The sequence below is a fragment of the Bradyrhizobium sp. 31Argb genome, from assembly GCF_043638955.1.
In the GTDB taxonomy this organism is placed as follows: Bacteria; Pseudomonadota; Alphaproteobacteria; order Rhizobiales; family Xanthobacteraceae; genus Bradyrhizobium.
In genome coordinates, this window is the sequence record NZ_JBEGDB010000016.1 from 1 (window position 1) to 57,240 (window position 57,240).

A 57,240-nucleotide genomic window follows, 5' to 3' on the forward strand; every position below is an offset into this window, starting at 1 on the left:
GGACATATGGATGCAGCGATCCGATCACCTCAAAAGCTCTTGTGCCACGGGGGCCGTCCACATATGGGTCCCGGGTCAAGCCCGGGACGACATCGTAATTGTGGAGGCGCCGTCGTTGCAATCGCCGCTCAGCTCTCCTTGTTGTCCGCGCCCTCGACGAAATCCACCGGCGTCTCTTTCTTGACGCTCGCACCAAGCAGCGTGGCATCCCAATTGGTCAGGCGGATGCAGCCATGGGATTCCGATTTGCTGATCTTCGAGGGTTCGGGCGAACCATGGATTCCGTAACCTTCGCCCGAAAGCCCGATCCAGTATGATCCGACCGGATTGTTCGGGCCGGGCTTGATGATGAACGGCCGCTTGGCGTGCACGCCCTTGAACCTATAGGCCGGGTTGTAGCGGTAATAGGGATTGGCGTCGGACGAGATCACCTTGAGCGTGCCGCTCGGCGTCGGCTTGTCCTGGCTGCCGACGGTTGCCGGAAAGAACGCAACCAGCGCGCCGCCGCCGTCGAAGGCCTTGACGGTCTGCCGCGACTTGTCGACCTCGATCCGGGCCACGCTCAGCTTGAGCCGGGGATCGCGACCGTTGACGACAAAAATGGTCTCGCCGGCCCGGTCGAACTTCTTGCCAGGATTAAGCTGGGCGAGCAGCCCCTCGCTCATGTGGAATCTCTCCGCAAGCGCCTCGCGCGCGCTTTTGTAGCCGAGCGCCGGCAGCGATTTCATCGCCTCCAGCCTGGCGGGAATTCTCCTGACAAACGGTCCTTTCACATCCTTCTGGGAGATCGTGTAGCTCGTGATGACGTCGCCCTGATTGGTCTCGTTCAGCTTCGCCCAGATCTCCGGGGTGAGCGTCTTCTGAAACGTCAGGCCCTTGGCTTCCGCGAACGCCTGCAGCGCCTTGCGCGTATTCTCGGCGAACTTGCCGTCGATCTCTCCGGGCGAAAACAGCGCGCGCTCGAGCAGCACCTGGGCCTTGATGATTGTCGCGTCGGCCTTGTCCTCGGCCGCGGGGCGAGCCCGGTACCCGGCATTGTTGATCGCGGCCACATCGAGGCCGGCAGCGAACGCCGGCCCTGACAGCCAGCACGCAAACAACGCTGCGGCGAACAGGCGAGCCATTGCCGATCCTCCACCCAGAGCATGATCCGGAAAAGTGGAAACCGGTTTTCCGAAAAGATCGTGCTCAAACAAAGAGATGAGATCATGATCCGATTTCGTTCAATCGGATCATGATCTGGATATTTGCAACAATGATCGTCGAGCCCGCGGGTTCCGTCGCGGGAGGCCCAGGCGGCAGCCTATTTCGACCGCTGCACGGCCGGTTTCTCCGCCGCCCGCTTGGCGTCGCTCAGATTGTGCGCGGTGTTGATCAGCGCGATATGGGTCAGCGCCTGCGGGAAATTGCCGGTCTGGCGGCCGGCGATGGCGTCGAACTCTTCGGCCAGCAGGCCGAGGTCATTGGCGATCGCGATGACGCGATCGAACAGCGTTTGGGCCTTCCCGACCTCGCCCGCGAGCACATAGGCATCGGCGAGCCAAAGCGTGCAGGCAAGGAAGGCGCCTTCGATCGGCTGCTTCTCGTCGGAGACTTCGCGCGGATCGTGCCGCATCACGAAGCCGTCGCGGATCAGGTATTGCTCGGTCGCCGCCAGCGTGCCGAGGATCCGCGGATCGTTCGGCGGCAGGAACCCAACCGCCGGCAGTAGCAGGACGCTGGCGTCCAGCAGTTTCGAACCATAGGATTCGACGAACGAATTGAGCTCGATGTCGAATCCTTTGGCACAGACGTCGCGGTGGATGGTCTCGCGCAGCACCAGCCATTTGTCGAGCGGCGCCTTGAGGCCGAATTGTGCGACGCTCTTGATGCCGCGGTCGAAGGCGACCCAGGTCATCACTTTTGAGAAGACATAGTGCCTGCCCTCGCCGCGACGCTCCCAGATGCCGTTGTCCGGCCGGTCCCACTCTTCCGCAAGGTGTTCGAGCACGGTGCATTCCAGCGACCAGCTCCGCTCGTCGAGCTGCAGCTTCGCCACGCGCGACTGATGGAAGGCGTCGATCAACTCGCCATAGACGTCGAGCTGCAACTGCGCATGCGCCGCATTGCCGATACGAACCGGCTGCGCGCCCTCATAGCCGGGCAGCCAGAGCGCTTCCCATTCCAGAAGCCGCCGCTGGCCCATGATGCCGTACATGATCTGCATGTTGGCCGGCGATCCCGCGGCGGCGCGCAACAGCCAATTGTGCCAGGCGAGCGCTTCCTCGGTATAGCCCGAGTTCATCAGCGCCAGCAGCGTGAAGGTCGCGTCCCGCAGCCAGCAATAGCGGTAGTCCCAGTTGCGCTGGCCGCCGTTTCTCCGGCAGCGAGGTCGTGGGCGCCGCAACGATGCCGCCGGTCGGCGCGAAGGTCAGCGCCTTCAGCGTGATCAGCGAGCGCAGCACGAGGTTGCGGGCAAACCCCTCATAGGTGCAGCGGTTCGACCATTCAGTCCAGAACGCCTCGGTGTCCTGCAAGGCCTGCGCGGGATCGATCGGCCCCGGAACCGGCAGATGCGAGGGTCCATAGGTCATCACGAAAGGCACGGTCTCGCCTTCGCCGACCGTGAATTCGGCCACCGTAGTCATGTTCTGTCCGCGGGTCTGGACCGGCGAGCGGAGCACGATCATGTCCTGCCCGGCGATCGCCAGCAGCGCCGATCCGTCCTCGCTCTTCTTGACCCAGGGAATATCAGTGCCCAATCCGAAACGGATGATCAGCTCCATCTGCAGCTTGACGCACCCCTTCACGCCGCGCACCAGCCGCACGACGTCGGAAGCCTTGCCGCGCGGCGGCATGAAGTCGATCAGCTCGACGACACCGCTTGCCGTCTCGAACCGCGTCTCCAGGATCAGGGTGTTGTCGCGGTAACGGCGGGAGGTCTTGATGATGGCCTCGGCCGGCGCGATCTGCCAACGGCCATGCTTGTTGTTGCCGAGCAGTGCGGCGAAACAGGCGTCGCAATCGAAGGCGGGCCAGCACAGCCAGTCGATCGACCCGTCACGACCGACGAGTGCCGCCGTCTCGCAGTCGCCGATCAGTCCGTAATCTTCGATCCTGCAAGACACGGTGGCGACTGCTCCCTCTTTATTTATTTGAGCATGATCTTTTCGGAAAACCGGTTTCCACTTTTCCGGACCATGCTCTAGGTTGATGTGGACGACCGCTCGCGGGTGGCGTTCTTCAGCGCTTCGACATCGATGGCGGAGGCGATGTGCTCGATCGACACCGGCAGCCGCCGCCGCCAGTTCGGATGTTCGTCGACGGTGCCGGGAATGTTGGGCTGGTCGACCAGGCCGAGCAAATCCTCCAGCGAGATCGTCAGCAGGCGGGACCGGGTCCGGGAGAGGAAAGCGGCCACCGAATAAAGATCATGGCGGTCGACGCCGTTCCGGCGCAGCACCTCGTCCAGCATGCCCAGCGCACGCCAGCGCGCCTCGTCGCTTTCGCCCGGATCGATCCCGAGCGAACGCTTCAGCTTCAAGTCGCTGAACGAGCGCCAGCCGGCATAGGTCGCAAGATCATGGGTGTTGAAGGTGACGAGCGCATTGGCGGCGTAACGGTCGATGCCGCGAAACGCCCCGCTGTCGTCGCGCTCGAACATCATCACCAGATAGGACCAGATGCCCCAGTCGTTCATCTGCTCGCGAAAACCTTCCGGCACGGTGCCGAGATCCTCGCCGATCACGACGCAGCGATGCGCCACGCTCTCCTGCGCGGTCGCGGCGAGCAGCGCCTCGAACGGCATCTGCACATAAGCGCCGTTCTCCGGGCCGAAGCCTTGCGGCACCAGATAAAGCCGCTTCAAGCCGAGCACATGGTCGAGCCTGATCGCGCCGGCATGGCGCATCGAGGCGCGCAGCATTTGCCGATACGGCTCGAAGGAACGCATTTCGAGGCCGGCGGCGTTGAAGCCGGCAAGTCCCCAATCCTGCCCGGCGGTGTTGAGCGGGTCCGGCGGCGCGCCGACACCGAGCAGGCGCGAGATCGCCCCCTGCTCGTTCCAGGCATCGAAACCGTCGGACTGCACGCCGACGGCGACATCGAGATAAAGCCCGACCTTCATGCCGAGCTGGTGCGCCAGCGCCTTGCATGCCGCAAGCTGCCGGTCAGCGTTCCATTGCACGAATTCGACGAACTCAATCTCGCCGAAATCGGCGCCCTTGCGCAGGCGGCTGCACTTGCCATCGTCCGGCCGCCGCCATTCCTCCGGCCATTCCCACCAGGGCTGATTGAACTTTTTCCGCAAAACCTCGAAACAGGCGAAGCGCGACAATAGCGGCCCGCGCTCGGTCCTGAAGCGTTCGAAGTCCTGCCGCCGCTCGAGTGTCGGGCTCGCCTTGAAGTTGGCGAATGCGGAGCGCAGCGCCTGCCATTTTGACGCCGCAACCGCACGATAGTCGACGATGTCCCCGGCGCGCAGTTGTGCGAGCTTGTCCTTCGCGCTGGGGTCGGCGCGGAATTCCGGCAGCTTCTCAACATCGACATAGAGCGCGTTGAGGAACAGCCGGCTGTTCGGCGAATAGGGGCTACAATCACTGGGGCGGTCATCGAACAGCGCATGCAGCGGGTTAAGTCCGACACCACCGGCACCCAATTGATGGGCGAGTTCGATCAAGCCCCGCAGGTCGGTGAAATCGCCCATTCCCCAATTGCGCGCGGAACGCACGCTGTAGAGCTGAACCGCGAGCAGCCAGCAGCGGGCGAAATCGCCGCCAAAGGCGCGTTCCGGTGCGACAATCAGCGGCAGCTCTTCGGTCGATCCGGCAGCGTCGTTCAGGCGGAGCTGGTACACCCCGACCGGCAAATCCCGCGGCCAGGATATCGTCCGGTCGCCCGCCTCACCCTTCGCCATCATTTTGCCACCGGCGGAAATCGTCCATCCGACCGGCAACTTGGCGTCCGTCGAAAGCTCCGATGGCGCGGGGCGACCGCGCCGCACGACAACAGGCTGTTCGATCCACCGGCGCGGCTCGCGCGGCGGCAAGGCGTCGAGGATCGTTTTCAACGCAGCCGCGTCTGTCACACGGCGGTGGCCCTGACCGTCGATATATTCGGTCGTAATTCCGAGGTCTCTGGCTTTGGCGTAGGGGTCCATTCGGCACGCGCTTTGCACGCAACCCAGCAAGCGCGGGTCACGAAATTATGTAGATGCAGGAAGGGGATAGATGATGTTTAACTCGCTGTCCTCCCAGCCGTTCCATGGGAACCAATGTCCCATGAGCGGCTTTCTATATCAGTCCGGAGCGTATCCTTCACGCAACGGGGGCGTCATTTCCTTGTCAATGGCGGCATCACCGTGAACAAAACTGCTCAAACTGTCGAGAGTGCCGCCGGCACTTTTCATATCGAAGACGTCTATCCGCTGATCGACGGCGGCCGTTTCCCCGTGAAACGCATCGCGGGGGAGCGCGTGGAGGTCTGGGCCGACGTCTACCGCGACGGGCATGATATCGTCGCCGCCGAACTGATCTGGCGCGGCGAGCTCGACCACGAGTGGCGGCGCGAGCCGATGACCATGCATGGCAACGACCGCTGGTTTGGCTCCTTCGTCCCCGACACACCCGGCCGCTATTTCTATGCGATCGAGGCCTGGACCGACGAATTCGCCACCTGGCGCCACGGCTTTGAGCTGAAGCAGAAGGCCGGCACTGATGTGACACTCGATGCCATCGAAGGCGCGGGCATGCTGACCAAGGCGCAGGCCGGCGGACGAGCGGCTGCGGCCGTCATCCTCAAGCAGTGCGAGACCTACCTCCAGACCGGCGATCCGGCGCCGCTGCTCACACCCGAATTGCAGGACGCGATGGCCGAAAGCCAGTCGCGGCCCGACCTGACGCGCTCACAGCTTTTCCCGTTCGTCGCCGACCGGCCGCGGGCACGCTTCGGCTCCTGGTATGAGATGGTTCCACGCAGCCAGGGCAAGGTGGCCGGCCAGCACGGCACCTTCCGCGACTGCATCGATCGGTTGCCCGACATCGCGGCGATGGGGTTCGACGTCGTCTACTTCACGCCGATCCACCCGATCGGCAAGATCAACCGCAAGGGACCCAACAATGCGGTGACCGCCAAGGACGGCGATCCCGGCAGCCCCTACGCGATCGGCTCGGCCGAAGGCGGTCATGACGCCATCCATCCGGAATTGGGGACGCTGCAGGATTTCCGCGCCTTTGTCCTGGCATGCAAAGAACACAACATGGAAGTCGCGCTCGACTTCGCGGTGCAATGTTCGCTGGACCATCCCTGGCTGAAGGAACATCCGCAATGGTTCAAGAAGCGCCCCGACGGTTCGATGCGCTATGCGGAGAATCCGCCGAAGAAATATGAGGACATCGTCAACCCGGATTTCGGCTGCGAGGATTCAGGCTCGCTGTGGAACGCGCTGCGGGACGTGATCCTGTTCTGGGTCGACCAGGGCGTGAAGATCTTCCGCGTCGACAATCCCCACACCAAGCCGTTCCCGTTCTGGGAATGGCTGATCCACCAGGTGCAGTTGCACCATCCCGACGTGATCTTCCTTGCCGAGGCCTTCACGCGGCCGAAGCTGATGAAGGGTTTGGCAAAACTCGGCTTCACCCAGTCCTACACCTACTTCACCTGGCGCACCCAGCGCTGGGAGCTGGAGCAATACCTGATCGAGCTGACCGGCTATCCCGAACACGACTTCTACCGGCCGAACTTCTTCGTCAACACGCCCGACATCCTGCCCTTCCATCTGCAGGGCGGCGAGCCCTGGATGTTCAAGTCCCGCGTGGCGCTGGCGGCGACGCTGTCCGGCACCTACGGCATCTACAACGGCTTCGAATTGCTGGAGCACGTGCCGATCCCCGGGCGGGAGGAATATCTCGATTCCGAGAAATACGAGATCAAGGTGCGTGACTGGGACCAGCCCGGCAACATCAAGCCCTATATCCGCGACCTCAACCTGGCGCGCCGCGCCAACGCAGCGCTGCAGCAGACCAGCAATCTGCGTTTCCTGCCCATCGAGGACAGTAATGTGATCGGGTTCGTCAAGGAAGCCGTCGATGGGAGCAACACGGTTGCGGTCGCGATTGCACTGTCGCGCGACGCCCATGAAGTCTGGCTGCCGCTCGGCGACGTCCAGCTAGGTGCCGGCGACGAGCGCCGCCATGTCTCCGCGGTCGAGAACCTCATCACCGGCGAACGCTACGCACTCGACTGGGGCGGCATCCGGGTGCGGATTGATCCGATGCGCGATCCGGCGGTGCTGTTCCGCTGCCTGGCCTGAAGGGGCGGTGCCATGAACGTGCTTTCAGCGGTCGAGACGAAGGAACTGGTGGCCACCGAGACGGCGGACGAACTCTGGTACAAGGACGCCATCATCTACCAGCTCCACGTCAAGGCCTTCGCCGACAGCAACAACGACGGCATCGGCGATTTCGCAGGGCTGACCGAGAAGCTTGGTTATCTGCAGGATCTCGGCGTCACCACGCTGTGGCTGTTGCCGTTCTATCCGTCCCCCGGACGCGACGACGGCTACGACATCGCCGACTACGGCGACATCAATCCCGATTTCGGGACGATGAAGGACTTCAAGCGCTTCATCCATGAAGCCAAGAAGCGCGGCCTACGCGTCATCACCGAGCTCGTCATCAACCATACCTCCGACCAGCACGCCTGGTTCAAGCGCGCGCGCCGCAGCCATCCCGGCTCGAGCGCGCGCAACTGGTATGTCTGGAGCGACACCGACCAGAGATACCAGGGCACGCGGATCATCTTCACCGATACCGAGAAGTCGAACTGGACCTGGGACCCGGAAGCGGGTCAGTTCTACTGGCACCGCTTCTTCTCGCACCAGCCGGACCTGAACTTCGACAACCCGCGCGTGGTGCGCGCCATCGTGCAGGTGATGAAGCGCTGGCTCGACACCGGCGTCGACGGATTCCGGCTCGACGCCATCCCCTATCTCTGCGAGCGCGAAGGCACCAATAACGAGAACCTCCCCGAGACGCACGCCATCATCAAATTGCTGCGGCGCGAGCTCGACACCTACGCCAAGGGCAAGGTCCTGCTCGCCGAAGCCAATCAATGGCCGGAGGACGTGCAGGAATATTTCGGCCGCGAAGACGAATGCCATATGGCGTATCACTTCCCGCTGATGCCGCGCATCTACATGGCGATCGCGCAGGAGGACCGCTTTCCGATCACCGACATCCTGCGGCAGACGCCGGATATCCCGGCCAGTTGCCAATGGGCGCTGTTCCTGCGCAACCATGACGAGCTGACGCTGGAAATGGTCACCGATGTCGAGCGCGACTATCTGTGGTCGACCTATGCCAACGATCCCCGCGCCCGCATCAATGTCGGCATTCGCCGCCGCCTCGCCCCGTTGATGGACAATGACCGGCGCAAGATCGAACTGATGAACTCGCTGCTGCTCTCGTTCCCGGGCACGCCGATCATCTATTACGGCGACGAGATCGGGATGGGCGACAACATCTATCTCGGCGACCGCAACGGCGTCCGCACGCCGATGCAATGGAGCCCGGACCGCAATGGCGGCTTCTCCCGCGCCGACCCGGCCAGACTCTACGCGCCCATGATCATGGACCCCGTCTATGGCTATGAGGCCGTGAACGTGGAAGCGCAGTCGCGCAGCCTGTCATCGCTGCTCAGCGCCACCAAGCGGCTGATCGCGGTGCGCAAGTCGACGCTGGCCTTCGGCCGCGGCTCCATGACCTTCATTCGCCCCGAGAACCGCTCGGTGCTCGCCTATGTCAGGCAGTATCAGGACGAGGTCATTCTCTGCGTCGCCAACCTGTCGCGCTCGGCGCAGGCGACCGAGCTCGACCTTTCCGCCTTCAAGGGACGCATTCCCCTGGAGATGCTCGGCCGCACGCGCTTCCCGACGATCGGCGAACTGCCCTATATGGTCACGCTGGCGCCGTATGGCTTCTACTGGTTCCAACTCCAGGAGCCCGACAAGACCATCGCCATGCCGCGGCGCGCAGTGCCGGAATTCGAGACGCTGGTCGTGCCGCTGAATTCGACCTGGGTGTCGCTGGCGCGCGCCCGCGGCGTGTTCGAGCGCGACGTGCTGCCGGGCCACCTGTCGCGGGCGCGCTGGTATCCCGAGAGCTTGCCGAAAGCGATCCAGCCGCAGCTCGTCTCCGCCATTCCCTTCTGCGACATCGGCGACAACCGCCCCTGGCTCACTTTCTTCCAGACGACGCAGCGCAGCGCCACCTCACGCTACGTGTTGCCGATCCGGATCGAATGGGTGCGCTTCGACCGCGAGCGCTACAATCCGCGCGCACTTGCCGCGGTACGACAGGGCGCGCGCGAGGGCACGCTGCTCGACGTCGCCACCGACGAGATCTTCATCGCGCTGTTGCTGCGCAATCTGGCGCAGTCGCTGACGGTCGAGGACGAGGAGCTGGGCATCGCGCTGCGCCTCGAATTCCGCCCGACCAGCCGCTTCACGGACAAGCCGATCAAGCAGCCCCAGCGCATCCGCGCCGTGGAGACCGAGCAGTCCAACAGCACCGCGCTGGTCGACGAGGATTACGTCGTCAAGATCTATCGCAAGCTCGAGCCCGGCATCAATCCGGAGATCGAGATGGGACGCTTCCTCACCGACGTCGCAGGCTTCGCCAACACGCCGGCGCTGCTCGGCACGGTCGAGCTCGTCGAGGGCGAGAAGCGCAGCGCGATCGGCATCGTCCACGCCTTTGTCACCAACCAGGGCGAGGCATGGACCGTAACATCAGCCTATCTCGACCGCTTTGTCGAGGAGCAGCGGCTGCTCGCGACCAACCATGAGACGAAGCAAAGCGAACAGCAGATCTCCTATCTGCGCTACATGGCGCAAACGGGAAAACGGGTCGCCGAACTGCACATTGCGCTGGCGAGCAACCGCGACCTGCCCGAGTTCGTCCCGGAACCGACCAGGCCGGAAGACGTGCAGCGCTGGACCGACGACATCCTGGCCCGTGCCGATCGCGTTTTCGAGACACTGACGCAGCGGCGGGATACGCTGAAAGAGGCCGATCGCCCGCTGGTGGCCCAGTTTCTGGCGCAGCAGGATAGCTTGCCGGCCCGGCTGAAGGCGCTGCTCCCCGGGGACATCGACGGCCTCAACATCCGCCATCACGGCGACTTCCATCTCGGCCAGATGCTGATCGTCAAGGACGACATCTTCATCATCGATTTCGAGGGCGAGCCGCGACGGAGCATCACTGAGCGACGGCGCAAGGCCCCGGCGGCGCGCGATGTCGCCGGCCTGGTCCGCTCGATCGACTACTCCGTCACCGCTGCGCTCGATCGGGCGCTGAAGGTCGCCCCCGACGAGCAGGGCAAGCTCGCGCTGGCGCTCGCCGACTGGCGGGACCGGGCTACCGCAACATTCCTGGCCGCCTATCGCGAGACCATGGCGGGCCAGCCCTTGTGGCCGGCCGATCCCGAAGCCGCGGAGCGGATGCTCAACTTCTTCCTGCTTGAGAAAGCATTCTACGAGATCGAATATGAGCTGGCGCACCGGCCCGACTGGCTGCGCGTCCCGCTGACCGGGATGCTCCGCATCCTGGCGCAACAACCGCATGAGCCGCAATGACCAGATTGCCTGCTGAAGCTTACGCGATCATCGAAGGTCGCCATTCCGATCCCTTCCGCTATCTCGGGCTCCACTCCGAGGGCGACCAGAGCGTCGTGCGCGCCTTCCTGCCGGAAGCGTCCAAGGTCGAAGCGATCGGCGAGCATGGTGAGACCGCACCGCTCGCGCGCATCCATGATGCCGGCCTGTTCGCCGGCGCGCTGCCCAACGGCTCGCGGCGCTACCAGCTCCGCGCCCGCTTCGGCGACAATGTCGTCGATCTCGACGACCCCTACCGCTTCCCGCCGGTCCTCAGTGACTTCGACCTCTATCTGCTTGGCGAAGGCACCCACCAGCGCATCTATGACAAGCTCGGCGCGCATCCGATGACGCTTGACGGCGTCGACGGCATCGCGTTCGTGGTGCTGGCGCCGAACGCGCGGCGGGTCAGCGTGGTCGGCGATTTCAACTTCTGGGACGCGCGGCGGCATCCGATGCGGGTCCGCGGCGTCGGTTATTGGGAATTGTTCATCCCGCATGCCCGCTCCGGCGACCACTACAAGTTCGACATCATCGGCCCCAACGGCCAGCATCTGCCGCTGAAGTCAGATCCGATGGCGTTTGGCGCGGAGCTGCGCCCGAAGACCGCCTCGATCGTGGTCGACCTCGACCACATCCCGCGTCCACAGGCGGCGCCGTCGGGCATCAACGCCATTGGCGCGCCGATCTCGATCTACGAGGTCCATCTCGGCTCATGGCGGCGCAAGGGCAACAATGAGTGGCTGACCTATCGCGAGCTCGCCGAGCAGCTTCCCGCCTATGCGCGCGACATGGGCTTCACCCATCTCGAATTCCTGCCCGTCAGCGAGCATCCGTTCGACGGCTCCTGGGGCTATCAGCCAACAGGTCTGTTCGCGCCGACCAGCCGGTTCGGCTCGCCTGCCGACTTCGCCGCGCTCGTCGATGCCTGTCATCGCGAAGGGTTAGGGGTGCTGCTCGACTGGGTGCCCGGACACTTCCCCGACGATCCGCACGGCCTTGGCCATTTCGACGGCACCGCGCTCTATGAGCACGCCAACCCGCTGCAGGGGCGCCATCTCGACTGGGGCACGCTGATCTATAATTACGGGCGCACGGAGGTGACCAATTTCCTGGTCTCGAACGCGCTGTTCTGGCTCGACCGCTACGGCATCGACGGCCTGCGCGTCGATGCGGTCGCCTCCATGCTCTATCTCGATTACAGCCGTCCTCCGGGCGGCTGGATCCCGAACAAATATGGCGGCCGCGAGAACCTGGAGGCGATCGACTTCCTGCGCCGCTTCAACACCGAACTGTTCGGGCGCTTTCCGCAGGCCACGACCGCTGCGGAAGAATCGACCGCCTGGCCGCAGGTGTCGCGCCCGGTCGAATTCGGAGGGCTCGGCTTCGGCTACAAGTGGAACATGGGCTGGATGCACGACACCTTGCGCTACATCGGCAAGGAGCCTGTTCACCGCAAATATCACCACGGCGACATCCTGTTCGGCCTGCACTACGCCTTCTCGGAGAACTTCATCCTGCCGCTCTCGCATGACGAGGTCGTGCACGGCAAACGCTCGATCGTGGGCCGCATGCCCGGCGACGAATGGCAGCGTTTCGCGAACCTGCGCGCCTATTACAGCTTCATGTTCGGCCATCCCGGCAAGAAGCTGTTGTTCATGGGCTGCGAGTTCGGCCAGGAGCGCGAGTGGGCGCACGAACATTCGCTCGACTGGCATCTGCTCGAGCAGCCGAAATATGCCGGCGTGCAGGCGCTGATGCGCGATCTCAACCGGCTCTATCGCGCGCTGCCGGCGCTGCATGAACTGGATTGCGATCCGGCCGGCTTCGAATGGGTCATCACCGATGACGCCGACCACAACGTGTTCGCATGGATCCGCAAGGGCAACAACGCGCGTTCGCGCTGCCTGGTGGTGGTCAACTTCTCGCCGAACGTCTATCACAATTATCGCGTCCGCGTGCCCTTTGCCGGAAAATGGCGCGAGGTGCTGAATTCGGATTCCTCCCACTATGGCGGCAGCAATGTCGGCAATATCGGTGAGGTGGTTACGCTGGACGGGATCGTGCCCGAGCTCAGCCTGACCATTCCGCCGCTGGCTGCGATCTTCCTCGTACCTGAAAGCTGACGTATGCGACTGACTGGGGGAACGTCGTCCCGGCTGGGAGCAAGCTGGGACGGAAGGGGTACCAATTTTGCGTTGTTCTCCGCGAACGCGGAGAAGGTCGAGCTGTGCCTGTTCGACAGCCAGGGCCGCCGCGAACTCGAACGCATCGTGCTGCCGGAACGAACCGAGGACGTCTGGCACGGCTATCTCAACGACGTCTCGCCGGGCCAGCTCTACGGCTATCGCGTCTACGGCCCCTACGCGCCGGAGCGCGGCCACAGGTTCAATGCCAACAAGCTCCTGCTCGATCCCTATGCCAAGCGGCTCTCCGGGCGGCTGGTGTGGAGCGACGCGCATTTCGCTTACCGCACCGGCAGCGCGCGCGAGGACCTCTCCTTTGACCGCCGCGACAATGCCCGCGGTATGCCGAAGGCGGTCGTCGTCGACGAGACCTTCAACTGGGGCCGCCGCGAAATCCGTCCCCACATCCCCTGGGAAGACACGATCATCTACGAGGCGCACGTCAAGGGACTGACGCAGAAGCGCGAGGACGTCGCGCCGAACCTGCGCGGCACCTATGGCGGACTGTCCTCGCCCGCGATGATCAATCATCTCAAGCGGCTCGGCGTCACCACGATCGAACTATTGCCGATCCACGGCCTGATCGACGACCGCATCCTGGTCGAGAAGAAGCTCGTCAATTACTGGGGCTACAACACCTTCGCCTTCTTCGCGCCGGAGCCGCGCTACGCGCAGGATAATGCGCTCGATTCCTTCCGCACCACGGTGGCGCGATTGCACGATGCGGGCATCGAGGTGATGCTCGACGTCGTCTACAATCACACCGCCGAGGGCAACCATATGGGCCCGACGCTGTCATTCCGCGGTATCGACAATGCCTCCTATTACTGGCTGAAGCCGGACAATCCGCGCTACTACGACGACTTCACCGGCTGCGGCAATTCGGTCAGGCTCACCCATCCGCGCGTACTGCAGATGGTGATGGACTCGCTGCGCTATTGGGTCGAGGTCTGCCATGTCGACGGCTTCCGCTTCGATCTCGCGACCACCCTGGCGCGCGAACCGAACGGCTATGACCGCAGCGCGTCCTTCCTCACCGCGGTCAGGCAGGATCCGGTGCTCGCCACCGTCAAGCTCGTCGCCGAACCCTGGGACCTCGGCCTCGGCGGCTATCAGGTCGGCGCGTTCACCTCGCAATGGTCGGAATGGAACGACCGCTATCGCAGCGCGATGCGGCGCTATTGGAGCGGCGAAGGCAGCCTGATCGGCGAAGTCTCGCGCCGCATGACGGCGTCATCGGACTTGTTCAATCACGACAACCGCGCGACGCGCGCCAGCATCAATCACATCACCGTGCACGACGGTTTCACACTGACGGACCTCTTCAGCTATAACCAGAAGCACAACGAAGCCAACGGCGAGGAAAATCGCGACGGCTCCAACGACAACCACAGCAACAATTGCGGCGTCGAAGGCCCGACCGACGATCCTGACATCATCGCGCTGCGCCGCCAGTTGCGGAAGAACCAGCTCGCCAGCCTCTTGCTGGCGCAAGGCACGCCGCTATTGCTCGCCGGCGACGAGGTCAGCAATTCGCAAGCTGGCAACAACAATGCCTACTGCCAGGACAACGAGGTCGGCTGGGTCAATTGGGACAATTTCGGCGACGACACCGAGGACTTCACCGACTTCATCGGCCATTTGACCGGGCTGCGCCGCAGGTTCGCCCAGCTTCGCTCGCAGCGCTGGCTGGACGGCCGCCGCGCCGACGGCTCCTACGGCGTATTGTGGCTGACGCCGGCGGCGGAAGACATGAAGGAGTCCGACTGGAATTTTCCGGAGGGGCGTTTTCTCTCTTATGTGCTCGGACCGATGGAACCAGGGCACGCGCCGATCTTTATTGTGCTGAATGCCGCACCGGAAGAGATCGCGTTCAAGATGCCAGTCATGCCCGAATACAGGAATTGGCGCCAGGTGCTCAACACCACCGAGAACAAGCAGATGCCCGTTGATTTCGCATCCGGCGCCGACACCAAGGCGCCTCCCCGCTCGGTGCTCGCCTTTGCGGGCTCGGCATGAATGAGCGGCATTTTGGTCCCCTGCTGACGAAGGACGGCGCGCTGTTCCGCCTGTGGGCGCCGGCGGCCAAGCGCGTCGACGTGCTGCTCGACAAGCCGCATGCGCTGAGCCGCGGCGACGATGGCTGGTTCACCGCCGAAATTCCCGGCGTCGCGGCCGGTGCGCGCTACAAATTCCGCATCGATGACGAGATCGATGTCCCCGACCCCGCTTCCGCGTTCCAGCCCGACGACGTCTTCGGCCCGAGCGAGGTGATCGATCACGACGCTTTCCCGTGGCGCGCCACCGACTGGCGTGGGCGGCCGTGGCGTGAGGCTGTTGTCATCGAGGCGCATGTCGGCACCTTCACATCAGAGGGCACCTATCGCGCGATCATCGACAGGCTCGACCATCTCGTCGCGTGCGGCATCACCGCGCTGGAATTGATGCCGCTCGCCGATTTCGCTGGCACTCGCAACTGGGGCTATGACGGCGTCTTGTGGTACGCGCCCGACAGCGCCTATGGCCGGCCGGAGGATTTGAAGGCGCTGATCGACGCCGCCCATCAGCGCGGGCTGATGGTGATGTTAGATGTCGTCTACAATCATTTCGGCCCCGAAGGAAATTATCTCGGCCGCTATGCGCCCGACTTCTTCACCGACGCGCATACGCCCTGGGGCAGCGCGATCGATTATCGCGCCAAGCAAGTGCGCGACTTCGCGATCGGGAACGCGGTGCATTGGCTGCGCGACTACCGCTTCGACGGCCTGAGGCTCGACGCCGTCAACACCATCGTGGAGGCTGGCGAAATCCCGATCCTGCATGATCTCAGCGTCGCCGTCGGCAAGCTTGCGGCGGAGACCGGCCGGCACATCAACATGGTGCTCGAGAACAGCGATAATCGCGCCAGCCTGCTCGACGCCACCGAGGACCCGCCGCGCGGCAAATATCGCGGGCAATGGAACGACGACTATCACCACGTCTGGTACGTGATGCTGACCGGCGAGGCGCAAGGCTATTACGGCGACTACCAGCGTTCACCGCGCAGCGACCTCGCCCGGGCGCTCGCGTCCGGCTATGTCTACCAGGGCGAGGTCTCCGCCTTCTGGGGCGGCATCCGCCGTGGCGAGCCGAGCGGCGCGCTGTCGCCGACCTGCTTCGTCAACTTCCTGCAGAACCACGACCAGATCGGCAATCGCCCCTTCGGCGACCGATTAGAGAGCCTCGCCGATCCCAGGGCCATCGAGGCCGCGCTGGCGATCACGCTGCTGGCGCCGATGACGCCGATGCTGTTCATGGGCGAGGAATGGGGCTCGAAGGCGCCATTTCCGTTCTTCTGCGATTTCCACGGCGATCTCGCCAACGCCGTCCGCAAAGGAAGGCGCGAAGAATATGCCTGGGCCTACGCCAAATATGGCGACGAGGTTCCCGATCCACTGAAGCAATCGACCTTTCAATCGGCCGTGCTGGATTGGACCGAGTGCGACCGCGAGCCAGGAAGGACGCGGCTGGCGCTGGTCAGGAACCTGCTTGCGATCCGCCACCGCGAAATCACGCCGCGGCTTGCCGGCGCCAGCTTCGGCAACGCGCATGCAGACAACAGCCTGCTGACGGCACATTGGCGCATGGGCGAAGGCCGGCGGCTATCGCTGACTGCCAATCTCGGGGACCGCGAGATCGCGGCGCCAAAAGACCGGCCTGCGGGAACTTTGATCTGGGGCAGTGCGTTGGACGATAACATCCCTCCTTGGTCGGTGTGCTGGCACATCGGATAGAGAAATGCCCCCCGCGATTCCGATCGCGACCTATCGGTTGCAGCTCACCGCCGATTTCGACTTCGATGCCGCCGCCGAAGTCGTCTCCTATCTCAAGGCGCTCGGCATCACGCATCTCTATGCCTCGCCCTTCATGAAGGCGCGCAAGGGCTCGACCCACGGCTACGACATCGTCGATCACATCAAGTTCAATCCGGAACTCGGCGGCGAAGCCGGGTTCGAGCGCTTGAATGCGGCGCTGAAGCAGCACGATATCGGCTTGATCCTGGACTTCGTACCCAATCATGTGGGCGTGCATTTCGACGACAATCCCTGGTGGCTCGACGTGCTCGAGTGGGGACCCACCTCGCCGCACGCGGCCTCCTTCGACATCGACTGGGAGCAATTGCCTTACCGCGCCCGCGGCGGCGTGCTGCTGCCGATCCTCGGCTCGTCCTATGGGCAGGCGCTGGAGCGCGGCGAGATCGAGCTGCGCTACGATGCCGAAGAAGGCAGCTTCTCCGCCTGGTATTTCGAGCATCGCCTGCCGATCGCACCGGAGCGCTACGGCGAAGTGCTGCGAACGATCGTGCGCGAAGCTGATGCGGCCGAGAGCGATGCCGGCAAGGGCATCCTCGCGCTCGCGTCGCGCTATACAGGATTTCGGCATCCCAATCGAAAGGAAACACCGACCTTCAAGGCGGAACTGAAGTCGATCGCTGATGCCGCCGAGATTATCGCGCGCGGGCTATCGGCCTATCGCGCCGGCGAAGGCCGCCCGGCGCAAACGCTCGCGCTGCATCATCTGCTCGAACGCCAGCACTACAAACTGGGCCATTGGCGGCTCGCCTCCAGCGACATCAACTACCGCCGTTTCTTCGACGTCAACAACCTCGCCGGCATCCGCGTCGAGGACGCCGGCACGTTCGAGGCGATCCACGTGCTCGTGCAGCGGTTGATCGCCGAAGGCAAGCTGCAGGGATTGCGGCTCGACCATATCGACGGCCTGTGCGATCCCGCGCAATATTGCCAGCGGCTGCGCCGCCTGATCCGTCATGCGCAAGGTGGCGGCCGGCCGTTCTATCTGGTGATCGAAAAGATCCTCGGCGAGCACGAGAAGCTGCCCGCGCTTGCCGGCGTTCACGGCACCACCGGCTATGAATGGATGAACGCGATCACGCAAGCCTTGGTCGAAGGCAAGGGCCTGGAGCCGCTCGACGAGATCTGGCGGCAAATCAGCAACCGCTCGCCACGGATCGCGCCGGTGCTGAAAGAAGGAAAGCGCCGCGTGCTCGAGACGCTCTTGACCAGCGAGTTCACCGTGCTGTGGCGGCTGCTCGCGCGGATCGCGAACGGCCACTACTCGACCCGCGATTTTTCCGCCGACAGCCTGCGACAGGCGCTCGAGCTTTATGTGCTGCACTTCCCGGTCTATCGCACTTATCTCACTGCCTCCGGCCCGACGCCGCATGATCGCGCATTGATCGCCCACACGATCGAGCGGGCGCGCGCCGACTGGTTCGCCGCCGACGAAGGCATTTTCGATTTCCTCCAGGACGCGCTGACCATGGACCTGATCAAGCCCGGCCGCGCCGCCCACAGCGCGCCGCGCGTCCGGCGCTTTGCGCAGAAGGTGCAGCAGTTCACCGGGCCGATGATGGCAAAGTCATTGGAGGACACCACCTTCTACCGCTATCACCGCCTGCTCGCGCTGAACGAGGTCGGTGGCGATCCTGCCGCAAAAGCGTTGTCGATCGACGCATTTCACCAGATGATGCGCAAGCGCGCCAATGAATCGCCGCACGGCATGACCGCGACCGCGACCCACGACACCAAGCGCGGCGAGGACGCCCGTACCCGCATCATGGCGCTGGCGGAAATTCCCGGCGAGTGGACGAGCGCCGTATCGCGCTGGAAAGTCCTGAACGCGCCGCATCTTTTGGTCGACGGCGAATTTCGCGCACCGTCGGCGACCTCTGAGTACATGCTCTACCAGGCGCTGCTTGGCGCATGGCAGCCTGATGATCCCGACTTCCTCGCGCGCATGCAGGCCTATGCGCTGAAAGCCTCTCGCGAAGGCAAGCAGGAGACGAGCTGGCTCAATCCGAACCAGGCCTATGAGGCCGGGGTCAAGACGTTCCTCGAGCGCATTCTCGACCGTTCGCGTTCGGCCGAATTCCTGAACGCGCTGGAAACATTGGCGCGGCGGCTATCGCTATTGGGTGCCCTGAATTCGCTGAGCCAGCTCACGCTGAAGGCGACGCTTCCCGGCGTGCCCGACTTCTATGAGGGCACCGAGTTCTGGGATTTCTCCCTCGTCGATCCCGACAATCGCCGTCCGGTCGACTTCGCCGCACGCGCATCCGCGCTTGCCGCGCTCGACACGCCGGATTGGGGTCGGCTTGTGCAGGAATGGCCCGATGGTCGGCTGAAGCTCGCCTGGACCCGGCACCTGCTGCGGCTTCGCAGCGAACTACCGGACGTGTTCACGCAAGGCAACTATCTGCCGCTGGAGACGAGCGGACCACACCGCGATCACGTCATCGCCTTTGCGCGACAATGGGAACGCGACGCAGTCATCGTCGTCGCTGCAAAGTCCTTTGCGCCTTTCACCGAAGTCGGCCGTGTCTGGCCAAGCGCGAACGCTTTTGACGGCGCGGTCAGTATCAAGGGCTACGTCACCGATGCCGGCGAGAACGAGCTTCGGCTCTCCACGCTCTTCCGGCATTTGCCTGTTGCATCCCTCAAGGCAAAGGTCGTCGCCGCATCAAGGCCGGCACGAAAGCGCGTCCGCGCTTAGACTGAACGCATCAATTGCGTTTCGTCAGCAGCAGGCGGCCGCGATTGCGGATCGCGGTTTGCGCGACTTCGGCAAAGCGCTGCAGCAGCCAGGGCAAAGTCACTTCCACATTGACATTATCTTCGTTGACATCGACATGGCCGGTCGCGGCCTGCCCGAGCGCACGCACGCGAAAGATCATCCGATTGTCCTCCCAGCGCTCCTCGTCGACCTTGAGCACCGGCACGCTGTTCGCGGCGCGGGAGAGTCCCGTCTTCAAGCGACGCATCGCTTCCTCGCGGCCAAGGCTATGCGGAATCGAAACGACCAATGGAGCAGACATTGCAAAAATCCTCCCATGATCAACTGCATGTAGTGCCACCTCCGCCGAACAGAAGGCCGATACGTGCAGCGCAAAAGCCGGAACCTTCATGATTTAGGTTCGTTTTCCTCAAGAAGGGCAGAACGCAGCAACCAAGCCCTCCGGGCTGAGGAGAGACTTATATGTCACTTGGAACGATCATACTCATCATTCTGATCATCCTCTTGCTGGGCGGCTTCAGCGGCGTCGGCGGCGGACCGTTCTACGGCACCGGCTACTACGGCGGCGGCGGGCTTGGACTCGTGATCGTCATCCTGTTGATCCTGCTATTGCTCGGGAGGATCTGAGGCACACACGAATCCGCTGATTCGTTTCCCGTCATTGCGAGCGTAAGCGAAGCAATCCATCTCTCCGCACGTGGAGCGATGGATTGCTTCGTCGCTTCGCTCCTCGCAATGACGACTCGTAGAATCGTAGGGTGGGCACGCTTCGCTTTGCCCACCCTACTTCTTCGCCGCCAGCTTCTTCATCGCCGCCTTGATCGACGTGGCGGCATCGTCATAGCCATCCCAGGCCTTGCTCCTGGTGAGCAGCGACGGCACCGTGCGCACCGTGTATTTCTTCGGATCGAGATCGCCGCGCACCTGCGCCCAGGTCAGCGGCATCGAGACGGTGGCGCCCTCACGTGCGCGTGGCGACAGCGCGGCCACCGCGGTCGACATCCGGTCGTTGCGCAGATAGTCGAGGAAGATCTTTCCCTTGCGCAGCTTCTTCGACATGTTGAGCAGATATTGCTCGGGATCGTCATTGGCCATCCACTGGCAGATCGCCTGCGCGAACGCTTTGGCTTCTTTCCAGGTCACGCGGTCCTTCGCGCCATACAGCAACGGCGCCACGACATGCAGGCCCTTGCCGCCGGTGGTCTTGCAGAAGCTCTTGAGCCCGACCGCCGCCAGCCGCTGGCGCATGTCCTTGGCGGCCTCGATGACATCAGAAAATTCGACGTTCGGCGCGGGATCGAGGTCGAACACCAGCCGTCCCGGCGTGTCGTAGATATCGGGCGCACAATTCCAGGGATGCAGTTCGAGGCCGCCGATCTGCGCAACCGCCGCCAATCCCTCGACGCGATCGATCTGCACATAGGGCTTGCGATCACCGGAGACCTTTGCGAGCTCCAGCAGGTTCGACATGCCCTGCATCGCATGGCGCTGGAAGAACTTTTCGCCGTTGATGCCGTCGGGCGCGCGCACGATCGAGCACGGCCGGCCCTTGAGATGGGCGATCATCCATTCGCCGACCGTCTCGTAATAGCGCGCGAGATCGAGCTTGGTGACGGCCTCGCCGTCGAAGGCGTCGGGCCACAGCTCCTTGTCGGGCTTCGAGATCACGACGCCCATGACGACAGAGGATTTATCCGCCGCCGATTTCGCAGCTTTCGCCGCAACCCTGCCCGGCTTCGGTTCGGCAATCTCGGTCTTGGCCGGCTCTTCGGCCTCCACCTCCTTGGCCGGCTTGTCCTGGCGCAGTCCCTTGAACGCGGCCTGCCGGATATTGCCGCCCTCGGTCCAGCCGGCGAATTCGATCTCGGCAACGAGGTCGGGCTTCAGCCAGTGAATATCGCGGGTCTTGCGCGGCGCATTCTCGCCGCCGAACGGGCTCTCGCTGGATTCGTGCGCCTTCAGCACCGGCAGCAGCCGGCGGACCTTGTCCTGGCCGAAGCCGGTGCCGACAATGCCGACAAAGGCGAGATGATCGCCGCGATAGACGCCGGCCATCAGCGAGCGGAATTTTCCGCTGGTGGTCTTCCAGCCGCCCAGCACGACTTCGTGACCGGCACGGCATTTCGCCTTGGTCCACAGCTCGGAACGGCCGGAGCGATAGGGCGCATCCAGCTTCTTGGAGACGATGCCCTCCAGCGCCAATTTGCAGGCCGACTGCAGCACCGCATCTCCGCTGCTCTCGAAATGCTCGACATAGTGGATCAGCTTGCCCTTGCCTTTTCGTGCTTCCAGAAGCCGCTTCAGCCGCGCCTTACGCTCGGCGAGCGGCAGCGCACGCAGATCCTCATTCTCGGCGAAAAGCAGGTCGAAGGCATAGAAGATCAGATCGTCGGTCTTGCCGTCCGAGATCGCCGCCTGCAGCGTCGAGAAATCCGGTGTGCCGTCCTTGTCCAGCGCGACGATCTCGCCGTCAACAATCATATCCGGCAGCTTGCCGCCCTCTTTCGCGATCGCATCGAACTTGTCGGTCCAGTCGAGGCCCTTGCGGGTCTTGAGCGTGGCCTCGCCGTCTTCGACGCGCAATTGCACGCGGTAGCCATCGAACTTGATCTCGTGACACCAGCCCGCACCGCCGGGCGGACGGTCGACAGGCGTGCAGAGCTCTGGCGCAACGAAGTCCGGCATCGCCTCGACCTTCTTCGCCTCGATCTTCTTGGCTTTGGCGGAAGCGCGCGATTTGGATACCAGCGTTTTGGGCGCCGGCGCTTTCGTCCTCGGACGCGCCGCACTGGTCTCCTCCCGGTTGGATTGCCAGACGGCATCGGCCTTCGCCCTCGCGCGGCCATTCTTTGCCAGCATGAACGGCTTCGGCGCCCTGCCCTTGCCGGCCGCGATCTGCTCCATCGTGCGGCCTGAAGCGACCGAACGGTCCTCATCGAGGATGCTTTCTCCGTCCTCGCTGGCGTATTCGTCGCGGTGCTTGATCAGAAGCCAATTGGTGCGCTTGCCGCCGAAGCGATCGCCGCGCATCCGCACCAGCACCCAGCTTCCATGCAGCTTGCCGCCGTCCAGGGTGAACTTCAGGTCGCCCTTCTTGAACCCGGCGTCGGGATCGTCCGATTCCCAATAACCGCGATCCCACAGCATCACGGTGCCGCCGCCATACTGGCCTTCCGGAATGGTGCCTTCGAAATCGCCGTAATCGAGCGGATGGTCCTCGACTTCGACCGCAAGCCGCTTGTCGTGCGGATCGAGCGAGGGCCCCTTGGTCACCGCCCATGACTTGAAGACCCCGTCCATTTCGAGACGGAGGTCGTAATGCAGCCGCGTGGCGTCATGCTTCTGGATCACGAAGCGCCGGTGTTTGGACGGCGCGACCTTGACCTCGCCGGAGGGCTCCTCGGTCTTGGAGAAGTCGCGCTTCTTGCGGTAGGTGGACAGGTTTCTCTGCAGCACGGGTGCACCTCACGCAAATGGCCGCCGCCTTACGCGACGGTATATATATACCAGGAACCAAAACCCCTCGCATCGGTTGAAGTTCCCATACTCTGCAATATCTGGAGAATGTAATGGCTCCTCGCGCCTATTGGAAAGGCACCTTGAAGCTCTCGCTGGTGGCGTGCCCGGTGCTGCTGTATCCGGCCTCGACCTCGGTTGCGAAAACCCGCTTCCACATGATCAACAAGGAGACCGGCAACCGTTTGAAGCAGCAGATGGTAGATGCCGAGACCGGCGACGTCGTCGAAGCCGACCAGAAGGCGCGCGGCTATGAGCTCCGAAAAGGGAAATATGTCGAGATCGAACCGGAGGAGCTCGAGTCCGTCCAGATCGAGAGCAACCATACCATTGATATCGAAAGCTTCGTGCCCAGGGACGAGATCGACAAGCGCTATCTCAACCATCCTTATTACATCGCGCCCGACGGCAAGGCTGGCGTCGACGCTTTCGCTGTGATCCGCGACGCAATGAAGGACCAGGAGCGCGTGGCGCTGGCGCGCATTGTGCTGACCAACCGCGAGCACGTCATGGCGATCGAGCCGCTCGGCAAGGGCCTGCTCGGCACCACCTTGCGTTACCCTTACGAGCTGCGCGACGAGGATGATTATTTCGACGAGATCAAGACGCCGAAGATCACCAAGGACATGGTCGAGCTGGCCGGCCACATCCTCGACAGCAAGGCCGCCCATTTCGACCCTTCGAAATTCAAGGACGACTATGAGGACGCGCTGAAGGCGCTGGTGCGGCGCAAGGCGGCCGGCAAGCCGATCGAGGCTGCGGAGCCCGAGGAGCGGCCGAGCAACGTCGTCAACCTGATGGATGCGCTGAAGCAGAGTCTGAAGGGCCGCTCGGCGGCCAAGAAACGCGGCCATTCCACCTCCCGCCGCCAGGCATCGCACCGCCGCGCGCCGCGGAAAGCCCATCGCTCGACGGCACGCGCACGCAAGGCGGGGTAACGGCAATCGCCATGAAGGCGAAATAATCGTCACCACCGTCATTGCGAGCGAAGCGAAGCAATCCACTCCCACCCGACTCGCGGCGGCAATGGATTGCTTCGCTTCGCTCGCAATGACGGCGGAGCGTAAAACTATCGCTTCGCCTTCCGCTTCTTTGCGGCCTTCCGCTTCTTCGTCGTTTTCTTCTTGGAAGTTTTCTTCTTTGACGCCTTCTTCGGGACTTTCCTGCCTTTGGCGCGTGCTTCCGAAAGTCCGATCGCGATCGCCTGTTTGCGGCTCTTGACCTTGCGGCCCGACCGGCCGCTCTTCAACGTGCCGGCCTTGCGCTTCTTCATCGCGCGCGTGACGTCGCCGGATGCTTTCCTGGAATATTTTCGTGCCATTGGCGTATCTCCCGATTGAGGGAGATTAATTTCCTCATCCCGAGAAAGTTCCGCCTCTGCAACCCGCTTCAGTCCGCCGCGCGCAAGCGATAACCGATACCAGTTTCCGTCAGCACGAATTGCGGACGCTCGGGGTCGGCTTCGATCTTCTGGCGAAGCTGACGGACATAGACGCGAAGATATTGCGCGTCGGTGAGTTCGTCCCACAATTCCTTCAACAGGAAACGATGCGTCAGCACCTTGCCGGCGTGCTGCACCAGCACACGGAGCAGGTCATACTCCTTCGGCGACAGCTTCACTTCGCGATCGCCGACCTTGACGATACGGCGCACGAGGTCGACCGAGAGATCGCCGGTGCGAAACACCGGCCGCTCACCCTGCACCTGCAATTGATGGCGCAGCGCCGCGCGCAAGCGTGCCAGCAGCTCATCCATCCCGAACGGTTTGGTCAGATAGTCGTCGGCGCCGAGGTCGAGCGCTTGCACCTTGCCCGCCTCGTCGCCGCGGCTCGACAGCACCACGATCGGCACGCTTTCGTTGCGCGCGCGGATCATGCGCAGGAGGTCATGGCCCTGGATATCAGGCAGGCCGAGATCGAGGATGATCAGCGCCGGCCCCTGGGCGAGCATCTCCAGCCCGGCTTTGCCATTGGAGGCTTCGAGAATCTCGTAGCCCTGCGTGTTCAGCCCCATGCGCAGCAATTTTCGGATCGGCGGCTCGTCATCGATGACCAGGACCTTGATCGGTGTTGCATTCATGCGGCGGTATCCAGCACAGCGGTAGCCGCCGGGATCGGCAGCCGGATTGTCAACACGGCGCCGCTCCGGTCGGTGCGGTTGGCGGCCGAGATCGTGCCATGCATGGCTTCGACGAATCCGCGGGAGATCGCAAGACCGAGGCCAGTGCCGGGGCGGACATGATCGCCCTTTTGCACGCGGTAGAACTTGTCGAAGATGCTTTCGAGCTCGGCCGGCGGAATGCCGCTGCCCTCGTCCATGACCTGCAGCACGATCGCATCCCGATCCTGCCAGCCGCGGATCGAGATCGTGGTGTCGGCAGGGGCGTATTTCGCCGCGTTGTCGAGCAGGTTGAACAGCACCTGCTCGAACAGCACCGCGTCGAGCTCCAGCATCGGCAGATCGGCGGCGAGATCGAGCGAAACCTTGTGCCGCACCAGGATCTTGCCGGCGCGGCGCAGCGCGCTGCCGACGATTTCGCCGACATCATGCCGCGCCGTGTTCGGCACGATGGCGCCCGATTCGAGCTTGGTCATGTCGAGCAGATTGGCGATGAAGCGGTTCAGCCGTTCGGACTCGTCGATCACGGTCGCGATCAGATCGTGCTTCTGCGCATCCGTGAGGTTGCCGCCGAGATCGCGCATGGTCGAGGCGGCGCCGAGCACGGAAGCCAGCGGGGTCTTCAGATCATGCGAGATCGACGTCAGGAGCGCCGAGCGCAGGCGTTCGGATTCAACCGTTCGCTTGACCTTGTCCATGTCCTCGACCAGCAGCACGCGCTCGATCGCGAGCGCGCCCTGGTCGACCAGCGCATCCAGGAGCCGCCGCTGGTCCGGCGTCAGCAGCGGACCGGTCTTGTCATTGTCGATGCCGATGGCACCGATCAGTCCGCGGCCGGTCCGCATCGGCAGGAACAGGCGCTTGGCACCAGGCAGCGTGTCCGAGCCGCGACCGGCCGGCCGATCGTTGGACCAGGCCCAGTTCGCGGCCGCGAGATCGGCGTCGTCGAGCTGGTCTTCCGGCGGATAGCCGGCCTTCACCACAAGCAGCCCGTCTTCCGGCAGCAGCAGCACCACGCGCACCTTCAGCATCAGCGCGATCTGATAGGCGGTCGCCCACAGCACGTCGTCCAGCGTCGCGGTGCCCGCGAGCTTGCGGCTGAAGGCGTAAAGCCACTCGGTCATGCGCACGCGGCTGATCGCGGTATCGGCCTGCACCCGCACCCGCGCGGCGACATTGGAGACCAATAGCGCGATCAGCATGAAGAAGAAGAACGCCGCGATATTGGTCGGGTCGGTGATCGTGAAGGTGTAGACCGGCGGCAGGAAGAAGAAATTGTAGCACAGCGAAGCCACGACGCTCGCGAGCAATGACGGCCACAGGCCATAGCGCACGGCCACCACGACAACCGCGGTGAGGAACACCAGATCGACGTTCTCGACGCCGAAGCGCGGATGAACCAGCGTGGCGGCGCCGAGCCCCAGGCCGACGATCAGGAGCGAGTGCAGGTAAGGCCTGAGGTTGAACGGCTCGGTCCGCGCCGCCGTCTGCACCGCCGGCCCTCTCTCTAGGCCGGCAGGCAGATCCTCGCCGGCGATGACATGCACGCTGATGTTGCCGGAGCGCCGTACCAGCTCGTGCACCACCGAGCCGCGCAGGATCTCGAACCAGCGCGAACGCGACGATTTTCCGATCACGACATGCGTGACGTTGGTGGACTGCGCAAAATTGATCAGATCATCCGCGATATGCCGATGCACGGCGGGAATCGTCAGCGCCTCGCCGCCGAGCGATTCTGCAAGCCGCATCGTATCGGCGAGCCGGTCGCGCTGCTCGTCAGAGAGCTGCAGGCTGCGCCGGGTTTCGATGCTGATCGCGGTCCAGGGCGCGTGCAGGCGATCAGCAAGCCGCTTGGCGTAGCGCACGAGGCCGGCGGCGCGCGGATCCTCGCTGACGCAGACCAATATGCGCTCGCCCGCGGCCCAGGGACCGGCGATGGCATTGGCCTGCATGTGGTTGAGCAATTGCTCATCGACCCGCTCGGCCGTGCGCCGCAGCGCCAGTTCGCGCAGCGCGGTCAGGTTGCCGGGCGAGAAATAATGCTGAAGCGCCCGCTCCGCCTGCTTGGGCACATAGACCTTGCCCTCCTTCAATCGCTGGATCAGGTCGTCGGGCGGTAGATCGATCAGCTCGATCGCGTCGGCGCGGTCGAAGATCGAGTCGGGCACCGTCTCGCGCACCCGCACATGCGTGATCTGGGCTATGACGTCGTTGAGGCTTTCGATGTGCTGGATGTTGACGGCGGTGTAGACGTCGATGCCGTGGGAGAGCAGTTCCTCGACGTCGAGATAGCGCTTCGGATGCCGGCTGCCGGGCGCGTTGGTGTGGGCGAGTTCGTCGACGATGGCAAGCTGCGGCCGGCGCGCGATCAGCGCATCCAGGTCCATCTCCTCGAGCACTTGGTCCTTGTAGGTGATCCGCTTGCGCGGCATCACCTCGAGCCCCTGCAGCAGCGCCTCGGTCTCGGCCCGGCCGTGGGTCTCGACGAGACCTACCACGACGTCGGCGCCGCCCTTGAGCTTGGCATGCGCGCTCTGCAGCATCTCGTAGGTCTTGCCGACGCCAGGGGCGGCGCCGACGAAGATCTTCAGCCGCCCGGAAGCATCGTTCTCTCGCCGGGCGGCTTCCAATAGCGCGTCCGGCGAGGGTCGCTTCTCAAGGTCGCGATGCTCATTTGCCATAGGCCAAATATAGTCGCGTCACGCCATTCGGCCTAGCCGCCTTTATTTCGAAGCGCCATCCAGGGCGAGGTTGAGCGCCAGGACATTCACCCGCGGCTCGCCCAACACGCCGATGAAGCGGCCCTTGGTGTTGGGTTCGACGAGCTGGCGGACCTGCTGCTCCGGCAGGTTGCGCGCTTTTGCCACCCGCGGGACCTGGAAGAGCGCCGCCTCCGGCGAAATGTCGGGATCGAGGCCGCTTCCCGAGGTGGTGACGAGGTCGATCGGCACCGGCTGGGACGGATTTTCCGCCTTCAGCTTCTCGACATCCTCCTTGATCCGGTCGTTCAGCGCGTTGCTGGTCGGGCCAAGGTTGGAGCCGCCGGAATTCGCCGCGTTATAGGGCGCAGGCACGGTCTTGGAGGAATCGTTCGGATCAGGCGCCAGCGTCGCTGACGGCCGGCCGTGGAAATATTTGTCCTCCTTGAACTCCTGCCCGATCAGGGCGGAGCCGATGACCTTGCCGTCCTTCTCGATCAGGCTGCCCTGAGCCTGGGACGGAAAGATCACGCCGGCGATGGCGGTGATAGCCAATGGATAGGCGAGGCCCGTGACCGCCGTCAGCAACAGCAGAAGGACGATGGCGGGACGAATTTCTCTAAGCATGTTACGTCTCCAAAGTGTTCTCCGTCATTGCGAGGAGCGAAGCGACGAAGCAATCCATGGTTCAGCACGGGGAGAGATGGATTGCTTCGCGGAGCTTGTCATCGGGCGGCGCTACGCGCCGACCCGGTGGCTCGCAATGACGGTGTTCATTAAGCCAGGTGCAAGGCAGCGACCACTAGGTCGATCGCCTTGATGCCGATGAAGGGGATGATGATGCCCCCTAAGCCATAGATCATCAGGTTGCGGCGGAGCAGCGCGCCGGCGCCGATCGCGCGATAGGCCACGCCCTTCAGCGCCAGCGGGATCAACGCGACGATGATCAGCGCGTTGAAGATGATCGCCGACAGGATGGCGCTCTGCGGGCTCGAAAGACCCATGATATTCAGCACGCCGAGCTGCGGGTAGAACGCCAGGAACATCGCCGGGATGATCGCGAAATATTTCGCGACGTCGTTCGCGATCGAGAACGTCGTCAGCGCACCGCGCGTCATCAGGAGCTGCTTGCCGATCTCGACCACCTCAATGAGCTTGGTCGGGTTAGAGTCGAGATCGACCATGTTGCCGGCTTCGCGCGCTGCTTGCGTGCCGGTGTTCATGGCGACGCCGACGTCAGCCTGCGCGAGCGCGGGCGCGTCGTTGGTGCCGTCGCCGCACATCGCCACCAGCTTGCCCTTGGCCTGCTCGTCGCGGATCAGCTTGAGCTTATCCTCGGGGGTTGCCTGCGCCAGGAAGTCGTCGACGCCGGCTTCGGCCGCGATCGCCGCCGCAGTCATCGGATTGTCGCCGGTGATCATCACGGTGCGGATGCCCATGCGGCGCAGTTCGGCGAAACGCTCGCGGATGCCGCCCTTGACGATATCCTTGAGGTGGATGACGCCGAGCAGCCGGCCGTCCTTCGCCACGGCGAGCGGCGTGCCGCCCTCCTTGGCGATCTCGTCGGCGATGCTCTGCAGTTCGCGGGCCGCGTCGGTGTTGACGTTGGCCTGGATGGCGCGGACCGCATTGCCGCTTGACAACGACTGCGCGGTGCCGCCGCCGATATAGTTGAGGATCGCATCCACCGCGCCCTTGCGGACCGCGGACGAGCCGGCATCGATGCCGCTCATGCGGGTCTGTGCGGTGAACGGCACGAAGGTCGCGGCGAGCTCATGCATCTCGCGGCTGCGGATGCCGTATTTTTCCTTGGCCAGCACGACGATGGAACGGCCTTCCGGCGTTTCGTCGGCGAGCGAGGCGAGCTGCGCGGCATCGGCGAGTTCCTGCTCGGTGACGCCACGCACCGGACGGAACGCGGTCGCCTGGCGGTTGCCGAGCGTGATGGTGCCGGTCTTGTCGAGCAGGAGCGTGTCGACGTCGCCGGCGGCTTCCACCGCGCGGCCCGACATCGCCAGCACGTTGAAGCGCACCAGACGGTCCATGCCGGCGATGCCGATCGCCGAGAGCAGCGCGCCGATCGTGGTCGGGATCAGCGTCACGAACAGCGCCACCAGCACCACGACCGAGATCGAGCCGCCGGCATAGGACGCATAGCTCGGGATCGTCACGGTCGCGAACACGAAGATGATGGTGAGGCCGGCCAAGAGGATGTTCAGCGCGATCTCGTTCGGCGTCTTCTGCCGCTCGGCGCCCTCGACCAGGCGGATCATGCGGTCGATGAAGGTCGAGCCTTGCGCCGCGGTGATGCGGACGCGGATCCAGTCGGACAGCACCTGCGTGCCGCCGGTCACCGCCGAACGGTCGCCGCCGGATTCACGGATGACGGGCGCGGACTCGCCGGTGATCGCGGCTTCATTGACCGAGGCCACGCCTTCGATCACCTCGCCGTCGGAGGGGATGATGTCGCCGGCCTCGACCAGCACGATGTCGCCGACCTTGAGCGTGGTGCCGGGAACGAGGCGATAGTTCCGCCCCGAACCATCCAGCAGCTTGGCCTGGCTCTCGGTGCGGGTCTTCTTCAGCGAATCCGCCTGCGCCTTGCCGCGGCCCTCGGCGACGGCTTCGGCGAAATTGGCGAACAGCACCGTGAACCAGAGCCAGAGGATGATCTGGAAGGTGAAGCCGAGGCCCTCCGCGCCGGTAGCAAGGTCGCGCAGGAAGATCACCGTGGTGAGCGCGGCGACGATCTCGACCACGAACATCACGGGGTTCTTCGCCATCAGCCGCGGATTGAGCTTGACGAAGGACGATTTGATCGCAGGTACGAGGATTTTCGGGTCGAGCATGGTCGACGCGCTCACCTGCTTTTGCAGTTTCATGGTTTCCATGGATGTGACTCCAATCAATTCGATCAGAACAGGGTGTTGGCGTTCATGGCGAGGTGCTCGACGATCGGTCCGAGCGCCAGCGCCGGGAAGAAGGTGAGACCGCCGATGATCAGGATCACGCCGACGACAAGGCCGACGAACAGGCCGCCGGTGGTCGGGAACGTGCCCGCCGACGGGGGGACCGACTTCTTCTGCGCCAGCGAACCTGCAATCGCCATCGCCGGCACGATCATGAAGAAGCGGCCGACGAACATCGCGCTGGCGAGCGTCAAGTTGTAGAAGAAGGTGTTGCCGGTCAGGCCTGCGAAGGCGGAGCCGTTATTGCCGGTCGCCGAGGTGAAGGCATAGAGCACCTCGGTGAAGCCATGCGGGCCGGCGTTCGCCATCGAGGCCACCGCGGACGGCAGCACCACGGCAACCGCGGTCCAGCCGAGATACATCAGCGGCAGCACCAGGATCGCGAGCATCGCCATCTTGACCTCGCGCGCCTCGATCTTCTTGCCGACATATTCCGGTGTGCGGCCGACCATCAGGCCGGCGACGAAGATCGCCAGCACGACGAACAGCAGCATGCCATAGAGACCGGCGCCGACACCGCCGACGATGATTTCGCCGAGCTGCATGTTGATCAGCGGGATCATGCCGCCAAGCGCGGTGAAGCTGTCATGCATGGCGTTGACCGCGCCGCAGGAAGCGGCGGTGGTGATGACTGCGAACAGCGAGGACGCAACGATGCCGAAGCGGACTTCCTTGCCTTCCATGTTGCCGCCGGAGAGCCCCAGCGCATGCAGCGCGGTGGTGCCGTTGGCCTCGGACCAGTAGCAGATAGAAACGCCGGCGATGAACAGCACGCCCATCACCGCGAGGATCGCCCAGCCCTGGCGCTGGTTGCCGACCATGCGGCCGAACACGTTCGTCATGGCGGCGCCAATCGCGAAGATCGAGATCATCTGCACGAAGTTCGACAGCGCGGTCGGATTCTCGAACGGATGCGCAGCATTGGCGTTGAAGAAGCCGCCGCCATTGGTGCCGAGCATCTTGATCGCAACCTGCGAGGCCACGGGGCCGACCGCGATCGTCTGCTTGGCACCTTCGAGCGTGGTCGCATCGACATACGGCCCGAGCGTCTGCGGCATGCCCTGCGACACCAGGAACAGCGAATAAACGATGCAGATCGGCAGCAGGATGTAGAGCGTGCAGCGCGTGATATCGACCCAGAAATTCCCGATCGTGCGCACCGACGCGCGCGCGAAGCCGCGGATCAACGCCACCGCGAGCACGATGCCGGTCGCAGCCGAGAGGAAGTTCTGGTGCGTCAGGCCAAGCATCTGGACCAGGTACGACACCGTGCTCTCGCCGCCGTAGTTCTGCCAGTTGGTGTTGGTGAGGAAGGAGACCGCAGTGTTGAACGACAGATCGGGGGCGACGGCGGCCTGGTCCGCCGGATTGAACGGCAACATGGCCTGCAACCGCATCACGCCGTAGATGATCAGGAAGCCGCCGATATGAAACAGCAGCATGGCGACCGTATAGGTCAGCCAGTGCTGTTCACGCCTTTCGTCGACGCCGCTGATCCAATAGAACCCGCGCTCGACCGGGCGCAGCACCGGCGACAGGAAGGTCGCCTCGCCGTTGAAGACGCGCGTCATGTACCAGCCGAGCGGCTTGACCAGCGCGACGACGATCGCGCAGTAGAGGATAATTTGAAACCAGCCGATGGCGGTCATGGCATTAAACCTTTCGAATGGGCTTTGAGCGCAGCAGCATGGCAAGCACGCCGACCAACAGGATGGTCAGCGCCGCATCTGCCACGAGAAGCTGGCCGATCATGAACATGGCGTTGATCAAAACCGCTCAGGGCGCAGCAGCGCATAGGTGAGGTAGAAGAGAAGGCCGAGCGAGACGAGGCCGGCGAGCGAATAGTCGAAGATCATGGCGCGCCCCCTCACAGCCGTTCGCAGGCGTAGGCGTAGCCTATGCCGGCTGCGAAAAATGCCGCGATGAGCACCAGCATGACGAGATCAAGCATTGGAGGCTCCTATGCATAACGGGCCGACAAAAGGCCCGTTTTGGTTCCGAGGTGAGGTGCCACCCGCCGCATAGGTTTTCGAGATGTAGGCTGCGCGGATGTTATAGGAATCTTATAAAGATCGCTGTCGTCCCGGCTGATCCGGGATCCATAACGAACGCTGTCCATGTTGCGCAAAGTGGGACTGCCACACTGCCACAGTGCGCTTCCAAACCAGAGTGGTGATTGTGGGTCCTGCGTTCGCCAGGACGAGGCGTGACGTTCCCCCGTCGCGCTTCCTGCCCATCTTTATGGAATCCTTATATTTCCGGTCGCCGTCCCGTCTCGTTTTCAAATGGCGTTTTGACCACCTTTGACGTGCGGCATTTCGTCAAGCCGCATGATCGATGGGTCTCGCCATGTCACTGCTTTCAGAGCCCTTGACCGCCGACCTCAGCCATCGGCTGCGGGACGCCGGTAGAGTGACAGTCGAACTGATGTCCGACCTCGTCCGCGACTGTTGCCGGCGCTTTCCCTCACAGGGGCAACGCGCCAAGACTGCGCGCGTCGAGGGATTGATCAAACTGGGCGCGTGGACCGATGCTGCGCTGGCGCTGCTCGACCTCGAATTGCCGCAATGGCAGGTCCGTCGCCTCGCCTATGACGACGGCGAATGGTACTGCTCGCTGTCGCGCGAACGCGAACTGCCCGACTGGCTCGATCAATCGATCGAGACGCATCACGCCGACCTGGCGCTCGCCATCCTCTGCGCGTTCGTCGAGGCACAGCAGATCACCGCGCCGTCGAGCAGGCCCAGCGTGCCGAGCGTCGAGCGTCATGCTGATGGCTTCTACCAGCCGATGCTGAGCGACAATTTCGCCTGAGCAATCCCGTGCAGCCGTTGCCAAACCTGCCGCAAAAACTGAAATCGGCCCAGGTCCTGGTTCGATTTGTGTTTCGGTTGCTGATCCTGACTGGTTTCGCGCTGTTCGGGAGCGTCGGCTTTGGCCGTAGCCTCATAGCGCTACTCTGGATGTCCGTCGTGCTCTGTGCGGTCATCGCCCTGATGCGGCGGGAGCAATTCATGGGCACTGACCTCAACCATTGGGACGAGATGGCAGCCTATGCCGCGCTTTGCGCGCTCGTCTCGGCCACCGGCTGGTAATCCTACGATGGGCCTAGCGACCTTATAGGTCTCTTATGAGATCGGTTACCCGCCCTCCTCGATTTCATATCCACCCGCAAAGATATTGAACGCGTTACCAAGTCTCGAGAGGGAATCACAAAAATGAAACTCGTGAACATAGAACTCGACGAACCTCCATCGTGTAGCTCCGCGTCGACCATCGTCTTTATCGGAAGAAACCGGCGCGGCCAGTGGGTCGCCCAGGAACAGAACGGCCTCTACGGCGGGCTGTTCGTCAATCGCGCCCAGGCCGTCAAGTACGCGCTGTTCGAGAACGGGCATCATCCAGAAACCATCGTCGAACTGTCGCGCGAATTCGAACTCGACATGAACAGAAGTTCCTCTCCCGCGCCCTCGCAACCAACAGCCACGCGACGCGTCGCCTGATCCGGTTCGCGGCCCATATTCAGGAGGAGTCAGATGATGCAGCCTTGTTTAGTTGCCGACCGCGACCAGGTCGTCGATACGATGATCACGCTGACGCACCTGTCGAACCTGCACCGCACGATCATCGCGGGAAGTGGAGCCATGGAGCTCTATCTTTCGCTGCGCCGGCGCGGCTTCGTTCAGGTCGCGACATCTGCAACATGCCGACTGCCCAGGAGGCAGCATAGCATCGGCCTGCTGACAGGCGAAAAAACCCTGGCGGCGATCGAGGCGGCGCTGCTGGAAATCTCGCAGTTCCTCAGCGCCAACGCCACCATTGCGATCCTGATCGACTCCCGTGAAGGCGAATTCTGCCTCAACATCCGAAGGAAGCTGGAGCAGATGGGCTTTCGGATCGAGGCAGGCGTGAGGTGCCAACGCGGCCTCGTGCTTGCCGCTCACCGCCAGGGTTTCGCGCAAATGGAAAGAGCGGCGTGAATCGCAAAGCGTTTGCGCGGCTGGGAAGGCGCTACGAATGCAATCGCAGGATCCGGTTGAATGGCACAGCAGACTGCTGCGCGCCTGGCAATTGGCGCTCCTGCGCTTTGCCGTAACGCTCGATAATGCCGATCGGTTGAACGTGATGGCGGTTGCCGCCGAGATCGACCGCGGCGGCCGCAGCTATGAGGAGCAAGCGAATTTCGGCTTCTTCCGCAAGATCAGTGCCGACCTTTGCAACGCCATTCTGCAGCAGAACGATGCCGCCGATACCACTTTGCGTCAGTATCTTGAGCGGATCGAGGATCCGCGCCTGAAGCGGGCATTCGCAAGCGCTGTCGAAATCGAAATCGATGCGGCGCCGCCGCGCGTCAGGACGCCTAAGGTCGACAATGGACTATGGCGAGGATTGGCATCGCGCAACCATGCTCCACTGCCCGGTACACGCTCACACGCCGCCAAATATTGAACGCGGTGCCTATTCCGAAGGACGACAACATGAAACCAGATTGGCTCACGGGCTACGTCCCCGACCTTCCAACACCGTTCGATGAGGATGGTGAAGTCGATTTCGACGCCTTTGCGCGTCTATGCGAGCGTCAGATCGCATCCGGGGCCAGCGCGATCGTGGTCGGCGAGACCACGGGCGAGGCGCCGACCCTGACGACGGGAGAGAAGGCTGGCCTCGTTCGCCGCGCCGTCGAGGTCGCGCGTGGCCGCATCCGCGTCATCGCCGGCGCCGGATCCAACGCCACGGATCGCGCGGTCGAACTGACGCGGCATGCCGAGGTCGCCGGTGCCGACGCCGTGCTGTCGGTCGTTCCCTATTACAACAAGCCAATGCAGTCAGGTATGTACGCGCATTTCCGCGCGGTTGCCGAGGCGACCGCGCTTCCGGTCATCCTGCACGACGTTCCCTCGCGCACCCTTCGCGAAATCTCCGACGCAACGCTTAATCGCCTCGCTGAATCCGAGCAGTTCATCGGATTGCGCGACAGCAGCGGCGACGTCGGACGCCTGGTCCACATACGGACGTCGTTGCCGCCGCATTTCCGCTTGCTGTCAGGCGATGACTTGACCGCGCTGCCGTTCATGGCCGCCGGCGGTCATGGTTGCATCTCCGCGGTGGCGAACCTCGTGCCGGAACTGTGCCAGGCGGTTCTTGCAAGCCTTAGGGAAGGACGACCGCAATCGGCCAGGTATCTATTCAGCCGCCTGGTCCCGATTGCCGGGCTGCTCGCCGCCGAGCATCCAGCGGCGCCGAAATACGCGCTGTCGCTGCTTGGGCTGATCCGGCCGAATACGCGCCTGCCGATCGTCCAGTTGAACGACGCGGCCAAGGCCGAGATCAAGGAAGCGATTGCCGACCTCGGCGATGAAGAATGGTCTGGCGTGGAGGATACTTTGCCCGCCGCACCGGCGCGCCACCAGCGAACGAAGCGATCGTAGCAAGTTGTGTAGGCTAATTTGAAGCACAGGCATCCGGCCAAACGCCAGTTGTTAGCCGAGCCCCGGCATTAACAGTTTCCCTCGACATTCGTAAAGGCCCTCAATATGCGGCGAAAGGGCTCCAACATGCTGGATGTAGTAGGTTCGGGCAGGCCGGCGGGGCTTCTCTCTGCGTCCGCTAATGCGATGTGGCATACGGGGCCATGGTGATTTGGCTTCTCTTGGCGTAAAGCATCTGAATCAAATCGCCACGCGCGCGGCTGTGCCGTCTGCCGGGCACGCAGCTTCAAGTCACTCGGCTCGACGTTCTGCGCCTGAGCCAACAAAGGTTTCCATCTCGTGTCATTCCCGACCACAAGTCCGCCGCTCGCCCGAGCTTTAGCCGAGCGCAGCTACGATCGGCCGACCCCTGTTCAGATCGCCGTGCTTGCGGAAGAAGCTGTCGACCGCGACCTTCTCGTTTCGGCCCAAACAGGCTCGGGCAAGACCGTCGCTTACGGGCTGGCAATTGCAAAGAATCTTCTGGGCAGGGACGAGCGGTTTCAGCGGGCTGCCGCGCCGCTTGCCTTGATCGTCGCGCCAACGCGCGAACTCGCCTTGCAGGTCCATCGCGAACTCGCATGGCTTTATCAATACGCGGATGCGCGCGTCGTCTCCTGCGTCGGCGGCATGGATCCGCGCCGCGAACAGCGCGAGCTTGCCGCGGGCGCTCACATCGTGGTCGGGACGCCAGGCCGATTGTGCGATCACTTGCGGCGCGGCCATCTCGACATTTCGGAATTGAAGGCCGTCGTCCTCGACGAGGCCGATGAAATGCTCAATCTCGGTTTTCGCGAGGATATGGAATTCATCCTCAAGACCACGCCCGACACGCGCCGCACGTTGTTGTTCTCGGCGACTTTTCCGCGCGGCATCGTTGCGCTGGCAAAGCAGTACCAGCGACAGGCCTTTCGGATCGAGGTCGCGGGCGACGAAGGCGGTCATGCCGATATCGAGTACCGCGCCATCCGGATCGCTCCTGATGATGTCGAGCACGCGGTCGTCAACGTATTGCGCTTTTTCGAATCGCCGAGCGCACTTGTGTTTTGCAACACAAGAGATGCGGTCAGGCATTTGCAGGCGGCGCTGCTGGAGCGTGGGTTTTCCGTGGTCGCTCTCTCCGGTGAAATGACGCAGAACGAGCGAACCCTGGCGCTGCAGGCGTTGCGCGACGGACGTTCCCGCGTCTGCGTGGCGACCGACGTGGCGGCGCGCGGCATCGACCTGCCGAGCCTCGACCTCGTCATTCATGCCGATCTGCCAAAGGACGCGGAGGTCATGCAGCACCGCTCGGGTCGCACCGGCCGTGCGGGCCGCAAGGGTGTGAGCATCCTGCTGGTGCCGCCCGCCCGAAAACGACGCGCGGAATTGCTGCTGAATCTGGCTGGCATTGATGCCGTCTGGGGCACGGCTCCTCAGGCCGATGAAATCCGCAAGCTCGATCATGAACGCATGCTGCAGGATGCGGTGTTCACCGAGGAAACGACCGCCGACGATCTGGTGCTGGCGCGGGCATTGCTTGCCGAGCGGTCGGTTGAGGACATCGCGGCGGCGCTCGCGCGGCTTTATCGCGCGCGGCTTCCTTCGCCCGAAGACATTCTCGATCCCGGCCAGGATCGCAGCCGACCTCGTGACGACCGCGGTCGAGAACACATTCGGACATCGCGCGGCGATGAACGCCCCACCGCGCCCCGATCGAAAACGGGAAGATCATCGTCGCGTCACGGAATGGCGGAAGCCAGCGTATGGTTCCGGGCTACCATCGGACGAAAAAAGAATGCGGAAGCGCGCTGGCTCTTGCCGATGATTTGCCGTCGTGGCGGCATCGACAAGCGTGACATTGGCGCCATCCGGATTCTGGACACCACCACCGAGTTCGAAATTTCCGAGCGGGTCGCAGGATCCTTCGCCGTCAAGATCCGACGTCCGGATAAGGAAGACAACATCCGCATCGAGCCGCTGGCCGACACTCCCCCAGGTCAGGCACCTTCGGAAAAGCCGTCACACTCGCCTTGGCACGAAGCCGGCGACTCCGATCACAATGCTCGTCGAAGCGACAATTCTCGTGACGCGACCGGACCGAAGCAACGCGGCAAGCCTCATCGCGAAAGCGGGTCGAAATTTGGCAGCAAGCCGGGTTTCGGGAAGAAAAAGAAACACCGGAACAAGTCCGGCCATGCTGGACAACGGCAGCCGACAAACGCGTCGCCTGCGAAAGCCTCACCCGGAAAGAAGGCAAGGAAGAATCGTCGCGGCTGATCTGTTGCGGTCGGGTGCTGCGGGACGCTCAATCCTTCAAGTCTGAGCGTGTTCCTAATCGCCGCAGCGAGTCTTCTGTGATCAACGCTGGACGGTCGCCCGCAATTTCACGAATCATCCGATGAGCCATCGCCCTTTGTGGATATCGAACTTCACCAGGCCTTCGTCTCGCATTTTCAACAGGAGGGATTGGCAAGCTTCTTCATTCACGACATTGGCGCGTTTCATGACCTCGTGCACTTTGAGCGGCTTCTCGCGGAGCGCCCGCAGGATATTTTCTCGATCATTCAGCACGACTAGGCTCCTACCGTCATCAAGCGCGCTAAATCACTGAGAATACGAAAGCTGATCTTCCGTAACGACACGCTCTATATTATCCGACTTGCTCTTGATGCGGTATCTAAGACGTCCATCTGCCTCGATGGGCATAAGTTGAACGATGGTGTAAATCATTGGTGCCTCAGTGGAGGCACGTCCTCGTGGACCTTGGGGCTGGTGGTGAACGTCTTCATTCAGTTTGTAGGCATATGACATGTGTCTACCTCTAAAAGTTACGGCTGCTCTAACGTGGAGCATGCTGTAATGCAATGCATCCTGTTGCCCTCCGGCCCAGGCCCGTGAAAGCAAGAACGAGCGCTGCGGCGGTCGGCTTCGCGGTCTTAAGGAGGGCAGAAGCGCGTCAGTAACGTTGACCTAATACGTCCCGAACATGCTTTTAGTGTCCGTGGTCGCATTGAACGGAGGCGGGACGAGTTAAACAAGCGCTCCTCGAGCCAATCGCCCGCTACCACCAAAAGCTATGCAGCGCAAAGTGCATTTCCCGAGCACGCGTTGTTGCGATTTGGTCTCGGCGGGTGGATGCTGTCGGCGCGGGCACAATGGAGGGCAGCATGAGCAAGGCAACTCTTGACAATCGCCATCGCAACAAGGACGGAGAAATCAGCGCCAAACACGGAAACACCCTTATTCGCACGTTGCGCAAGGTGTACGGCCAGAGTTTCGCGGCTGGCTATCCCGACACCGAGAAGCTCCGCGAGGTTCTCCTTAAGCTGAACGAGACATCGTTGAGCCAACTCCGCCGTGATCATGAGACCGGCCACTTGGAGCACAAGATCACCAAAGCCTCGAAGTGAGGCCATCATCTGGAAAGCGCGGCGCGGTCCCAGCCGAACCAGCGTGAGGCCCAATTCATCAGACTCCGCGATCGGATTGAAGAGCGTGCCGCTCGCAAATTCCTTGCAATGGAGTTCGAAGGCACTTCTCCGGGCATTATCTTGCGCAGTATCGACTTCCAAAATTAGTTCCAAAGGACGCGGCAGGGCTGATGCACAAGGGGATATCGGCATCCCATCGAGAACCCGCTGTGGTTTGACTTTGCACAAGGCGAGTTGGGGTGTTCGGGTTAACGAAGGCGGCGAGTTTTGATCGACCATGTCTTGCACAGACAAGACCCAAAACCGGACATCGGGCAAGGCAAAGGCCTGCAGACCTTGACGTCACTCCAATTCGTGTCCATATATGGTGCTAATCGACACTTGGCCGAACGACCTGGGCCGCTTCGCCTCGTTACTGACAGGCGCGCACGTTTCAGACCCCTTCTCCAAAATCGATCAGCCGACGAAGGATTCCGATCCCTCGGCGGCTAAGTCTTACGTGTACGTTGTCAGTGAAAGGACATTCTCCGTGACTACAGGAATTGTGAAGTGGTTTAACAGCCAAAAGGGCTTCGGCTTCATTCAGCCCGCCGATGGCGGCAATGACGTCTTTGTTCATATCAGCGCGGTTGAACGCGCCGGCATGAGCACCCTCAATGAGGGGCAAAATGTCAGCTTTGACATCGTCGCAGACCGCCGGACCGGCAAATCTGCCGCTGAAAATCTGCGCGCTGTCTGAGCGACTGCGTGAAGGGCCATGCTGCTCTGACCACGGATGTATTGGCAGAGCTTGTGGTTTCGGAGTCCCGCGGCCGATCCGTCGGCACGCGGGATTTTTTATTTGGCCGCAATCATTGCGGCTGCGCCGAAGCAGCGCGCGATCGGCAGGCCTCGGATATCATCACTTGAGCATTAAACATAACTCAGGTCTGGCGACGCCCGACACTCGGCGTTGGACGAGCATTCTGGGCGACTATCGGACGCCAAATCACGTGCGCAGCGTTGCCGAGTTGGTGATCACGGCTTTGCCGCTCGTGACGTTATGGACGGCAGCTTGGTTCACGTTCTCCCTTGGCTATGCTTGGGCTTCATTGCTTATCGCAATTCCAGCCGCCGGCTTTCTCTTGCGCCTGTTCATGATCCAGCACGACTGCGGCCATGGCACCTTTTTCGCCGATCGTCTGGCGAACGACTGGGTCGGCCGCGTCATTGGCGTGCTCACGCTGACGCCTTACGACTGGTGGCGCCGCACGCATGCGATCCATCATGCCACCACCGGCAACCTCGACCGCCGCGGTATCGGCGATATCGATACCCTGACAGTTCGCGAATACCAGGCCCGTTCGTGGTGGGGCCGTCTGAAATACAGACTTTACCGCCACCCACTGGTCATGTTCGTGGTCGGACCAGCCTATCTGTTTCTCCTGCAACACCGTCTCCCAGTCGGCCTCATGCGCGACGGTTGGCAGCCTTGGACCAGCACAATGGCGACCAATCTCGCCATTGCCGTGATCGCCGCCACGCTCACATGGCTCATCGGCATTAAGGCGTTCCTGCTCGTGCATCTTCCGATCATGCTGCTCGCCGCCACGACCGGCGTATGGCTGTTCTATGTGCAACATCAATTTGAGCAAACCGCGTGGGAGCGCGACGAGCGCTGGAATCTGCATCAGGCCGCCCTATACGGCAGCTCACATTACGATCTTCCGGTATTGCTGCGCTGGTTCACAGCCAACATCGGCATCCACCACGTGCACCATCTTTGCAGTCGTATCCCCTTTTACCGGCTGCCGCGCGTGTTGCGCGACCACCCGGAACTGCGCGAGGTCGGTCACATAACGCTCCTGCAGAGCTTTCGGTGCGTAAGGCTTGTGCTGTGGGACGAGGCTCAGCGCCGCCTGGTGTCGTTCCGTGAAATCAGAGCCCGAGAGTTTCAGGGAACGGCGCCAAAGCTCGCCGCACCATAGCCATAGCGGCCGCGCTTTCCTCGATCGTGATAGTGCGACGGTTAGCGCATCACCTCGGTCAGGGGCTCTGGGCATCCGACGTCGGCTGTTGGCGCTAAGCGTCGAGCCAGATAGCTTTGGCGCCTGCTGCTAGGGGTGATCCGTTTCTATATGAGGAAGGGGTGCTGTCCGTATTTGAGCCCAAGTGTCCCAACAAGTGTCTCAAATTGAATCTGCGGGTGTCCTAAATTGTTCGACCTCTACTGGCCTGGTTGAGATCGACAGTCCGCAATCTATCCGAAGGTGATACCCTAAGGTTGCGGGGGTAGAATTCGCTGCCTCCGCATTAGGAGGACATCGCCATAAGGTTCTCGTCGGGTCTAGCTATCGCTAGCACATCGATTGCACTGTTGATGTGCGGCCCAAGCGGCACAGCAATGTCGCAAACCGCAGCAGGCTCCACCACCTCGCTTCCTAGCGTCATGGTCGAAGCGCCAAAGCACGTAGCCACACCAAAGCACAGCGCGGTTACCCGCAGCACCGTGTCCCACCGGACATCGCAAACCGCTCAAACGCCATCGGCGCCAGAATCGGTATCCGCGAAGCTTGCGAATGCCACAGGCAGTTGCGTCGGTGGTTGCGTAACAAGCTTTAGGTACGGCGACGCCCCTTGGCACGGATGCTCCGTTTCTGGTTGGCCAGCGTTGTCGCTAACATGCAGAAACGTAGGCAACTACAAAACCTACGCTGAGTGCACGGAGGCCGGACTGATAACCGGTTGGAGAGCCAATGAAATCCCATGGTACTGCAGCAGCCTGGCGTTGAAGTGATCAAGATCCGCGCCAACAACTAAGGCAGACTCATTCGGCGGCCTCTTCCATGTGATGCCAAGCCGGCATGTCGCCTCGCGACCCAACTCGGATATGAGCCATCCGGCCGCTTACAAATCGATGAGTCTTGCTGACCAAATGACGGACCTCTGACAAAGCGGCGCCGTGTGGTATTGTTTAGCGTGGGTCTCGCTTCTCACCCGGCGCAGCAGTGATCGAAACAGCGGTGCACCGGTGTGCTTATGACGATTGCCACAAGCAACCTAGAAGCTAACCGCGTCTAACAACAATGGAGGATCAACGATGAAGATCGTCGTGATCGGCGGCACCGGCCTGATCGGCTCGAAGACCGTCGCGATTCTGCGCCAGGGCGACCACGAGGTCGTCGCCGCCTCGCCCAACAGCGGCGTCAACACCATCACTGGCGAGGGGCTCACGGAGGCCATGGCGGGCACGCAGGTGGTGATCGACCTCGCCAATTCGCCCTCATTTGAAGACAAGGCGGTGCTGGAATTCTTCGAGACCTCCGGCCGCAACCTGCTCGCGGCGGAATCCGCAGCGGGCGTCCGGCACCATGTCGCCCTATCCATTGTCGGAACCGACCGGACGCCCGACAACGGCTATTTCCGCGCCAAGGTCGCCCAGGAGAAACTGATCGAGGCCTCCGGCATCCCCTACACCATCATCCGCTCGACCCAGTTCCTGGAATTCCTCCGCGGCATCGCCGATTCAAGCGCGGCTGAAAACAGAGTCTGGATTTCGCCCGGCCTGTTCCAGCCCATCGCGGCGGATGACGTTGCTGCCAACGTCGCCGAGGTGGCACTCGCGGCGCCGCGAAACGGCATCGTCGAGATCGCCGGCCCGGAACGAGCGCCATTCAATGAAATCGTCGCCCGCTATCTGAAGGCGATCGGCGACCCGCGTGTGGTCGTGAGCGACCCCGAGGCCCGGTACTTCGGCGGCCGGGTCGAGGAGAAATCGCTGGTGCCGCTGGGCGAGGCGCGCCTCGGCCGCATCGGTCTGGACGAATGGCTCCGTCGCTCACAGACAAAAGCCTGATCCCGCACCGGAGGGTATGCCCAGTCTGTCACGAGCGGGTCCCGGACACGAACGAAAGAGGCGACTATGACGATCAAACTCGTTGCGTTGGTTCTTCTGTGCTTCATGACCGGCACGGCGGTGGCTCAGGAGCCTAAGGTCACGTCACTCATGTCCAAGGATCTTCCGGAGAGTCCCGGCAGGGAAGCTCTGATGATCACAGTCGAGCATGCGCCCGGCGGGGCGAGCGCTATCCACCGACACAATGCACATGCGTTTGTTTACGTGCTGGAGGGATCCGTCGTGATGCAGCTGAAGGGTGGACAACCGGTGACACTGACACCAGGACAGAGCTTCTATGAAGGCCCTGATGATGTTCATGTCGTCGACCGGAACGCAAGCGCCACCCAGCCGGCGAAATTCCTGGTGCTCTTGATCAAGGACAAGGGCGCCCCGGCGCTCGTGCCCGCACAGTGACTGTTACGCAACCCGAGTACACGAAACTGACTGCGGCAAAGGCCCTGCCCTCGCGACAAACGCGAAGCGTTTGCGTGGGAAGATCATGCTCCAAATAAAGAGCTAAAGCGGGATGACGATTCGAAGGAAAGTCATCCCGCTTTAGTGTGCTTCAGCAGCGCAGGCGCTGATCAGTAGTCCCACTTCTCGGAGAGAATGTGCGGCCGCTGCAGCGCTCTCAGCGACTTGTCGCGGTGGTCGGGCGCGTACGGCTCCGCCCAATGGGCGCGATAGCTGGCGCGGAACAGCAATTGATTCCGTAGCCGGGCGCATTTTGGCGGCGGTGATCCAGCGGTGGATCGTCCGAAGAAAGCGCCTCGGTTGCGCAAGCAGGTGCGCGGGGGATGAGCGGCGGCGCGAGCCGGCATGATGCGAATGCAGCAGTGTCATGTCCCACCTTCCAAACCCGGCGCAAACAGGCGCCGGACAATGGAAGATGCGAAGCAGTGCGTAGGAATTCGAGACGGCTTGCCGCCATCCCGCATAGAAGCGGCATAAAGGCAGCAGCGCCTACTCCGCGGCCGAGCGGAGTTCGGCCTTTTCCGCGCGCACGGCGCAGAACTTGAATTCCGGAATCTTGCCGAACGGATCGAGCGCGGGATTGGTCAAGAGGTTGGCCGCGGCTTCCGCGTAGCAGAACGGCATGAACACCATGTTTTCCGGCACGTCGCGGTCGGACCGCACCTTGACCTCGACGGCGCCGCGGCGCGTCTGCAGCCGGATGAAATCGCCGGGCCAGAGCTGCATGCGCCGCATGTCCTTCGGCGACATGAAGGCGACCGCCTCCGGCTCGATCTGGTCGAGTACGGATGCGCGGCGGGTCATCGATCCCGTGTGCCAATGCTCCAGCACGCGGCCGGTCGAGAGCACCATCGGATATTCGGCGTCGGGCAATTCATCCGGCGGAATGACATGCGCCGGCACGATCTTGCCGCGGCCGTTCGCGGTCGGGAAGCCGGTGGTGAAGATGATCTCGTTGCCGGGCTTGTGCGGGTCGTCGACCGGATAGGTCACCGCGCCCTCGCGCACGAGACGCTCCCAGGTGATGTTATTCAACGACGGCATCACCTCCGTCATCTCGGCGAAGACATCGGCCGGGCCGCTGTAATTCCACGGCAAGCCCATGCGCTTTCCGATCTCCTGGATGATCCAGAGATCCTGCCGCGCGTCGCCCGGCGGCTTGATCACCTCGCGCGCGAGCTGCACGCGGCGGTCGGTGTTGGTGAAGGTGCCGGACTTCTCCGCAAAGGCCGAAGCCGGCAGGATCACGTCGGCATGGAACGCGGTCTCTGTGACGAAGAGATCCTGCACCACGAGATGATCGAGCATGGCAAGCGCCTGACGCGCATGCTGCAGATCGGGATCGGACATCGCGGGGTTTTCGCCCTCGATATACATGCCGCGGATTTCGCCGGCATGGATCGCGTTCATGATCTCGACCACCGTGAGGCCGCGGACCGGGTCGAGGCTCTTCTGCCAAAGCTCTTCGAACTTACCGCGCAGATCGACGCGGCCGACCGGCTGGTAGTCCGGCAGGAACATCGGGATCAGGCCGGCGTCGGAGGCGCCCTGCACATTGTTCTGGCCGCGCAACGGATGCAGGCCGGTGCCGGGACGGCCGACCTGGCCGGTGATCAGCGCCAGCGCGATCAGGCAGCGCGCATTGTCGGTGCCATGGACATGCTGGCTGATGCCCATGCCCCAGAAGATGATCGCGGACTTTGCGCGGGCGTAGAGCCGCGCCACTTCGCGCAAGGTGTCGGCCGGGATGCCGCAGATCGGCTCCATCTTCTCCGGCGTGAAGTCCGCGATCTTGGCCTTCAGCTCGTCGAAACCTTCGGTGTAGCCGGCGATATACTGATCGTCGGTCAGGCCCTCGGTGATGATCGTGTTGATCATCGCGTTCAGCATCGCAACGTCGCTTCCCGGCTTAAAGGCGAGATGCTTGGTGGCGTGGCGCGACAGCGATTGCAGCCGCGGATCTATCACGATCAGTTTCGCGCCGCGCTTGGCAGCGTTCTTGATATAGGTCGCGGCCACCGGATGGTTCACGGTCGGGTTGGCGCCGATCACGATGATCACCTCGGCATCCATCGCCGCCGAGAACGGCGCCGAGACCGCGCCGGAATTCAATCCCTCCGTCAGCGCCGCGACCGATGAGGCGTGGCACAGCCGCGTGCAGTGGTCGACATTGTTGGACCCGAAGCCGGTGCGCACCAGCTTCTGGAACAGATAGGCTTCCTCGTTCGATCCTTTCGCCGAACCGAAGCCGGCGAGCGCCTTCACGCCCTTCTCGTCACGGATCTTGACGAGACCGCGCGCGGCGATATCGAGCGCCTCTTCCCAGCTTGCCTCGCGGAAATGCGTGAACGGATTGGCCGGATCGACCTGGTCGTTGGCGTCCTTCCTGGCGTTCGGCAACCGCACCAGCGGTTTTGTCAGACGATGCGGATGATGAATATAGTCGAAGCCGAAGCGGCCCTTGACGCAGAGCCGGTTGTGATTGGCCGGGCCGTCGCGCCCCTCCGCGTAGATCACCTTCTCGTCCTTGACCTGATAGGTCACCTGGCAGCCGACGCCGCAGAACGGGCAAAGCGAATCCACCTTGCGATCGGGATAGGTGACGCGGGTCTGCTTCTCGTCCAGCATCACGGCGGGCATCAGCGCGCCGGTCGGGCAGGCCTGCACGCATTCGCCGCAGGCGACGCAGGTGGACTCGCCCATCGGATCGTCGAAATCGAACACGATCTTGGCGTCGGCATTGCGATAGGCCATGCCGATGACGTCATTGACCTGCACCTCGCGGCAGGCGCGCACGCACAGGCCGCACTGGATGCAGGCGTCGAGATTGACGCGCATCGCCGGATGGCTGGCGTCGCCCTGCCAGCGCTCCGCGGCCGGGAAGCGACTCTCGGTGACGCCGGCCTTCTCCGCCCAGTGCCAGAACGTCGAATCGGGATCGTGCGAGGTCTCGCGCGCCGGCTGGTCGGCGACCAAGAGTTCCATCACCATCTTCTGGGCGGCGACGGCGCGGCTGCTCGCCGTCTTCACCTTCATACCAACGGAAGGAGTGCGCATGCAGGAGGCGGCGAGCACGCGCTCGCCCTCGATCTCGACCATGCAGGCGCGGCAATTGCCGTCGGGGCGATAGTCGGGCGCCGTCGAATAGCAGAGGTGCGGGATCTCCTGGCCCTGCCGCTTTGCCACCTGCCAGATGGTCTCGCCCGCCTTGGCCTCGACCAGCTTGCCGTCGAGTTCGAACTGGATCGTCGTCATTCCGCAGCTTCCTTGAACTCGTCGGGGAAGTATTTAATCACGGAGGTCAGGGGATTCGAGGCGGCCTGACCGAGACCGCAGATCGACGCATCGCGCATCGCCTGGCTCAGTTCCTCGAGCAGCGCCCGGTTCCACACGGGACGTTCCATCAGTTGCGCCGCCTTCTGCGTGCCGACGCGGCACGGCGTACACTGCCCGCAGCTTTCGTCCTCGAAGAAGCGCATCAGATTGAGCGCCGCCGCCTTTACGCTGTCATGCTGTGACAGGATCACGATCGCCGCCGAGCCGATGAAGCAGCCGTATTTTTCCAGCGTGCCGAAATCGAGCGGGATATCGTCCATCGTCGCCGGCAGGATGCCGCCGGAGGCACCGCCCGGCAGATAGGCGTGGAGCGTGTGGCCGTCGGCCATGCCACCGCAATATTCGTCGATCAGTTCACGCACCGTCAGCCCGGCTGGCGCCAGCTTCACGCCGGGATTCTTGACGCGGCCGGAGACCGAATAGCTTCGTAGACCGTGACGACCGTTGCGACCGTGCGAACTCCACCAGCCCGCGCCCTTCTCCACGATGTCGCGCACCCAGAACAGCGTTTCGATATTGTTGATCAGGGTGGGCTGACCGAACAGTCCCACCTGGAACGGATAGGGTGGCTTGTGCCGCGGCAGGCCGCGCTTGCCTTCGATGCTCTCGAGCAGCGAAGATTCCTCGCCGCAGATATAGGCGCCGGCACCGCGGCGGATGTGCAAGGTGGGACCGCCCGGCGGCAGCTTGGCGAGTTCGAGGGGCAGGATCTTGAGCGCCGCCGGATATTCGTCGCGAATGTAAATGTAGACATCTGTGGCATCGACGACGTGCGCGCCGATCAGCGTACCTTCCAGGAAGCGGTGCAAATCGCGCAGCAGGTAAAACCGATCCTTGAAAGTGCCGGGCTCTCCTTCATCGCCATTGACTGCCATCAGCCGGGGCCCGGGCTCGCCGAGCACCGCGCGCCATTTCCGGCCGGTGGGAAAGCCTGCGCCGCCGAGCCCGCGCAGGCTGGAATCGTCGAGCGCCTTCAGGATGTCTTCCTTGCTGACCCGGCCGGCGCGCAGATCGTTCAGCAGCTTGTAACCGCCATCCTTCACATAGGCATCGTAGTCGACATAAGTCGGGATATCGGGTTCAATCTCGCCACGCGCAGCCGTCGCCAGCACTTCGGTTGTGGTCGCGCGCATCACGTAGTGATGACCGACTTCAGCCACAGGAGCCATATCGCACAGGCCGACGCAGGGCGCGCGCACCACGCGGATGCCGGGACCGGCCGAGTCCTGCAATTGCTCCAGCAGCCTTTCGCCGCCGAGCATCGCGCAAGTGAGCGAATCGCAGACGCGGATCGTGAGCGGCGCGATATCCGGCTGGCCTTCCTTCACCACGTCGAAATGCGCGTAGAAGGTCGCGGTCTCGAACACTTCCGCAAACGACAGTCGCATCTCGTCCGCGAGCGCGGCGAGATGCGCGGCGGAGATCTGGTGATACTTGTCCTGGATCAGGTGCAGGAATTCGATCAACAGATCGCGCCGGCGCGGCTGGTCGCCGAGCAATTGCTCGACCTCATGCGCGGCCGTCGGATCGATCTGGCGTCCCTTCGGCGTCGCCTTGGCCTTGCGCCGCCCGGCGCCAGGATGCTCGAACGCGCGAACCTCTTGCACGTCATGAACCGTCATTGAAACATCCGTTTTTACCACTCTTTAGATCAACTCTAAACTCTGGCATGCCAGATGCCAATAGAAAATTATCGCGTCCAAAGAAGCATTTAAGGGGCATGCCGCCACGCATGCCCCCTACCCCTTTTCCCAGCGACAAGCCTATCCTCACGTCTTGCCCATGCACTCCTCGATGTAGAACCACCGGTCGTCACCCGCCAATCCCTTGGCTTTGACCTCCTGGCGACAGGTCTTCAACTTGCCCCTGTTGGCGCTCCATTTGGCCTTCATGTCCTTCAGCTTTTGCGCCGTCAGCTTCGCCCTGGAAGGCTTCGCCTCGCTCGAAGCGGCGGGCGTGGACGGCGCGGGCGTGGTGGTTTGGGCCGAAGCCGCAGTCAGTACACCCATGATCAACAACGCGGCGGCGACACCAGTTCCGATACGAAACATCGAGAAAATTCCCTTGTTCTATTCGTTGAATTGAATGGACGAAACAAGGCGCCGCGAGCGAAAGCATCGCCCGCGGCGCCGGCTCCGATCAGAAGATCTTGACCGCGCTTTCCAGCGTCTTCCAGACGCCCCAGGCCAAGGGAATGCCGACAAAGGCCCAGAACAGCACGGCCTTAGCATCCAACCCGCCGAACCCGATGCCGTAGGAACCATGCGGGCCGGCCGCATCCGCGCTCGCGCTCGCCGCCTGCAGTTTTGCCACTTCCGCCTCGCTCATGTGCCACTTCGCATCGACCGGCTTGACCAGATAATTGCAGATCAGGCCCGCGATCAGCATGGCGCAGAGGATGTACATCGTGGTGTTGTAGAGCTGGTCGCGCGGAACGCCGGCAGCTAACTGGAACTCGCGGATGTAGTTCACCACGACCGGGCCGATGATGCCGGCGGTCGACCACGCCGTCAGCAGCCGGCCGTGAATGGCGCCGACGAATTGCGTTCCGAACATGTCGGCGAGATAGGCCGGCACGGTCGCAAAGCCCCCGCCATACATCGACAGGATGATGCCGAAGCCGAGCACGAACAGCAGTTTCGAGCCCATCGCCGCAAAGGTCGGCGCCAGCGCATAGAGCGCTATGCCGAGCAGGAAGAACGTATAGTAGGTGTTCTTGCGCCCGATCTTGTCCGACAGCGACGCCCAGAAGAAACGGCCGCCGATGTTGAACAGCGACAACAGCCCGGCGAAGCCCGCCGCGATGCCGGCGATCTGCGCCTTCTGCGAGGCATCAAGCTGGTTGAAGCCGACGTCGGGCAATCCGATCAGTTTGCCGGCGAAGATCTCCTGCAGCATCGGCGAGGCCATGCCGATCACGCCGATGCCTGCTGATACGTTGAGGCAGAGCACCCACCAGATCAGCCAAAACTGCGGCGTCTTGTGCGCATCGTCGAGATGGACGTTGTTGGTGGAGATCATCTTGTTGGCCTTGGCCTTTGGCTTCCAGCCCTCGGGCTGCCAGCCGACCGGCGGGATGCGATAGCGGAAGGCGCCGATCATCATGAACACGAAGTAGATCACGCCCATGGCCAGGAAGGTTTCCCAGACGCCGACTGAGGTCGGGGTCTTGAAATAGTTCATCAAGAGGTTGGCGAGCGGCGCGCCAATCATGGCGCCGCCGCCGAAACCCATGATGGCCATGCCGGTCGCCATGCCGCGGCGATCGGGAAACCATTTCACCAGTGTCGACACCGGCGAGATGTAACCGAGCCCGAGACCGACGCCGCCGATCACGCCGGCGCCCAGCCACATCAGCCAGAGCTGATGGACGTAGACGCCGAGCGCGCCGATCAGCAAGCCGCCGGCCCAACACAGCGCCGCGACGAATCCGGCCTTGCGCGGACCGACGCGTTCGAGCCAGCCGCCCCAGATCGCAGCGGACACGCCGAGCAGCACGAAGAACAGCGTGTACATCCACCCGAGACTCGCCACCTTCCAGTCGCAGGTGGTGGTGAACAATTCCTGCCACAGCGAGATATCGGGGCAGGCCTTCGGCGCGTTCAATCCGATCGCGCGCGACAGCGGCAGCCAGAACACCGAGAAGCCGTAGGCCATGCCGATGCACAGATGGATGCAGAGTGCGGCCGGCGGCACCAGCCAACGGTTGAAGCCGGCGGTCGCAATCGTGTGCTCCTTGTCGAGAAAACCAAGCCCCGCGCCGGCCACAGCGCCGGTGCTGCTAATCGTCGTCATCCGATCCTCCCTGCGGCCGCTCTTCAATCGAGAGCGTGCTCGCTTGTGTGATCCCATCCTTAAAGTTCAGCGTCGCGAAGCAGCCATGCTCCACGACATTCCCTCGATGCGCCGGGAATCGCTAAGCGCGCTCGAGAATTCCCAACCCGCAACGCGACACGATACGCCCGGTGCCAGCGTCAGCCGTGATGTTAAAGAAATGCCCGCCCGTATCGCTCGTGCCCGAGCGACGCTCCGCGGCTGCGTCGCCTGCGGAGCGATTCAATTGGGACAGAAGGTCTGAAATGTGTCGATAGGAAAAAGGTAGGTGTCAACCAGAGCGATTATTGCAACGCACGGCTATTGTTGCGATGCGGACGAAGCATCATTGATTTTCTCTATCGTCCCATTCGTCTTCTCGATCAAAAACACGATGCGGCTCTCGCTCCGCTCGGTGATCTCGACCTTGTCGCCGGTCTCTCGGATCAGATTAGGAATGTCAATCACCGACAATGGATCGGTGCAGACCACTTCAAGAAAATCACCAGGCGTAACCGTCTTCAATGCCTTGCGCGTCTTCAACGCGGGCAGCGGACATTTGAGGCCGGTGAGATCAAGTTTTGTCGTGCTCATGTTTGTGACCATGGCGAAGCATTCGCATACCGTCAATCGCTACGCGACGGCTTCAGATCAGGCTTGCATAGGACAGGAATCCGACGGTCTGGCCGGGTTCGACGCGTGTGATGTGTTCGCCAAGCTCGACCAGGCCATCGGTGTCGACCAGCGACGACAACAGCCCCGCACCCTCGCGCGGGAACTTGATGGCTTCGAGCGCGCCATCCGGCGCTGTGCGCAGATTGACGCGAACATATTCACGGCGCCCGATCTTCTTCTTGTAGGTAAATCCGGCGCGGACCGGCATCGGCACCAGCGGCTCCGGCGCGCCGCCTGACAGCGCCAAGATGGTTGGCCGCACCACGTGAACGAAGGTGACGAAGCTCGCCACGGGATTGCCGGGCAGGCCGATGAACGGCGTGCCGCCAATGATGCCCATCGCGACCGGACGGCCGGGCTTGATCGCCATCCGCCACAGCACCAGGCGGCCGACGCTCTCGACGCCGGCCTTGACATGATCCTCCTCGCCGGTCGAGACGCCACCGGTGGTGAGGATCAGATCGTGGTGGCCTGCGACGTCCTTCAGCGCGCGTGCGAGGCTCGCAGGCTCGTCGCGCAGAATGCCGAGGTCGCTGACCTCGCAGCCGAGCCGCCGCAGCATCGCCATCAGCATGAAGCGGTTGGAATCGAAGAGCTGCGGCGGCGCACGGCGCTCTCCCGGAGAAACCAGCTCGTCGCCGGTCGAGAACACCGCGACGCGGATCCGCTTGATCACGTCGAGCCTGACAAGGCCGAATGCCGCGGCCAGCGCGACATCCTGTGGCCGCAGGCGTCTTCCAATCTGCAACGCGGCGTGGCCGAGCGGGATGTCTTCGCCCGCGGGCCGCACATTGGCGCCCGGCTGCAGGCCTGCGGGCAAAACGACCTTGTCGCCTTCGATGCGAACATCCTCCTGCATGAACACAGTGTCGGCGCCATCTGGCATCGGCGCGCCTGTGAAGATGCGCACCGCATGACCGGGCTCGATCGGCGCATTCGCCGCGGCGCCCGCCTGCACCCGTCCACTGATCGGAAACGCCTGCTCCGAATCTTTGGGAAGATCGCGGCTCGCCACCGCATAGCCATCGACAGCGGAGTTGGTGAAGGGCGGCAGCGGCAGCGGCGCAAGGATCTCATTGGCGAGGATGCGCCCGTCGGCCTCCGCAAGCGCGACGGTCTCGATATCAGCTACCGCCGTCACCCGCGTTGCGATCAGGCGCACGGCTTCGTCGACCGACATCATCGGCCCGCTGGAGGCAAAGCAATCGTCGGATAGTTGCGCCATTCAGGTCTCGCTCTTTGCCAGGATCTCGTCGACCGTAACAGCGGCACGCTGCATCATGGCGGCAACGGCGGTGACATCATCGAGATGGGCCGTCGGCAGCCGGGTTTCAATCGCCGCATCGGTCGCGATCCCGACAATGCCGGGATCATCCGGGAACAGCAGCGGCTTGTTGTTGGCGGCCCGATGCACCTCGATCTTGCGCAGCGGCTCGCGCTTGAAGCCTTCGACGACAACGAGATCGACCTGCGACATCTTGGCGAGCAGCTCGACCAACCGCGGCTCGCGGGCGCCGCGCAGCTCATGCATCAGGGCCCAGCGCCGGCTGGAGGAGACCAGCACCTCGGTCGCGCCCGCCTGGCGGTGCACCCAGGAATCCTTGCCCGGCACGTCGACGTCGAACTCGTGATGAGCATGCTTGATCACGGACACGCGCAGCCCCTGTCCCAGCAGATACGGAATCACGCGCGACAGCAAGGTGGTCTTGCCGGCGCCGCTCCAGCCCGCGAGTCCGATCACTTTCATGCCAATCTGTTCTCCGGAACCGCCACCACCGTCATTGCGAGGAGCGAAGCGACGAAGCAATCCATAGTTTCCGCGGGGACAGATGGATTGCTTCGCTTACGCTCGCAATGACGGGCGGGGCCCATATTTCCCTAAGCTTCCGACATGCTTATATCGGATGGCAGGTAAAGTCATGCTAACCTGACCGCCATGATGAAGATCAACAAAGCGCGCGTTCCCCTGATCGTCCCCAATCCGGACGACCCGCGCCTGACCGAGCGCGTGACCGGGACCGACCAGACCGGCGCCAGCGTCGAGATCAAGGTGCCGATGGAGCGGCCGCTGACGCTGTACCTGAACGCACAGGAGATCGTCACCATGATGACGATCGGTGACTACCCGGAATATCTTGCGCTCGGCTATCTCCTCAACCAGAACATGCTCAAATACGACGACGTCGTCACCGAGGTCGAATATGACGACGATCTGCAGGTGGTGGTCGTGCGCACCGAGCACCACACCAATTTCGAGCAGAAGCTGAAGAAGCGCACCCAGACCTCGGGCTGCGCCCAGGGCACAGCCTTCGGCGATCTCCTGGAGGCGGTCGAAAGCGTGGCGCTGCCGAAGGCGGAATTGCGCACCTCCTGGCTCTACCAGATGACGCATGTGATCAACACCATGCCCTCGCTCTATCTCGAAGCCGGCGCGATCCATGGCTGCGTGCTGTGCAAGGAGGGAACGCCGATCTGCTACACCGAGGACGTCGGCCGCCACAACGCCGTCGACAAGATCGCCGGCTGGATCTACCGCCATGGCGTCGACCCCGGCGACAAGATCCTCTACACCACGGGGCGGCTGACCTCGGAGATGGTGATCAAGACGGTGCGGATGGGCATTCCGATCCTGGTGTCGCGCTCCGGCTTCACAGCCTGGGGCGTCGAACTCGCGCGGCAGGTCGGCCTGACCCTGGTCGGGCGCACGCGCGGAAAACGCTTCATCGCGCTGTCAGGCCAGGAGCGCATCCTGTTCGACCAGAACCTCGACTATGTCGAGGAGGAATCCGCGCGCCACAAGCGCAAGGGCGAAGCGCGTGACGACTAGCATGATGAATTCAGATCGAGCTGCATCCCCGAACGAGCCGCGCCCCCTCTCCCGCTTGCGGGAGAGGGTTGGGGTGAGGGTGTCTCCGCGGGCGAGACTCTTCGTGTGGAGAGAACCCTCACCCGCTGCGCTCTTCGAGCACAGCGACCTCTCCCGCAAGCGGGAGAGGTAAAGCAGATGGCGGCCTCACGCGACAGAATTCCCGGCGTTCTTTTGGCCGGCGGCCTCGCGCGGCGCATGGGCGGCGGCGACAAGCCGATGCGCACGATCGGCGGCCGCACGATTCTGGAGCGCGTGATCGCGCGTCTCGCGCCGCAATGCGACGGCCTCATCCTCAACGCCAATGGCGATCCCGCGCGCTTTGCCGCGTTTGGATTGCCCGTCATCGCCGATAGCGTCGCCGATTTCCCAGGGCCCCTCGCCGGCATTTTGGCGGCGCTGGACTGGATGGCGGCGAACCGGCCGGAGGTGTCGCTGGTCCTGAGCGCGGCCGGCGACTGCCCGTTCCTGCCGCGCGATCTCGTCTTACGCCTCCACGACGCGCTGGTGAAGCAGAACGCGCAACTGGCGGTGGCGGCCTCCGGCGACAAGTCACATCCGGTGATCGGACTATGGAGCGTGTCGCTCCGCGACGAACTCCGCCATGCCCTCGTGGTCGAAGACGTCAGGAAGATCGACCGCTGGACCGCCCGCTACAGGCTCGCCACTGTGACCTGGCCGACCGAGCCGCTGGACCCCTTCTTCAACGCGAACACGGTCGAGGATATAGCCGAGGCCGAACGGCTCGCGGCGCTCGACGCAGCACCAGACTGACACCGCTGTCATTCCGGGGCGTCCGAAGGACGAGCCCGGAATCCATCGGGCCGCAGACGCGAGCGGAGGAATGGATTCTCTGATGTGCAATTGCACATCATAGCTCGATGCTAACGCATCGCCCCGGAATGACGGAGCCATTTCCGCGCGACCGCCCTCCACTCACTCATTCCCGTCTGATTTGCCGCTCCAGCCGCAGCGTGCGTTTGCGCAAGGAATCGTAGATCGGTGGATTGTGCAGCAGCGAGGGAAGCAGCATCGCCACGAAGCAGGCGCCAAGCATGGGCAGCAGCATCGTCACGTTGCCCGTCATCTCGGCGACGAGAACGATGCCGGTCACCGGCGCCCGTACCACGCCCGCGAAGAAGGCGGCCATGCCAACCAACGCAAATGCATGCGGCTCGATCGCGAGGTCCGGGAATACAAAGCGGCAGGCTGCTCCGAACAACAGCCCGGACTGGCTCCCAGCACCAGCAAGGGCGCGAAGAGCCCGCCGGGAGTGGCGGCAGCGTATGATAAAGCCCCCAGAGCGAACCGGATCAGGAATGCGGAGGCGACGATCGCAGCGCTATCCTGGCCGGTCAGCGCGCGCTGCGTGATCTGATCGCCGCCCCCGACCAGCTCGGGCGCGAACCAGGCCAATATGCCGACGCTAGCGCCGATCAATCCGGCGCGGAGCTCGATCGGCAGCCGCGCGAACCGGTCGCTAGCAGCGATGAATGCGAGCAGCGTGCGGTTATAGGCGACGGCAAGCAGGCCCGCGACGGCCCCGAGCGCAAGGAACAGCGGCGCAGATACCGCGCTCGGAGTGTTCAGTGGGGTGACCTGGAAGTCGGGCGCGTCGCCGATAAACAGCCTTGCGACCGGGATCGCCGTGGCCAGCGTGGCGAGGGCCGCGACAGCGACGCGGCGCTCGAATTTGTGCAGCAGCTCTTCGAGTATGAAGGCGAGCCCGGCAATCGGCGCGTTGAATGCCGTCGCCAGCCCGGCGCCGGCGCCGGCCGCCAGCAGCAGGCGGGCGTCCGCCCAGCAGAGCCGGCCGACGCGCGCGGTGAAGGCCGCGATGCCGGCGCCCATCTGGACGGTCGGCCCTTCGCGGCCCAGCGCCAGCCCGGAACCGATCGCCAGGATTCCGCCGATGAATTTCACTGGCACCAGGATAAACGGAGCCGGCGGCACCTGCCCGTGCAGAACAGCTTCGACATGCGGAATGCCGCTGCCCGACGCGTGCGGCGAGAACCGCCGCACCATCCACGCCGCAAGCAGCGTCGCGCCAGCGCATGCGCCCACGACAATCAGGAATCCCAAGATGCCGTGACCATGCGCCCAGGCGATGGTCGCATCGCGCAAGCGATCGGCCTGCCCGAGCAAGAGGCGGAAGTTCGCCCCGACGCATCCGGTGACGGCCCCAACGACGAGGGCCGCCGCCACGAGGCCCAACAGGCTGCGACCTTCGTCTGCGACTACGCGCTCATCGTCAGGCTTGTGGTCCACGGCTGCCCTGAACTTTCCATGTGTTTCGCGCGGAACAAGTTTGGCCGAAATCGCCGGCGAATTGAAACCGGCAAGAGCGATTTCTTGCAAGGAAATTTGTTCAACGATTTCAAGCTGATTTGCCCCGTCCAGTCCTCGCGCAAAAAACATTCCGCTTTCGCCGTCGGGCAAATCAGTGATTTAACCCCGCGCGTCTCACGGCGGATGAGGGGCGGCTCGCGATCGTCACGAACGTTGCGGTGAGATGCGGTGGACGTGACGGGTGTGACTGACGAGCACGCACATCACGGACGGCGAAGTCGTGTGGTCCTGGCGCCCCGACGCTGGCGCTAAGTTTTTCGCGCGAACAAGTTCGCGCT

General features: G+C 63.0%; 42 protein-coding genes and 3 pseudogenes. 24 read left to right on the plus strand and 21 right to left on the minus strand.

The window, feature by feature from the left end; genetic code table 11:
• Nucleotides 1-128 precede the first annotated feature (128 nt).
• From AAFX91_RS05165 to malQ, 3 genes and pseudogenes are all read right to left on the minus strand, one after another.
• Complete coding sequence (locus tag AAFX91_RS05165) at nucleotides 129-1,124, minus strand: L,D-transpeptidase family protein (RefSeq protein WP_130578792.1); 996 nt, start codon at nucleotides 1,122-1,124, stop codon at nucleotides 129-131.
• A 179-nt stretch (nucleotides 1,125-1,303) separates the two neighbouring features.
• Nucleotides 1,304-3,107, minus strand: a pseudogene (locus tag AAFX91_RS05170) (glycoside hydrolase family 15 protein).
• 77 nt (nucleotides 3,108-3,184) lie between these two features.
• Nucleotides 3,185-5,137: a 4-alpha-glucanotransferase gene (malQ, locus tag AAFX91_RS05175; protein ID WP_394565761.1), complete on the minus strand. Its 1,953-nt coding sequence runs from the start codon at nucleotides 5,135-5,137 to the stop codon at nucleotides 3,185-3,187.
• Between the two features lie 201 nt (nucleotides 5,138-5,338).
• Here malQ and AAFX91_RS05180 point away from each other — a divergent pair, with 201 nt between their 5' ends.
• From AAFX91_RS05180 to treY, 6 genes are read left to right on the plus strand one after another with little or no spacing between them, the layout of a single operon-like run.
• Complete coding sequence (locus AAFX91_RS05180) at nucleotides 5,339-7,288, plus strand: alpha-1,4-glucan--maltose-1-phosphate maltosyltransferase (RefSeq protein WP_282528922.1); 1,950 nt, start codon at nucleotides 5,339-5,341, stop codon at nucleotides 7,286-7,288.
• Between the two features lie 12 nt (nucleotides 7,289-7,300).
• Nucleotides 7,301-10,612 carry a maltose alpha-D-glucosyltransferase gene (gene treS / locus AAFX91_RS05185; protein WP_394565762.1) on the plus strand — a complete coding sequence of 1,104 codons (3,312 nt, stop codon included), beginning with the start codon at nucleotides 7,301-7,303 and terminating at the stop codon, nucleotides 10,610-10,612.
• A complete protein-coding gene (gene glgB / locus AAFX91_RS05190; RefSeq protein WP_394565763.1) occupies nucleotides 10,609-12,756 on the plus strand; it encodes a 1,4-alpha-glucan branching protein GlgB in 2,148 nt (715 codons plus the stop codon). The genes treS and glgB overlap by 4 nt, the downstream gene beginning before the upstream one ends.
• Nucleotides 12,757-12,759: 3 nt before the next feature.
• A complete protein-coding gene (glgX, locus tag AAFX91_RS05195; RefSeq protein WP_282528919.1) occupies nucleotides 12,760-14,835 on the plus strand; it encodes a glycogen debranching protein GlgX in 2,076 nt (691 codons plus the stop codon).
• Nucleotides 14,832-16,589 carry a malto-oligosyltrehalose trehalohydrolase gene (gene treZ / locus AAFX91_RS05200; protein WP_394565764.1) on the plus strand — a complete coding sequence of 586 codons (1,758 nt, stop codon included), beginning with the start codon at nucleotides 14,832-14,834 and terminating at the stop codon, nucleotides 16,587-16,589. Before glgX ends, treZ begins: the two co-directional genes overlap by 4 nt.
• 4 nt (nucleotides 16,590-16,593) lie before the next feature.
• On the plus strand, nucleotides 16,594-19,368 hold the full coding sequence (gene treY, locus AAFX91_RS05205) for a malto-oligosyltrehalose synthase (protein WP_394565765.1): 2,775 nt from the start codon (nucleotides 16,594-16,596) through the stop codon (nucleotides 19,366-19,368).
• Between the two features lie 10 nt (nucleotides 19,369-19,378).
• Here the strand turns inward: treY and AAFX91_RS05210 are convergent, their stop codons facing one another.
• Nucleotides 19,379-19,690, minus strand: a complete 312-nt coding sequence (locus AAFX91_RS05210; RefSeq protein ID WP_130224529.1) for a polyhydroxyalkanoic acid system family protein — start codon at nucleotides 19,688-19,690, stop codon at nucleotides 19,379-19,381.
• A gap of 161 nt (nucleotides 19,691-19,851) precedes the next feature.
• Between AAFX91_RS05210 and AAFX91_RS05215 the strand changes: the two genes are divergently transcribed.
• On the plus strand, nucleotides 19,852-20,016 hold the full coding sequence (locus AAFX91_RS05215; RefSeq protein ID WP_084799604.1) for a DUF3309 family protein: 165 nt from the start codon (nucleotides 19,852-19,854) through the stop codon (nucleotides 20,014-20,016).
• 156 nt (nucleotides 20,017-20,172) lie between these two features.
• Here AAFX91_RS05215 and ligD read toward each other — a convergent pair whose 3' ends face one another.
• Nucleotides 20,173-22,842, minus strand: coding sequence for a DNA ligase D (ligD, locus tag AAFX91_RS05220; protein ID WP_130578794.1), 2,670 nt, complete (start codon nucleotides 22,840-22,842; stop codon nucleotides 20,173-20,175).
• A gap of 116 nt (nucleotides 22,843-22,958) precedes the next feature.
• Between ligD and AAFX91_RS05225 the strand changes: the two genes are divergently transcribed.
• Nucleotides 22,959-23,843: a Ku protein gene (locus tag AAFX91_RS05225; RefSeq protein WP_130578784.1), complete on the plus strand. Its 885-nt coding sequence runs from the start codon at nucleotides 22,959-22,961 to the stop codon at nucleotides 23,841-23,843.
• A gap of 131 nt (nucleotides 23,844-23,974) precedes the next feature.
• On the opposite strand, the gene AAFX91_RS05230 is transcribed toward AAFX91_RS05225, so the two are convergent.
• The 7 genes from AAFX91_RS05230 to AAFX91_RS05260 all read right to left on the minus strand — a co-directional run bounded on the left by AAFX91_RS05230 (nucleotide 23,975) and on the right by AAFX91_RS05260 (nucleotide 32,547).
• The gene (locus tag AAFX91_RS05230; RefSeq protein ID WP_394565766.1) at nucleotides 23,975-24,226 is read right to left on the minus strand and encodes a DUF6496 domain-containing protein; all 252 of its coding nucleotides are present in this window, start codon (nucleotides 24,224-24,226) and stop codon (nucleotides 23,975-23,977) included.
• A 68-nt stretch (nucleotides 24,227-24,294) separates the two neighbouring features.
• Nucleotides 24,295-24,984 (minus strand): response regulator, encoded by a 690-nt coding sequence (locus AAFX91_RS05235; protein WP_130578782.1) that lies wholly within the window; start codon nucleotides 24,982-24,984, stop codon nucleotides 24,295-24,297.
• Nucleotides 24,981-27,704, minus strand: a complete 2,724-nt coding sequence (locus AAFX91_RS05240; protein ID WP_130578781.1) for a sensor histidine kinase KdpD — start codon at nucleotides 27,702-27,704, stop codon at nucleotides 24,981-24,983. The genes AAFX91_RS05235 and AAFX91_RS05240 overlap by 4 nt, the downstream gene beginning before the upstream one ends.
• A gap of 42 nt (nucleotides 27,705-27,746) precedes the next feature.
• Nucleotides 27,747-28,349, minus strand: coding sequence for a K(+)-transporting ATPase subunit C (locus tag AAFX91_RS05245; RefSeq protein ID WP_394565767.1), 603 nt, complete (start codon nucleotides 28,347-28,349; stop codon nucleotides 27,747-27,749).
• A gap of 149 nt (nucleotides 28,350-28,498) precedes the next feature.
• Complete coding sequence (kdpB, locus tag AAFX91_RS05250; protein WP_130578779.1) at nucleotides 28,499-30,613, minus strand: potassium-transporting ATPase subunit KdpB; 2,115 nt, start codon at nucleotides 30,611-30,613, stop codon at nucleotides 28,499-28,501.
• Between the two features lie 23 nt (nucleotides 30,614-30,636).
• Nucleotides 30,637-32,340 carry a potassium-transporting ATPase subunit KdpA gene (gene kdpA, locus AAFX91_RS05255; RefSeq protein ID WP_394565768.1) on the minus strand — a complete coding sequence of 568 codons (1,704 nt, stop codon included), beginning with the start codon at nucleotides 32,338-32,340 and terminating at the stop codon, nucleotides 30,637-30,639.
• A gap of 117 nt (nucleotides 32,341-32,457) precedes the next feature.
• Nucleotides 32,458-32,547: a K(+)-transporting ATPase subunit F gene (locus AAFX91_RS05260; RefSeq protein WP_016846764.1), complete on the minus strand. Its 90-nt coding sequence runs from the start codon at nucleotides 32,545-32,547 to the stop codon at nucleotides 32,458-32,460.
• 493 nt (nucleotides 32,548-33,040) lie between these two features.
• Here AAFX91_RS05260 and AAFX91_RS05265 point away from each other — a divergent pair, with 493 nt between their 5' ends.
• From AAFX91_RS05265 to AAFX91_RS05295, 7 genes are all read left to right on the plus strand, one after another.
• Complete coding sequence (locus AAFX91_RS05265) at nucleotides 33,041-33,505, plus strand: hypothetical protein (RefSeq protein WP_130578777.1); 465 nt, start codon at nucleotides 33,041-33,043, stop codon at nucleotides 33,503-33,505.
• 8 nt (nucleotides 33,506-33,513) lie between these two features.
• Entirely contained in the window at nucleotides 33,514-33,786 is a 273-nt protein-coding gene (locus tag AAFX91_RS05270) for a hypothetical protein (protein ID WP_394565769.1), read from the plus strand.
• A gap of 138 nt (nucleotides 33,787-33,924) precedes the next feature.
• Nucleotides 33,925-34,194, plus strand: coding sequence for a hypothetical protein (locus AAFX91_RS05275; RefSeq protein ID WP_165421110.1), 270 nt, complete (start codon nucleotides 33,925-33,927; stop codon nucleotides 34,192-34,194).
• Between the two features lie 81 nt (nucleotides 34,195-34,275).
• Complete coding sequence (locus tag AAFX91_RS05280; RefSeq protein WP_245476034.1) at nucleotides 34,276-34,671, plus strand: hypothetical protein; 396 nt, start codon at nucleotides 34,276-34,278, stop codon at nucleotides 34,669-34,671.
• Between the two features lie 37 nt (nucleotides 34,672-34,708).
• Nucleotides 34,709-35,140: a hypothetical protein gene (locus AAFX91_RS05285; protein ID WP_130578774.1), complete on the plus strand. Its 432-nt coding sequence runs from the start codon at nucleotides 34,709-34,711 to the stop codon at nucleotides 35,138-35,140.
• 29 nt (nucleotides 35,141-35,169) lie between these two features.
• Complete coding sequence (gene dapA, locus AAFX91_RS05290; protein ID WP_394565770.1) at nucleotides 35,170-36,120, plus strand: 4-hydroxy-tetrahydrodipicolinate synthase; 951 nt, start codon at nucleotides 35,170-35,172, stop codon at nucleotides 36,118-36,120.
• A 339-nt stretch (nucleotides 36,121-36,459) separates the two neighbouring features.
• Nucleotides 36,460-38,418, plus strand: a complete 1,959-nt coding sequence (locus AAFX91_RS05295) for a DEAD/DEAH box helicase (RefSeq protein WP_394565771.1) — start codon at nucleotides 36,460-36,462, stop codon at nucleotides 38,416-38,418.
• Nucleotides 38,419-38,532: 114 nt separating this feature from the next.
• On the opposite strand, the gene AAFX91_RS05300 is transcribed toward AAFX91_RS05295, so the two are convergent.
• Nucleotides 38,533-38,712, minus strand: a complete 180-nt coding sequence (locus tag AAFX91_RS05300) for a hypothetical protein (RefSeq protein WP_130581394.1) — start codon at nucleotides 38,710-38,712, stop codon at nucleotides 38,533-38,535.
• 596 nt (nucleotides 38,713-39,308) lie between these two features.
• Here AAFX91_RS05300 and AAFX91_RS05305 point away from each other — a divergent pair.
• The 6 genes and pseudogenes from AAFX91_RS05305 (at nucleotide 39,309) to AAFX91_RS05330 (ending at nucleotide 43,863) form a co-directional block, all read left to right on the plus strand.
• Nucleotides 39,309-39,551: a hypothetical protein gene (locus AAFX91_RS05305; protein ID WP_028166547.1), complete on the plus strand. Its 243-nt coding sequence runs from the start codon at nucleotides 39,309-39,311 to the stop codon at nucleotides 39,549-39,551.
• 33 nt (nucleotides 39,552-39,584) lie between these two features.
• A pseudogene (locus AAFX91_RS05310) lies at nucleotides 39,585-39,719 on the plus strand (DUF1488 domain-containing protein); the annotation flags it as partial.
• A 382-nt stretch (nucleotides 39,720-40,101) separates the two neighbouring features.
• The gene (locus tag AAFX91_RS05315; protein WP_130581396.1) at nucleotides 40,102-40,311 is read left to right on the plus strand and encodes a cold-shock protein; all 210 of its coding nucleotides are present in this window, start codon (nucleotides 40,102-40,104) and stop codon (nucleotides 40,309-40,311) included.
• Nucleotides 40,312-40,477: 166 nt separating this feature from the next.
• Nucleotides 40,478-41,539, plus strand: coding sequence for a fatty acid desaturase (locus tag AAFX91_RS05320; RefSeq protein ID WP_394565772.1), 1,062 nt, complete (start codon nucleotides 40,478-40,480; stop codon nucleotides 41,537-41,539).
• Nucleotides 41,540-42,651: 1,112 nt separating this feature from the next.
• Nucleotides 42,652-43,407, plus strand: a complete 756-nt coding sequence (locus tag AAFX91_RS05325) for an SDR family oxidoreductase (protein ID WP_394565773.1) — start codon at nucleotides 42,652-42,654, stop codon at nucleotides 43,405-43,407.
• A 66-nt stretch (nucleotides 43,408-43,473) separates the two neighbouring features.
• Complete coding sequence (locus AAFX91_RS05330; protein ID WP_394565774.1) at nucleotides 43,474-43,863, plus strand: cupin domain-containing protein; 390 nt, start codon at nucleotides 43,474-43,476, stop codon at nucleotides 43,861-43,863.
• Nucleotides 43,864-44,412: 549 nt separating this feature from the next.
• Here AAFX91_RS05330 and fdhF read toward each other — a convergent pair.
• From fdhF to mobB, 7 genes are all read right to left on the minus strand, one after another.
• Complete coding sequence (gene fdhF, locus AAFX91_RS05335) at nucleotides 44,413-47,178, minus strand: formate dehydrogenase subunit alpha (RefSeq protein ID WP_394565775.1); 2,766 nt, start codon at nucleotides 47,176-47,178, stop codon at nucleotides 44,413-44,415.
• Complete coding sequence (locus tag AAFX91_RS05340) at nucleotides 47,175-48,881, minus strand: NADH-ubiquinone oxidoreductase-F iron-sulfur binding region domain-containing protein (protein ID WP_394565776.1); 1,707 nt, start codon at nucleotides 48,879-48,881, stop codon at nucleotides 47,175-47,177. Before AAFX91_RS05340 ends, fdhF begins: the two co-directional genes overlap by 4 nt.
• 147 nt (nucleotides 48,882-49,028) lie before the next feature.
• Nucleotides 49,029-49,310: a hypothetical protein gene (locus AAFX91_RS05345; RefSeq protein ID WP_130581390.1), complete on the minus strand. Its 282-nt coding sequence runs from the start codon at nucleotides 49,308-49,310 to the stop codon at nucleotides 49,029-49,031.
• 88 nt (nucleotides 49,311-49,398) lie between these two features.
• Nucleotides 49,399-51,054, minus strand: a complete 1,656-nt coding sequence (locus AAFX91_RS05350; protein WP_130581389.1) for an OFA family MFS transporter — start codon at nucleotides 51,052-51,054, stop codon at nucleotides 49,399-49,401.
• 339 nt (nucleotides 51,055-51,393) lie between these two features.
• Complete coding sequence (locus AAFX91_RS05355; protein ID WP_165421337.1) at nucleotides 51,394-51,666, minus strand: sulfurtransferase TusA family protein; 273 nt, start codon at nucleotides 51,664-51,666, stop codon at nucleotides 51,394-51,396.
• Between the two features lie 52 nt (nucleotides 51,667-51,718).
• The gene (gene glp / locus AAFX91_RS05360) at nucleotides 51,719-52,972 is read right to left on the minus strand and encodes a gephyrin-like molybdotransferase Glp (protein ID WP_130581387.1); all 1,254 of its coding nucleotides are present in this window, start codon (nucleotides 52,970-52,972) and stop codon (nucleotides 51,719-51,721) included.
• Nucleotides 52,973-53,494, minus strand: a complete 522-nt coding sequence (gene mobB, locus AAFX91_RS05365; protein ID WP_130581386.1) for a molybdopterin-guanine dinucleotide biosynthesis protein B — start codon at nucleotides 53,492-53,494, stop codon at nucleotides 52,973-52,975.
• 189 nt (nucleotides 53,495-53,683) lie between these two features.
• Between mobB and AAFX91_RS05370 the strand changes: the two genes are divergently transcribed.
• A complete protein-coding gene (locus AAFX91_RS05370) occupies nucleotides 53,684-54,574 on the plus strand; it encodes a formate dehydrogenase accessory sulfurtransferase FdhD (RefSeq protein ID WP_130581385.1) in 891 nt (296 codons plus the stop codon).
• Between the two features lie 177 nt (nucleotides 54,575-54,751).
• On the plus strand, nucleotides 54,752-55,387 hold the full coding sequence (gene mobA / locus AAFX91_RS05375; protein WP_130581384.1) for a molybdenum cofactor guanylyltransferase MobA: 636 nt from the start codon (nucleotides 54,752-54,754) through the stop codon (nucleotides 55,385-55,387).
• A gap of 166 nt (nucleotides 55,388-55,553) precedes the next feature.
• Here the strand turns inward: mobA and AAFX91_RS05380 are convergent.
• A pseudogene (locus AAFX91_RS05380) lies at nucleotides 55,554-56,638 on the minus strand (ClC family H(+)/Cl(-) exchange transporter).
• Nucleotides 56,639-56,707: 69 nt separating this feature from the next.
• On the opposite strand from AAFX91_RS05380, the gene AAFX91_RS05385 reads away from it, so the two are divergent.
• Entirely contained in the window at nucleotides 56,708-57,124 is a 417-nt protein-coding gene (locus AAFX91_RS05385) for a hypothetical protein (RefSeq protein ID WP_394565777.1), read from the plus strand.
• Nucleotides 57,125-57,240 lie beyond the last annotated feature (116 nt).

Coding starts and splice junctions, on each gene's coding strand:
- AAFX91_RS05285 (WP_130578774.1), top strand. CDS start 34,709: ATGCAATCGCAGGATCCGGTTGAATGGCACAGCAGACTGCTGCGCGCC.
- treY (WP_394565765.1), top strand. CDS start 16,594: ATGCCCCCCGCGATTCCGATCGCGACCTATCGGTTGCAGCTCACCGCC.
- malQ (WP_394565761.1), bottom strand. CDS start 5,137: ATGGACCCCTACGCCAAAGCCAGAGACCTCGGAATTACGACCGAATAT.
- AAFX91_RS05260 (WP_016846764.1), bottom strand. CDS start 32,547: ATGATCTTCGACTATTCGCTCGCCGGCCTCGTCTCGCTCGGCCTTCTC.
- AAFX91_RS05385 (WP_394565777.1), top strand. CDS start 56,708: ATGCGCCCAGGCGATGGTCGCATCGCGCAAGCGATCGGCCTGCCCGAG.
- AAFX91_RS05345 (WP_130581390.1), bottom strand. CDS start 49,310: ATGTTTCGTATCGGAACTGGTGTCGCCGCCGCGTTGTTGATCATGGGT.
- AAFX91_RS05225 (WP_130578784.1), top strand. CDS start 22,959: ATGGCTCCTCGCGCCTATTGGAAAGGCACCTTGAAGCTCTCGCTGGTG.
- AAFX91_RS05240 (WP_130578781.1), bottom strand. CDS start 27,704: ATGGCAAATGAGCATCGCGACCTTGAGAAGCGACCCTCGCCGGACGCG.
- kdpB (WP_130578779.1), bottom strand. CDS start 30,613: ATGGAAACCATGAAACTGCAAAAGCAGGTGAGCGCGTCGACCATGCTC.
- AAFX91_RS05235 (WP_130578782.1), bottom strand. CDS start 24,984: ATGAATGCAACACCGATCAAGGTCCTGGTCATCGATGACGAGCCGCCG.
- AAFX91_RS05305 (WP_028166547.1), top strand. CDS start 39,309: ATGAGCAAGGCAACTCTTGACAATCGCCATCGCAACAAGGACGGAGAA.
- AAFX91_RS05215 (WP_084799604.1), top strand. CDS start 19,852: ATGTCACTTGGAACGATCATACTCATCATTCTGATCATCCTCTTGCTG.
- AAFX91_RS05265 (WP_130578777.1), top strand. CDS start 33,041: ATGTCACTGCTTTCAGAGCCCTTGACCGCCGACCTCAGCCATCGGCTG.
- kdpA (WP_394565768.1), bottom strand. CDS start 32,340: ATGACCGCCATCGGCTGGTTTCAAATTATCCTCTACTGCGCGATCGTC.
- AAFX91_RS05325 (WP_394565773.1), top strand. CDS start 42,652: ATGAAGATCGTCGTGATCGGCGGCACCGGCCTGATCGGCTCGAAGACC.
- AAFX91_RS05330 (WP_394565774.1), top strand. CDS start 43,474: ATGACGATCAAACTCGTTGCGTTGGTTCTTCTGTGCTTCATGACCGGC.
- AAFX91_RS05355 (WP_165421337.1), bottom strand. CDS start 51,666: ATGAGCACGACAAAACTTGATCTCACCGGCCTCAAATGTCCGCTGCCC.
- mobA (WP_130581384.1), top strand. CDS start 54,752: ATGGCGGCCTCACGCGACAGAATTCCCGGCGTTCTTTTGGCCGGCGGC.
- glp (WP_130581387.1), bottom strand. CDS start 52,972: ATGGCGCAACTATCCGACGATTGCTTTGCCTCCAGCGGGCCGATGATG.
- glgX (WP_282528919.1), top strand. CDS start 12,760: ATGCGACTGACTGGGGGAACGTCGTCCCGGCTGGGAGCAAGCTGGGAC.
- AAFX91_RS05245 (WP_394565767.1), bottom strand. CDS start 28,349: ATGCTTAGAGAAATTCGTCCCGCCATCGTCCTTCTGCTGTTGCTGACG.
- treZ (WP_394565764.1), top strand. CDS start 14,832: ATGAATGAGCGGCATTTTGGTCCCCTGCTGACGAAGGACGGCGCGCTG.
- dapA (WP_394565770.1), top strand. CDS start 35,170: ATGAAACCAGATTGGCTCACGGGCTACGTCCCCGACCTTCCAACACCG.
- glgB (WP_394565763.1), top strand. CDS start 10,609: ATGACCAGATTGCCTGCTGAAGCTTACGCGATCATCGAAGGTCGCCAT.
- mobB (WP_130581386.1), bottom strand. CDS start 53,494: ATGAAAGTGATCGGACTCGCGGGCTGGAGCGGCGCCGGCAAGACCACC.
- fdhF (WP_394565775.1), bottom strand. CDS start 47,178: ATGACGACGATCCAGTTCGAACTCGACGGCAAGCTGGTCGAGGCCAAG.
- AAFX91_RS05210 (WP_130224529.1), bottom strand. CDS start 19,690: ATGTCTGCTCCATTGGTCGTTTCGATTCCGCATAGCCTTGGCCGCGAG.
- treS (WP_394565762.1), top strand. CDS start 7,301: ATGAACGTGCTTTCAGCGGTCGAGACGAAGGAACTGGTGGCCACCGAG.
- AAFX91_RS05350 (WP_130581389.1), bottom strand. CDS start 51,054: ATGACGACGATTAGCAGCACCGGCGCTGTGGCCGGCGCGGGGCTTGGT.
- AAFX91_RS05280 (WP_245476034.1), top strand. CDS start 34,276: ATGATCACGCTGACGCACCTGTCGAACCTGCACCGCACGATCATCGCG.
- AAFX91_RS05340 (WP_394565776.1), bottom strand. CDS start 48,881: ATGACGGTTCATGACGTGCAAGAGGTTCGCGCGTTCGAGCATCCTGGC.
- AAFX91_RS05370 (WP_130581385.1), top strand. CDS start 53,684: ATGATGAAGATCAACAAAGCGCGCGTTCCCCTGATCGTCCCCAATCCG.
- AAFX91_RS05165 (WP_130578792.1), bottom strand. CDS start 1,124: ATGGCTCGCCTGTTCGCCGCAGCGTTGTTTGCGTGCTGGCTGTCAGGG.
- AAFX91_RS05230 (WP_394565766.1), bottom strand. CDS start 24,226: ATGGCACGAAAATATTCCAGGAAAGCATCCGGCGACGTCACGCGCGCG.